The following is a 55,039-nucleotide window of genomic DNA, read 5'->3' as shown; positions in this document are numbered from 1 at the left end:
ACGATCTCGATCCAGCAGACGCAGAAGGGCACGGTCGGCGGCAGCGCTGGCGGCGCCGGTACGCTGCAGCAGTTCAAGGCCAAGGACGCCGCGATGCTCGAAGCCGTTCATGCCGGCGATCGGGTGACGTACTCCGCCACCGACAATAATGGTACCGGGACGCTGACGAAGCTGCAGAAGCAGTAGGCTCGCTTCGTACGTCACGGCGTCATGGCCGGGCTTGTCCCGGCCATCCACGGTTAGCCACGCGGCACGAAGAACGTAGATGCCCGGGACAAGCCCGGGGATGACGATCACTACTGCTCCGGCCGCGGCTCCGGCTGCGCTTGTTCGGTCGGAAGCTGTGCGCGCTCCCAGCCGTCGGTGCCGTCGGGATACCAGGCCAAGTTGGAGTAGCCGTAAGCCATCGCGCGCTTGGCCGCGTTCCAGGACATCCAGCAGTCGGCGAGGCAATAGATGACGAGCAGCGCGGCCTTGTTGCCGTGCGAGGCGCGCGCGAGGCCAAGCTGGAAATAATCGTCCATGGCCGGTGGCAGCGCGCCGTAGCCGGTATCGGGTAGCCAGAGGCTGCCCGGAATGTTTTTGCGCGGCATGTCGCGCCATACCGTGCCTTCGGGCAGGTTCTTTGGCTTCGGCGGACGCGGCAGCACGTCGACGAAAGCGCCGCTCTTGGCGCGCCAGATCGCCTCGGCCTCCGGCGTCGTCAGAACGCGCGCGCCGGCAAGCGTCGCCGGCACCGGCGCGCGGTAATTGTCGGTGCGATAGCCTTCAGGCTCGAACGGCTCCTGCTGCTGCGCCGATGCCGGGGCCAGCAGCACCGCGGCGACGAGCGCAGCGGCCAGCGGCCGCCTCATGGTGTCTTCTTGGCCGTCTCCGCGCCGAGCGGCCGATCGCTCTCGTCCAGCAGTGGCACACCGAAGTCGAGCAGGATTCTGTTGATCTCGCCCTGGTTGTCCTGGATCACCCTGTTGAGCTGCCGCTTCCAGTTCTGGTCGGCGGGACGCACGCCCATGCCGATGCGATAGACCAGCTTTGGTCCCGTGGTTTCCTTCACCAGCGGCGTGACGTGCATTGCGCCGGCTTTCTTCGCGTAGTATCCGGCCATCGGCCCCCACAGCACGCCGGCGTCGATCTTGCCGGCGGCAAGGTCGTCAACCATCGCCTGCGCCGAATTGTCGAAGCGCGTGTCGATCATCAGCGGATAGGGTTTTGCATCGCCCATCAGGCCGGCCAGCGCCATGTTGGTCGCCGGCGGCGTACCGGCGACGATGCCGACATGCTTGCCCTTCAGGCGCGCGTCCTCGAGCGTATCGACGCCCTCGAGCCCGCTGCCGTTCTTGGCGACCAGCGCATAGGTCGTGCGGTAATAGGGATTGGTGCCCTGCACCAGATCGTCGCCTTGCGGAAAGCCCATGATGACGTCGCAGCGATGCGCGCCCAGCGTCATCCGCACGAAGCCGGTGGCCTGCGGGAAGAACACGTAGTCGAGCTTCTTCTGGAGCTTGTCCGCGAGCAGCTCGGCGAGCTTGTTCTCGAACCCCTCGCCCTTTTCATTGGAGAAAGGCAGATTGCGTGGATCGGCGCAGACGCGCAGCACTTTGGGATCGACCAGCTCGAACGAGAGGTCGCCGGTCTCGCTCGTCTGCGCGATGGCGGCGTCACCGGACACGCAGGATGCGACCAGCACCCACAGTGAAAACAACCAGCAACGATGTCGTCCGGTCTCCGTCATCGTGCTTCCTCCACGTTTTGTTTGAATGTTATCCATGCAACGCATGACGCGCCATGTTTTGCCAAACTTTGTGCTGGCTTGATCTTGCTGCAGTGCAATGCACGCGACCCTTTGAACTGAGGCGGAAAAGTGTCTCGCATCGTTCTCGTGATCGCGGCCTTGTCCCTGCTGGGGCTTACGACGCTAGCACGTACAGAAGCGGCCGAATTGCCTGTGAGCGAAGTCGCGCCGGGAATCTTCGTACACTCCGGGGCCATCGCGCTCATGACCCGCGAGAATGAAGGCGACATCGCCAATGTCGGCTTCATCGTCGGCGAGGATGCGGTGGCCGTGATCGACACGGGGGGCAGCCTGCGCGAGGGCGAGGCGCTGCTGGCGGCCGTGCGGGCGCGCACCGGCAAGCCGATCCGCTACGTCATCAACACCCACGGCCATCCCGATCATGTCTTTGGCAATGCCGCCTTCGTTGCGGAGGGAACCGGATTCGTCGGCCACAGCAAGCTGCCGCAAGCGCTCGCGAGCCGCGGACCATATTATCTCGACAACTTTAGACGCATCATGGGCGACGAGCTGATCGCTCCCGTGAAGATCGTGCCGCCCACAACGCTCGTGTCAGATGCGCTGACGCTCGATCTCGGCTCGCGCCGCTTGATCTTGCAGACCTGGCCGGCCGGGCACAGCGACAGCGATCTGACCGTGTTCGACGAGACCAGCAAAACCCTGTTCGCGGGCGACCTTGTCTTTCTCCGCCACATTCCTGTCATGGACGGCAGCATCCGCGGCTGGCTCGACGCGCTGAAGGGACTGCAGGCCATCCCGGCGTTGCGCGTTATTCCCGGTCACGGACCCGTGAGCGAGTGGCCCGCCGCACTGGCCGATGAACGACGTTACCTGTCAACGCTGCTGTCGGACGTTCGCTCACTGAACAGGAGGGGTGCGCCGATCCGCACCGCAGCGGACAAGGCGGCCGCGTCGGAACGGCCGCAGTGGGAGCTGTTCGACGACTACAATGCCCGCAACGCAACCGCAGCATTTTCGGAAATTGAATGGGAGTGACGGGCGCGCTACGCTACACTGAGCAATGTTTCGTCCGCGCGGGATCATGACCATGCCGGGATGCACACGCCGTCTGCCGTTGATCGCCCTGCTCCTCGGCATCGCCTTCGCCATGCCGGCGCGGGCCGAAGAGGCCGACGACCCCTGGCCGGGCCTCGTACAGGACATATTCAGCAACCGGCCGATGAACGACGGCAACGATGTCATCGGCATCGAGATGCCCTATCGCGCCGAGGACGCGGCCATCGTGCCGGTGACCCTGCGCAGCAAGCTCTCGCCCGGCGACGCGCGGCGCATCCGCTCAATCACGCTGGTGATCGACCGCAACCCCGCGCCGATGGCGGCGAAGTTCGAGCTCGGACCGGATGCCAACGTCACCGAGATCTCCACGCGCGTGCGCGTCAACAATTATACCGATGTCCATGCGGTCGCCGAGCTCAGCGACGGCCAGCTCTATGTCTCGAAAGTTTACGTGAAGGCCTCCGGCGGCTGCTCGGCGCCGGCGGGAAAGAATATCGAGGAAGCCAGGAACCGGCTCGGCCAGATGCGCTACCGGCAATTCGCGCGCGAGGATGCGCCGGCGAGCCGCGTCCGCGAAGCGCAGATCATGATCGGCCATCCCAACAATTCCGGCCTGCAAATGGACCAGGTCACGCAGCTCTATATTCCCGCCTTCTTCGTCAACCAGCTCAAGCTGACACAGGACGACAGCCCCGTGCTGTCGATGGAAGGCGGCATCTCGATCTCGGAAGATCCCAATCTGCGCTTCACGTACGTGGCCAACGGCGCCAAGCGCTTTCGCGCGGAGGCAAAGGACACGGATGGGCACGTGTTCCGGAACGAGTGGGATGCGGAGAAGCCGGGGACTTAGGTCTCTCGGTCGTCATGGCCGGGCTTGTCCCGGCCATCCACGAACTTCGCGCCTACCGTAAGAACGTGGATGCCCGGGCCTTCGCCTCGCCGAAGCGGCTTCGGCGGCGCAGGCGGGACAAGCTCGGGCATGACGAATACGGTTGGCGTGCAGCTGCCGTCAGAAACACCTGACCTCCGCTTCCGCCTGCGCGCGCCTGAGGTCGTTCACGGCCGAATTCGCCTGCTCTGACGTGCGGAACTGGACACCGAGATTGCCGCGGACCTGGGACATGCTCAGCGCCGTCTCCGCGGTGACGTAGCGGTCGTAGGACACGATCGAGGCCACCACGTCGATCGAGCAGGAGCATTGCTCGATCGACTGCCGCGACTCGCCATTGGCCTTCATGCAGCCATAGACGTATTCCGCGCGCGCCGACGTTGGATAATCGTTGGCCTCTCCGGCCTGCGCCACGCACGCGGTCGCAGCCCACACTGCCAATGCGGCGACAATCGGTCGTAGCTGTGCCGCCAGATTCATGCGCGTCCTCCCGCTGGTTGCGACGAAACCTATGCTATGCGTATTGTCCTGAAAAGCATTCTATCTGAGGAAACGGCTCACAAGGTGATGAGAGTATTTGGTCTGAGGGCGCCTGGACGAACTTTTGCGCTCGCGGTAACGCTGGCGCTGACACTGGCGACGTCCGGCCGCGCCGCGGATACGATCCGCCTTGCAGTGCAGAAGACCGGAACATTCTCCTGGGAGCTGGCCGCGATCCGCGCGGGCGGGCTCGACAAGGAGGCCGACCTCACGCTCGACGTCACCGAGTTTGCGAGCCCTGAGGCCGGCAAGATCGCGCTGCGCGCCGGGAGTGCCGACATCATCCTATCGGACTGGCTGTGGGTGTCGCGCGAGCGCGCGCTCGGCGCCAAGTTGACCTTCTATCCCTATTCCAGCGCACTTGGCGCGGTGATGGTGGCTGCGGCCTCGCCGATCAAGACGCTCGCCGATTTGAAGGGCCGTAAGCTCGCGGTCGGCGGCGGTCCCATCGACAAGAGCTGGCTGCTGCTGCAGGCGCGGATGAAGCAGGACGGCATCGACCTGAAATCCGATGCCACGATCGTCTATGGTGCGCCACCGCTGATCGCAGCCAAGGCGCTCGACGGCGAGATGGATGCGAGCCTCAATTTCTGGAATTTCTGCGCACAGCTCGAGGCCAAGGGCTTTCGTCGCCTCGCCGGCATCGAGGACATCCTGCCGGAGCTCGGGGCCAAGGGCGCGGTCTCCGCGATCGGCTATGTGTTCGACGAGAGCTGGGCGGCGGGGCATCGCGATGCCGTGGCGCGCTTCATCGCGATGACCCGCAAGGCCAAGCGGTTGCTGGTGACGTCCGACACGGCCTGGGACAAGATCGCGCCGCTCACCGGCACCACCGATGCGGCGATGCTCAAGACCTACCGCGACCGCTATCGCGACGGCATCCCGCGCCGGAGCATCGTCGATGAGGAGGCGGATGCGCGCGTGCTCTACCGCGTGCTCGCCGAGGTCGGCGGGCGTGACCTCGTCGGCCCTGCGGCGGAACTCGATCCCGGCACCTTCTATCACGCAGTCCCCGGAGACTGAGGTGCTGCGTTTTCTCTCGTTTGCCCTGTTTCTCGCGGTCTGGTGGATCGCCGCGCTGTTCGTCGGCGGCGCAAAGCTGCCCTCCCCGACCGCCGTGCTCAATGTCATCATCGCGGAGGCGTCGAGCGGTGCGTTGTTCCTGCATCTCGGCGTCACGCTGGCGCGCGTGACCCTCGCCTTCGTGCTGGCGATGTCAGTCGGCAGTGCCATCGGTTATCTGATGGGGCGGGTCAAGCTCGCCGACCGGCTCGGTGACCCCTGGCTGATCCTGCTGCTCAATTTGCCCGCGCTGGTCGTGATCGTGCTGGCCTATATCTGGGCCGGCCTCACCGAGGCCGCCGCAATCGCGGCGATCGCCATCAACAAGTTGCCGACCGCCATCGTCACGTTGCGCGAGGGCACGCGCGCGCTCGACCGTTCGCTCGACGAAATGGCCAGCGTGTTCGCGATGCCGCGCTGGCGCGCCTTCCGCCACGTCGTGCTGCCGCAGCTTGCGCCCTATATCGCGGCCTCCGCCCGCTCCGGATTGTCGCTGGTCTGGAAGATCGTGCTGGTCGCCGAGCTGCTGGGACGGCCGAACGGCGTCGGCTTCGAGATCGGCGTCGCGTTTCAGCTGTTCGATACGCCGCGGCTGCTGGCCTATTCGTTGACCTTCGCCGCCGTCGTCCTCTTGATCGAAACCCTGCTGGTGCAGCCGTTCGAAGCCCGCGCAACACGGTGGCGGCCCCGTGCGGCTTGAGGTCGAGATCACGGGCAAGACGTTCAGAAGTGCCGCGGGCGAGACGCACGAGGTGCTGGCGCCGGTCAAATTCGCGCTTCAATCCGGCGAGGTCGGCGTGCTGATCGGCCCGTCCGGTTGCGGCAAGAGCACGATGCTGCGCATCATCCTCGGGCTCGATCACGAATTTCAGGGACGCATCGCGCGGCCGCCGGAGGCCCGCATCGGCATGGTGTTCCAGGAGCCGCGGCTGCTGCCATGGCGCTCGGTCGAACAGAACGTACGGCTGGCGGCGCCTGACGTCTCCGACGCAGAACTGTCCGCGCTGTTCAGGATTTTGGAGCTGGACGCGCATCGCAGCCACTTTCCCGGCGAATTGTCGCTGGGCCTTGCCCGGCGCGTCGCACTTGCCCGCGCCTTTGCGGTCGAGCCCGATCTGCTCGTGCTCGACGAGCCCCTCGCCTCGCTCGACGATGCGCTCGCCGGCCGCCTGCGCGACGAGATCGCGACGCTGGTCGCGAGCCGCCCGGTGATGACGCTGCTCGTCACCCACAGTCTCGACGATGCGATCCGTCTCGGCGACCGCCTGTTCTTGCTGTCGCCACGCCCGGCGCGCATTCTTGCCGAGGTACCCATCAGTATCCCACGCGCCGCACGCGGCGACGCAGAGATATTCGCGATCAAGGCAGACCTTGTGCGGCGGACCCAAGGCGAACTTGGCGGCGAACGCGCCGGGCGTGATGTCTCATAGGCAGCAGCGCCGGGCCCGTGCTAAATAAGCGCTCGGCGGAGTTGACCATGAAGCGAAGGATCGCCCTGACGACGCTTGGCCTCGCTCTTGTCGTGCTGGCGGCGCGAGCTCAGGACATGATGCGCGACGTCGACCTTTCATCGCCCGCCATGGTCTCCGCCGAAATGGGCCGGCAGGACGTCGAGGCCGTGCTCGCCAAGACCAGCGCTGCTACACCCGTAGATTTCACCGGCAAGCGCCTGTCGGGTCTCGACCTCTCCGGGCTCGATCTTTCCAACGCAATTCTGCGCGCGGCGCGGCTCAACAAGACGAGGCTTGTCGGCACGAAGCTTGATCATGCGATCCTCGATCAAGCGTGGCTGCTGGATGCGGATCTCACGGGCGCGAGCCTAAAGGGCGCCAACCTGTTCGCCTCGCAGATGGCACGTGCGCGTCTCGACGGCGCGAACCTGTCAGGAGCGCGCATTGCTGCTGACCTCACCGGCGCAAGCCTGGTCGGCGCCTCGATTGCGAACGCGCATCTTGGCGCCGATATGCGCAACCAGTCGATGGGGCTGATGCGTGCGGTATTGAGATCCGCCAATCTGGAACGGCTGAACGCGCGCAACGCCGATTTGTCACGCGTCGACCTCGAATTCGCGGTCCTCAGGGGCGCCGACCTGACCGGTGCATCACTGAAAAACGCCCAACTCGGTGGAGCCGATCTGACCGGCGCAACCGTCATCGACGCCGATTTCGACGGCGCCGATCTCGTCTCGGCGAAGCTGATCGCACCGAACGGCCTTGACCGCGCCAAAAATTTCGACAAGGCCAAGAACCGCGAGCGCCTGATCACGAAATGACAGCGCTGCTTTGGGGAGGAATAGCTGATGCGTCGGTGTCTGGTTTTGATCGCATTGTTGGTGTGCGGCGGCGAGGCCGCGGCGCAAGCCAAGGGCAAAGGAATCCGGCTGTGGAATCTGACGACGGAGACGATCTCCGGCTTCCAGCTCTCGCCCGCCGGCAAGACCGACTGGGGTCCGAACCAGTGCCTGAACGACAAGGACAAGGAGGTCGACCACGACGAGCGGCTGCGCATCACCGGTGCCGAGCCGGGCCGCTACGACGCCAAGGTCAGCTATCCCAATGCGCGACAATGCGTCGTTCGCGACATCGAGATCCGGGCCGATGCGGTGTTTTCGATCGCCGACAAGGACCTGAAGGACTGCACGAAGTAGCGAACGCGGATCACGCCTTGTCGTTCGGGTGCGGATATTCGCAGCGCCACCGTACCGCCTGCCACTTCGGATGGTCGCCAACCCACTGCGCGATATAGGGCGGCGCGGCCATCACACATTGCCTCGGCGACCCCGCAAAGTTGAACACCAGGTGCTGCTCCTCGCAGGTCGCAGGCGAGAGCACCGCACACACCGTCACCACTAGGTCGATCGCGTTCATGCCGGGTTCCTCGCGCAAGGGGCGATAGAGATTAGCACGAGAGGTTACGTCCGAAGGAGCTGGAAGTTTCAATCCGGGCGGGTCAAATGCGGGCTTCTAATCCCTCTCCCTCTTTGCGGGAAAAAGCGAACAGCACACCTAAAAGTTAACCCCGAACACCAGTCTTGCCTGGTGCCGCTCGAAATTGACGAGGTCGAGATTGCCGCCTGATCCGGCCGCGCGACCCCAGGCCTGCATGCTCCAGCTCATGGTCAACCGCGACCGCTCGGAGAGCTGGAAATAGGCGGTCGGACCGACGAACAGGGCCTGCCCTGAAAACTCGCCGAGGCCGATGCCATCATATTGCCGGAAGTAGCGCAGCTCGCCGCCGAGCAGCACGTTGGGACGCACGCGCACCATGCCGGCAAAGGCCGCGCCGATGGTCGAGCTTTTTTCGGACAAGCCGTTCACCTCGAAGCGCGCCCATTCGGGCTGATAGATCAGGTTGAGCGCGCCGATTGCGAAGTTCGGGATCAGCTCGCGGTCGAAGGCGAGCGTGAAATCGGTGCCGTACATCCGACCCTTCGCGCCGCTGGTCTCATCGATGCGAGCGCCATGAAGCTCGGCGGCGACGGTCAACCCGAATGGCGCGCGCTCGCGGTCGAGCAGGCGATAGCGCAGATCGAGCGAAGCGCCCTGAAAGTTGAACTGGCGGCGATCGTCGATGTCGGGGACGCCGGTGATGTCGTGCAACGTGGCCATGCCGCCGACCTCGATGCGGAGGTTCGGCAGCGGCACGATCTCGATCTCGACCTCCTGCTCAAGGGCGCGATAGGTGCCGCCGCCCTTGCCGAAGCGTCCCGTGGTCTCGGTCTGGAATTCGCGCTCACCGGGCGCGCCGACATCGGTGCCGATCATGAAGCCGAAGATGTGCTCGGTATCAAAGCCGTCTTCGGCGCTGACGCATGCCGGTGCAAGCGCGATTGTGCAGGCGGCAATGGTCCAGAATGTAGGGGCTCGCGCGCGCATCCCCGACACTACCACGGCTTCGACGGCGTTTGCCATCGAAGCCGCGGCAGGTTCGTCGGTCTTACTTGCGCGAAGCGCAGGCGTACATGTTGATTTCCATGCCGACCGGCACTTCCACGATCTTCGGAGCTTTCCAAGCCATTCGGGGTCTCCCCAAGATATTGAGCGCGACATCGCGCGGGGCAAAACCTAGGGCTGCGCCAGGCACAGCGCAAGCGTCGAATCGAACTGCGAACACCGCCAACTGCCGCATCGCGCTTGCAAATTTCCCTCTCGGGCAAACCGCCTTCGCTCCCAGTCAAGCGGAGCGTCTCTCACCGCAACAGACGCAGTAGCGCGCGGCCGGCGCGGGCGTTCAGCTCCTTCGCATCCAGCGTTCCATCCTTGTCGGGATTCGCTGCATTGAAGCGCTGCTCGACCACCGAGAGATATTCGTCGAGCGTCAGCGTCCCGTCGCGGTCCGGATCAGCAGCAGCGAGCTCTTTCGCCGTTAACCGTCCGCGCAGTTCGCGCGCGTCCAGCGTGCCGTCGCGATCGGGATCGAGCTTGGCGAACTGTGCCGTGGCGGCTTTCTTCACCTCGGCGAGGTCGAGCGTGCCGTCGTTGTCGGTGTCGAACATTTTGGCCGCGTTGCCGGATGCAGCCCAGGCCGGGCCGGACAGCGCTGCGATCGCAAGCGCAAGCGCAATTGAGCGATGTGAAATCATCGAAACCTCCTGACCAGGACCCCACGATTCGCGTGGGATCGAATGACATAAGTCCACAAGGCAGCCCCGGTTCAAGTCCGGAATTGCAATCTGCGCACCGCACAACTCGCAGGACTGGACTGTCCGAGGAGAGCATCCCAGCTGGCATCACTTCACGCCATGGAATTTTTCCAGCGTCTGCGCACAAGTAAAAATCGATTGTCAGGTTTCCGTCAGGTGACCGGCATCTGGCGTCCAACAAATCGGCAACGCGCTTACGACTTTCGTATTGACGCGTTTTGCATTCGGGCGGAGTGTTGCGTTTGCAGCGTCAAAAGACGCGCATATTTGGAGGGACGGATGAAACGCCTTGCGATGGCCGCGAGCCTCGTCATATCCGCATGCTCGGTCGCGAGCGCACAGACCACCGAGCAGCTGGTCAAAGGTGCGACCGATACATCGAACGTTCTCAACTACGGGATGGGCTATAATCTGCAGCGCTTCTCGACCCTGAACCAGATCAACAAGGACACGGTGAAAAACCTCGTCCCGGTCTGGAATTACTCCTTCAACGACGATCGCAGCGAGGAATCGCAGCCGCTGGTGTACCAGGGCGTGATCTACGTGACCTCGCACAACGCGACCATGGCGGTCGACGCCAAGACCGGCAAGCAGATCTGGAAATCCAAGATCGAATATCCCGCCGAGACACCGCGCATCGTCTGCTGCGGCATCATCAACCGCGGCGCCGCGCTGTATGACGGCAAGGTGATCCGCACCACGCTCGACGCCAACGTGATCGCGCTCGATGCCAAGACCGGCAAGGAGCTGTGGCGGCAGAAGGCCGCCGACATCAAGGAAGGCTATTCGATGACGGTGGCCCCGCTGGTCGCCGACGGTGTCGTCATCACCGGCATCTCCGGCGCCGAGTTCGGCACCCGCGGCTTCATCGACGGCTGGGATCCGGCGACGGGCAAGCATCTGTGGCGCACCCATTCGATCCCATCGCCGGACGAGCCCGGCGGCGATACGTGGAAGGGCGACACCTGGAAGCTCGGCGGCGGCTCGACCTGGATCACGGGCTCTTATGATCCGGAGCTGAACACGGTGTATTGGGGTATCGGCAATCCCGGCCCCTTCAACTCGGCGGTGCGCCCCGGCGACAATCTCTACACCTGCTCCGTGCTGGCGATGGACCCCAAGACCGGCAAGATCAAGTGGCACTACCAGTTCTCGCCGAACAATCCGTTCGACTATGACAGCGTGGCCGAGATGGTGCTCGCCGACATGAATGTCGAGGGCAAGCCGACCAAGGTGCTGATGGATGCCAACCGCAACGGCTTCTTCTACGTCCTCGACCGCACCAATGGAAAGCTGCTCGCGGCCAATCCTTACGTGAAGGTGAATTGGGCGACCGGCATCGACATGAAGACCGGCCGGCCGATCGAGACCGATGTCAGCAAGGACGCGCGCGAGGGCAAGAAGGTCGTTGTCTATCCGTCGCTGCTCGGGGGCAAGAACTGGGAGCCGATGTCCTTCAACCCGCAAACCGGGCTCGCCTACGCCAACACACTCGCCTTCGGCGGCAGGTACAAGACCGAGCCCGTCACCTTCAAGCAGGGTGAATGGTATCTCGGCATGGACCTCACCGATCTCTGGGAATGGGGTGATGGTCCGCGCGGTCATCTGAAGGCGATCGATCCGCTCACCGGCAAAGCCAAGTGGGAAGCACCCAGCGACATCCCGCGCTTCTCGGGCGTGCTGTCGACTGCGGGCGGCGTCGTGTTCACGGGCGCGCTGACCGGCGAGTTCGAGGCCTTCGACGCCGACAGCGGCAAGAAGCTCTGGCAGTTCCAGACCGGCTCGGGCATCGAGGGACAACCGGTGACCTGGCAGCAGGACGGCGTGCAGTACATTGCCGTCACCAGCGGCTATGGCGGCGTGTACTCGATCTTTTCCGGCGACGAACGGCTTGCCACGGTGCCGGCCGGCGGCTCGCTGTGGGTTTTTGCGGTCAAGCAATAGCCACGGCACGATGCTGAAGGACGTAACTCACAAGACGGTGGCGACCATCGCCACCGTCGCGGTGCTGGCGGTGGCGCTTGCGGCGACCGTCCGTGCCGCGGACGACGCAACCGGCAATCCGCTTCAGGCGCAGATCGACCATGGCAAGTCGACCTATGCTTCGAAATGCTCGCCCTGCCACGGCCCGAACCTGATGAATGCCGGCACCATCACGCCGGACCTGCGCGTCATCCCCGACGACAAGACGCGCTTCGTCACCACGGTGAAGAACGGCAAGAACAACAAGATGCCGCCCTGGGCTGACATTTTGAGCGATGACGAGATCGGGAATCTCTGGGCCTTCATCTCGAGCCGGAGGAAGCCGTGAGGCGCTGGCTCGCCGGCTGGAGCGTTGCTGCGATCCTCGCCACGATGTCCGCGGCTGCGGATGCCACTGATGATCCGCTGAAGATCTGCCTCGATGAGGACCGGCCGCCGCTCTCGATGCATCAGAAAGGCAAGCCGGACGCCGGCTTCGACGTGCTGCTGGCGCAGGCGATCGCGGAGCGAATGGGGCGATCGCTCAAAATCCAGTGGTTCGAGAGCAGGCTCGACGAGGATTCCAGCCCACAGCTCGAGGCCAACGCGCTACTCTCCGACGGGCGCTGCTCGCTGGTCGGCGGCTACGCATTGACGACGGATTCCCTCGTCAAGCCCGGCATGAAGACGGCGCGCTTGCCGGACTTTGCCGGCGCCACGCGCGATGACCGCCGCCGCCGCGTCGGGCTCGGCGTGCTCGCGCCGAGCCAGCCCTACGTCTATTCGCCGATGATTGTCGTGCTCGGGCCGAAGGCACGAGGCCGCAAGATCGCCGACATCGGCGACCTCGCCGGCCTTCGCCTCGCGATCGAGAGCGGCTCACTGGGCGATGCGATCCTGATGACTTTCGACAAGGGGCGCCTGATCGACGGCATCACCCATTTCGTCCCCGGCCGCGACGATCTGCTCGGCGCGCTCCAGCGCGGCGACTATGACGCGACGCTGATCGACCTCGGCCGCTTCGATGCCCATCGCGCCGCGCATCCCGACACGGCGGTCACCTCTTCCGGCTACCACTATCCGATCGGCGCCAATCGCGGCTATGTCGGGCTTGCCGGCGATGCCGCGCTGATCGAGGCCGTCAACAAGGCGCTGACGGAGCTTGCCGCGGAAGGCAAGATCGCAGAATTCGGCAAGCAGGCCGGCCTCACCTATTTACCGCCGCGCGAGCCCGCGATTTTGGGCGATGTCTGGATGAAGATCATCCAGCGGTGATACTCTCGTGTCCCGGACGCGGTGCGGCACGCAGTGACGCTCCGCAGAGCCGGGACCCAGGAGGCCACACAATTCGCTGCTACATGGGCCCCGGCTCTGCAGCGCACCGCTGAAGTAGCGCTGCGCCGCGTCCGGGGCACAAGCAACGCGTCATTTCGGGCGCCCGCAGGGCGAGTCTGGAATCCATTTCTCCGGATGACGGGAGAATCCGCGCAACCGGCCGTTCGAATGCGCCAATCTGTCTCGCCTGCCACCCATGGCAGCGGCGGCCTGATGCAGTACTTTTCGCAAAGATCAGGGAGAGAATCATGTCCGCCAAGCTCGATCGCCGCCGCTTCATCGCCGCTGGCACCAGTGCACTCGCGATGCCTTTCGTGGCGCCTGGCGCCTCGGCGCAAGGCACATGGCCGTCGCGGCAGATTCGCATGATTTGCAGCTATCCCGCCGGCGGACAGACCGATTTGCTCGCGCGCGCCTATGGCGAGTTCATCTCCAAGCAAGTCGGCAAGACGGTCGTCGTCGAGAACAAGCCCGGCGCCTCGGGCGCGATCGGCACGGCGGAGGTCGCCCGCGCCGAGCCCGACGGCCACACCATGCTGTGCTCGATCTCGACCACCTACATCATGAACCGGGTGGTGATGAAGAACCCCGGCTACGACATGGACAAGGATCTGACGCTCGTCAGCGTCATTCCGGGCGCGGGCCTTCTGCTGGTCGCGAACCCCAAGACCGGCGTCAAGACGCTGGAGGATTTCGTCGCCTTCGCGCGCAAGAGCGGCAAGGTGAATTTCGGCACCTACAGCGCGGGCTCGGCCCCGCACATGACGATCAACGAGCTCAACAAGCAGTATGGACTTAACATCGAGCCGATCCATTACCGCGGCGAGGCGCCGATGTGGACGGGGATGCTGGAAGGCACGCTCGACGCCGCGATGGGCAGCTACACGGCGGCGCAATCGGTCCTGCAAAGCGATCGCGGCACCGTGTTCGCCGTGCACTCGAAGAAGGTCGATGCGATCCCGGCCGTCAAGACTCTCCCCGAGCAGGGCGCGACGTCGAAATTCTTCACCGTGAGCGGCTTCACCGGCTGGGCGGTACCCAAGGCGACGCCGCAGCCGGTGGTCGATCGCCTGGCCGAGCTGTGCGTTGCCGCCAACAGCGATCCGAAGGTGAAGGAAGTTCTCGCAACCTTCGTGCTCGAACCCGCGATCGGCTTCAAGGAGACCAACGCGCTGTATCAGCGCGAGCTGCCGATCTGGATCGAGAGCGCAAAGTCGCTTGGCCTCGAGCCGGCCTGAACGCACGGCATGGCGCGGCACAGGGGCCGTCCTGTCGCCGCCCGGCGTCCGACCAAAGCCTAGTGTCGGAAACGCATTTTCACGCTATGATTGTGTGTTGCTGCCGGAAGCCCTCGCCGACGACGAGAAAGGCCGCTCGCATGACACCGGATGGCGTCGCCGTAGCCGTCATGATCATCCTGCTGTTTCCGATGGGCTATTTCACGCTGGCTTCGCCCGCTTTCTTGCTGGTAAAGCTGGACATCCAGCCCGTCGCCCAGTTGCTGCGCGGAATGTTCAATGCCCATTTTCTGGTGATGCGCGTTGCCGGAATCATCGGAGCAGCAGCGTTCCTGCTCGACGGTCGCCTGGTCGCCGCGATCGGCGTCGGCCTGATTGCGGCCATGGCGATCTGCGGACGCCGCTGGTTCATGCCGCGGATGGACGACCAGCTTAGCGCGAGTGACGCAGGCGATGCCGAAGCCCCGCGTCGGCTGCGGCGGCTGCATTGGAGCGGGATGCTGGGTAACGCGGTGCTGCTGGTCGCTCTCCTGGCCAGCATTCCCTACATCGCCATGTCGGTCTGAGAGCCATCGCCGCTTGGCCGGCGCAGCTGTGGCGCTCGCCTAGTGCTCGCCCGAGGCCGCCGCGCCCTGCTGGGCCTTGTGGATCGAGGACGGCACCACGCCAAAATATTTCCGGAACACGCGACTGAAATGCGATGAGCTGGAGAAGCCCCAGGAGAACGCGACGTCGGTGATGGTCTTGCCGCCGTGCGCCTCGAGCTCCTGGCGGCAGTTCTGCAGGCGCGCCTGCCAGATATAGTCGCTCACCGTGGTGCCGCGCTCGGAGAACAGCATGTGCAGATAGCGCTTGGAGCAGCCGAGCTCAGCGGAGATCTGATCGATGCACAGATCCGGGTCGCGCAGGTGCTCGCGGATGAAGAACTGCGCGCGCACATACATCGCCTCGGGCCCGACACGATCAAACCCCGTGTCCGCCTCGCGCAGCGGCAGCAGCAACAGATCGATCAGCGAATCGGCGACGCCGACCGCGCTGTTCGCCGACAGTTTCGCCGCCTCGTCGAAGGTGGCATGGACAAAATCATGGGCGATCCGCCCCGTACCCGTCTTCGCCGACAGCTTGCAGGCCGGCATCCGCTGCGAGGGGAATCCGCGGTCGCGCAGCAGCGCCTTGGGAACAATCACCACGTCGTGGCGGGTGAAGGCCGGGCTGATGATCGAATGCGGACAGGAAACGTCATAGGCGATGATATCGCCCGGGTTGATTTCGATGTGGCGGCCTTCCTGCTCGAAATAGGACACGCCATAGGTCTGGAAGTGGATCTTGATGTACGGGTGTTCGTTGGCCTTGGCGCGTGCCAGCGTGTGCGCGATGCGATGCTGGCTGACCTCGATCTGGCAGAGCTTCAGGCGCGAGACGCTGGTGTAGTCGATGCGGCCTTCGAGCGAGGACGCCTCGAGCGGATCGACGTCGAAATGCCCGCACAGGCTCGTCAGTCCGTCGATCCAGCTCTGGATCTGCCGCTTCGGCGTCATTCCGGTCGTCGAGAGCGTGTGAATTGTGTCGGACATTAATCCAGCCACTGGTTTCATCCAGAGATTCGACGCGAATCGCGACCAGCGCTGCTGGAGCCCTCAGCCATGATTGCGTGACGTTTACCTCGAATTTGAGCGGTCTTTTGCAACGAACGTGATCGTTCCAATGCCACCCTTGAAAGTTAATCCTCCGCCTTAGTTGCAGCGCCGTCAAGGGGAACCTGAGCGTCGAATGTCGCGCCGCACGGGCGTCGAAGCCGCTGAATTCGCTACTGCAAAATCAAAATCTTCGCGTCCGTGCGCTGTCGAGCAAAGCAGGTTCTCTCTTGGGCAAGTTTCCCGATGACGAAGCCGTTAGGAATTGCGGCAGGAACAACAAGAACGGGCCGCTGCCGCACGCGGACCCGTAGCTCTCATCCGGAGGAGGAAACAGCACAGCATCGTTTCTGGTCCCAATCGTGACCGCCCTGCACGAGCAGACGCCGGACGAGAAGCCCGGTGATTGAGCAATGCTTCGGAAAAAATAAACGAGACCAACGGAGGAATGACTATGCGCAAGGTGCTACTGGCGACCTATCTTGGCTCCGCGGCCGTACTCGCCGTCGGCAGCGCGTCAGCCAATGACGAGCTGATCAAGATGTCGCAGAACCCGAAAGACTGGGTGATGCCGGCGGGCGACTATGCCAATACCCGCTATTCCAAGCTGAACCAGATCAACGCACAAAACGTAGGCAAGCTCCAGGTCGCCTGGACTTTCTCCACCGGCGTGCTGCGCGGCCACGAAGGCGGCCCGCTGATCATCGGCAACATGATGTACGTCCACACGCCGTTCCCGAACAAGGTCTACGCTATTGACCTTTCCAACGAGAACAAGATCGTCTGGAAGTACGAGCCGAAGCAGGATCCGAACGTCATCCCGGTGATGTGCTGCGACACGGTCAACCGCGGCCTGTCCTACGGCGACGGCAAGATCATCCTGCATCAGGCCGACACCAACCTCGTTGCGCTCGACGCCAAGACCGGCAAGGTGGAGTGGTCGGCGACGAACGGCAATCCCGCGAAGGGCGAGACCGGCACGTCGGCCGCGCTTGTCGTCAAGGACAAGGTCCTGGTCGGCATCTCCGGCGGCGAGTTCGGCGTGCAGTGCCACGTCACCGCTTACGACCTCAAGACTGGCAAGCAAGCCTGGCGCGCCTTCTCCGAAGGCCCGGATGATCAGATCAAGGTCGATCCGGTCAAGACCACATCGCTCGGCAAGCCGGTCGGAGCCGACTCCTCGCTGAAGACCTGGCAAGGCGATCAGTGGAAGATCGGCGGCGGCTGCACCTGGGGCTGGATGTCCTACGATCCCGCCCTTAACCTCGTCTATTACGGCTCGGGCAACCCCTCGACCTGGAATCCGAAGCAGCGTCCGGGCGACAACAAATGGTCGATGACCATTTTCGCGCGTGACGCGGACAGCGGCATGGCCAAGTGGGTCTATCAGATGACGCCCCACGACGAGTGGGACTATGACGGCGTCAACGAGATGATCCTCTCGGATCAGCAGATCAACGGCCAGCCGCGCAAGCTCCTGACCCATTTCGACCGTAACGGCCTCGCCTACACGATGGACCGTGAGAACGGCGAGCTGCTGGTCGCCGAGAAGTACGATCCGAAGGTGAACTGGACCTCCGGCGTCGACATGGACAAGAACTCGCCGACCTATGGCCGTCCGAAGGTGCTCGACGCAGCTTCGACCGACAAGGCGGGCGAGGACCACAACGTGAAGGGCATCTGCCCGGCCGCGCTCGGTACCAAGGACGAGCAGCCGGCAGCCTACTCGCCGGACACGCAGCTGTTCTACGTTCCGACCAACCACGTCTGCATGGACTACGAGCCGTTCAAGGTGAGCTACACCGCGGGCCAGCCCTATGTGGGTGCGACGCTCTCGATGTATCCGCCGCAGGGTGAAACCCATATGGGCAATTTCATCGCCTGGGACAACAAGACCGGCAAGATCGTCTGGTCGAACAAGGAGCAGTTCTCGGTCTGGTCGGGTGCGCTCGCAACTGCCGGCGGCGTGGTGTTCTACGGCACGCTCGAAGGCTACCTGAAGGCGGTCGACGCCAAGTCCGGCAAGGAGCTCTACAAGTTCAAGACTCCCTCGGGCATCATCGGCAACGTCACCACCTATGAGAACGGCGGCAAGCAGTATGTCGCAGTGCTCTCCGGCGTGGGCGGCTGGGCCGGCATCGGTCTGGCGGCAGGCCTGACCGATCCGACCGCCGGTCTCGGCGCAGTCGGTGGCTACGCGGCTCTCAGCAACTACACGGCGCTCGGCGGTACGCTGACCGTGTTCTCGCTGCCGGCGAACTAGCCTCACCTTCGTGTCGCTCCGGCGCGTGGATCAACTCCACGCGCCGGCTCGCCTCCACCTGATGCCTTCGAGGATAATCTCTTGCGTAAAATCTGCTTCGTCATTGCCGCGATGATCTTCGTTGCTTCGGGGGGAATTGCTGTTGCCGAGGGTCCCGGCGACCCGACCGCCGTCAAGAAGGAAGACGACGGAAAATGGCTCGATAAGGAAGGAAACCCGACCTACAAGATCTCGGCCGACGGCACCGTGGACTGGTTCACCTATTCCGGATATCGCCGCTATCACTCCGACTGCCACGTTTGCCATGGCCCTGACGGCATGGGATCGACCTACGCACCGGCATTGAAGGATTCGGTCAAGACCATGAGCTATGGCGACTTCCTCGGCGTCATCGCCTCCGGCCGCAAGAACATCTCGACCGCGCAGGAGAACGTCATGCCTGCCTTCGGCGACAACCCGAACGTCGCCTGCTACATGGACGATCTCTACGTCTATCTCCGCGCCCGTTCCGACGAGGCATGGGGCCGGCAGCGCCCCTCCAAGAAGGAGGAGAAGAATGAGGCCTACACCAAGGCGGAAGACGCCTGCATGGGCAAGAAATGAAAGTTGCGAAGACTGCCGAGACTACCTGTTGGCGTCTTGCGAGAATTTGAGGAGTTTACGATGAAGACACGTGCCGCCGTCGCATTCGAAGCCAAGAAACCACTGGAGATCGTCGAACTCGATCTGGAAGGGCCGAAGGCCGGCGAAGTTCTGGTCGAGATCAAGGCGACGGGCATCTGCCATACCGACGCCTACACGCTCGACGGCTTCGACAGCGAGGGAATCTTCCCGTCGATCCTCGGCCATGAGGGCGCCGGCATCATCCGCGAGATCGGTCCCGGCGTAAGTTCGGTGAAGCCCGGCGACCACGTCATTCCGCTCTACACGCCGGAATGCCGGCAGTGCAAAAGCTGCCTCAGCCAGAAGACCAATCTCTGCACCGCCATCCGCGCCACGCAGGGCAAGGGCGTGATGCCCGACGGCACCAGCCGCTTCTCCTACAAGGGCAAGCCGGTCTACCACTATATGGGCTGCTCGACCTTCTCGAACTTCACTGTGCTGCCGGAGATCGCGGTCGCCAAGATCCGCGAGGACGCACCGTTCGACAAGAGCTGCTACATCGGCTGCGGCGTCACGACCGGCGTCGGCGCCGTCGTCAACACCGCGAAGGTCACGCCGGGCTCCAACGTGGTCGTGTTCGGCCTCGGCGGCATCGGCCTCAACGTGATCCAGGGCGCCAAGATGGCCGGCGCCGACAAGATCATCGGCGTCGACATCAACGACGCCAAGGAAGATTGGGGCCGCAGGTTCGGCATGACCGAGTTCGTCAATCCCAAGAAGATCACGGGCGACATCGTCCAGCATCTCGTTGGTCTTACCGACGGCGGTGCCGACTACACCTTCGACTGCACCGGCAACACCACCGTGATGCGCCAGGCGCTGGAAGCCTGCCATCGCGGCTGGGGCACCTCGATCATCATCGGCGTTGCCGAATCCGGCAAGGAGATCGCCACCCGTCCCTTCCAGCTCGTCACCGGCCGCAACTGGCGCGGCACGGCCTTTGGCGGCGCGCGCGGCCGCACCGACGTGCCCAAGATCGTCGACTGGTACATGAACGGAAAGATCCAGATCGATCCGATGATCACCCACGTGCTCAAGCTCGAGGAGATCAACAAGGGTTTTGACCTCATGCACGAGGGCAAATCCATCCGTTCAGTCGTCGTGTTCTAGCCCGAAAGCGTCACCCCCAAGGAGGATCGACCCATGACTGTTGCACTCCATCCCTCGATCGACAACGGCATCAAGCAAGGCAGCGGCAGCTTCGCCGGCGGCACGCTCGCCTGCAAATGCAAGGACCACCAGGTCAAGGTCGCCGTCAAGGGCGACGTCGCGCACAACCACGCCTGTGGCTGCACCAAGTGCTGGAAGCCGCAGGGCGCGACGTTCTCCGTTGTCGCCGTCGTGCCGCGCCAGAACGTCACCGTGCTCGAGAACGGCGACAAGCTCCAGATCGTCGATCCGTCGGCGGTGATCCAGCGTCACGCCTGCAAGGCCTGCGGCACGCACATGTACGGCCGCATCGAGAACAAGGACCACCCGTTCTACGGCCTCGACTTCATCCATCCCGAGCTGTTCCAGGAGCAGGGCTCGCAGGCGCCGCAATTCGCCGCCTTCGTCTCGTCGGTGATCGAATCGGGCGTGAAGCCGGAGCAGATGGGTGGAATTCGCGCTCGGTTCAAGGAGATCGGGCTCGAGCCCTATGACTGCCTGTCGCCGGCGCTGATGGACGCGATCGCGACCCACGTGGCGAAAGCCAAGGCTGCTTGAAACCGTGGCGGCCTGAGCAAGGCCGCCAGACTTCGCCACGCCCCGGCTCGTTGGTCCCGACCACCGCCAGCGAGCCGCACGGGCGCGGCTCTCAGGGTTTCGCGGGCGATGCCGACCCTAAGTAACTCTGCGTATGCGAGAGCCATTGGCTCCTCAGTCCTGGTCTCTGAATGACTGCGCAGCGCCGCTCGCTTCCTGGTTGAAGTCGGCGCCTCTGCGTTTCTCCCTCCCTCGACTGAGGCATCCTGCTTCGTCCGTGCAGTCCTTCTGCCGGACGAAGCTTTTTTTTCGTCGCAACCGCCATTTGCGAACGCGGAGCACGCGGCGCGGTGCCGCGCCCTGCTTTTGACAAATCATCGATGCAATCTTTTCCCGTCACGAACACTTGGCTGTGAATGCCGGGCTCGTGCGATCTCTGCTAGCTTCCGCCGTCACGATGCCGCGAAGTTCAATCAAGCAAGAACAACACGGGGAGGTATCGAGCACATCCAGACATCGCCATCGACGTTCCTGCCTCCCTCCGGGATTTGCCCGCGCGGGATGACGGCAGCCACGCGGCGAGACGACGAACCATCGCCGGCCGAAATCGGCGAATTTGAATTCGATATGCTTATGAAGAGCGAGGGACGATCATGATCAAGGTGAAGATCAACGGCCAGGAACAGAGCTGGGACGGCGACCCGGATCTCCCGCTACTCTGGTTCCTGCGCGACGAGGCCGGGCTCACCGGCACCAAGTTCGGCTGCGGCCAGGCCCTGTGCGGCGCCTGCACCGTCATCGTCGACAAGGAGGCCGTGCGCTCCTGCATCACGTCGATCAACGACGTCGCCGGACGCGAGGTGACCACGATCGAGGGGCTGCATCCGAACGGCGATCATCCGGTCCAGAAGGCCTGGCGCCAGGTCAACGTGCCGCAATGCGGCTTCTGCCAGGCGGGCCAGATCATGCAAGCCGCCGCGCTGCTGATGGAGAACCCCAAGCCGTCGCACGACCAGATCCGCGAGGCGATGGCCGGCAACATCTGCCGCTGCGGCTGCTACCAGCGCATCGAGAACGCGGTCCATCTCGCATCGACGGGAGTGTGACATGAATTTCATCGACAACCCCGGAAAGCTTCGAGGCTTCGAGAAGAACATCAAGGTCGAGAAGGTCTCGCGCCGCAGCATCCTGAAGGGGCTCGGCGTCACCGGCGGCTTCGTGCTCGCCGCCCCCGTGATGTCGCGTCAGGCATTCGCCTATGAGACCGGCGCCGGCAAGATGCCGCATGGCGTCGTGATCGATCCGCGCGTGTTCGTCGCGGTCGCGACCGACGGCACCGTTACCATCCTGGCCCACCGCGCCGAGATGGGCACCGGCGTGCGCACCAGCCTGCCGTTGATCGTTGCGGAAGAGATGGAGGCCGACTGGTCCAGGGTGAAGGTCGAGCAGGCCCATGGCGACGAGGTCAAGTTCGGCAATCAGGACACCGACGGCTCGCGCAGCACGCGGCATTATCTGATCCCGATGCGCCAGATCGGCGCCTCCGCCCGCACCATGCTGGAGCAGGCCGCGGCGAAGCGCTGGAACGTGCCGGCGACCGAGGTGAAAGCCGTCAATCACGAGGTCGTCCACAGCGCCAGCGGACGCAAGCTCGGTTTCGGCGAGCTCGCCGCCGATGCCGCCAAGGAATCGGTGCCGAGCATCGAAGGCCTCAAGCTGAAGGACCCCAAGGACTTCCGCTATCTCGGCAAGGGCCAGGTCGGCATCGTCGATCTCCACGACATCACCACCGGCAAGGCGCGTTACGGCGCCGACGTGCGTTTGCCCGGAATGAAATATGCCGTGATCGCGCGGCCGCCCGTGACCGGCGGCAAGCTCGTATCATTCGATCCGGCGGAGGCGATGAAGGTCGCCGGCGTCGAGAAGGTGATGGAGGTGCGCGGCTGGCCGTGGCCGTCGAAATTCCAGCCGCTCGGCGGCGTTGCCGTGATCGCGCGCAATACCGGCGCGGCGATCAAGGGCCGCGATGCGCTGAAGCTGACCTGGGACGACGGCGCCAACGGCAAATACGAGTCGGTCGCCTACCGCAAGGAGCTCGAGGCGGCCTCGCGCAAGCCCGGCCTCGTGCTGCGCAAGGAAGGCGACGCCGACGCCGCCCTGAAGGGCGCCGACAAGGTGATCGTCGGCGAGTACTACATTCCCCACCTCGCCCATGTCGCCATGGAGCCGCCGGTGGCGGTCGCCGACGTCAAGGGCGACAAGGCGGAGATCTGGGGGCCGGTACAGAGCCCCGGCGGCACCCGCGAGGACGTCGCCAAGACGCTCGGCATTCCCGAGCAGAACGTGACGGTCAACGTCACGCTGCTCGGCGGCGGGTTTGGCCGCAAATCGAAATGCGACTTCGCGCTCGAGGCCGCCCTGCTCTCCAAGGAGCTCGGCGCGCCGGTGAAGGTGCAGTGGACGCGCGAGGACGACATCCATAACGGCTTCCTGCACACCGTCTCGGTCGAGCGGATCGAGGCGGGCCTCGACAAGGACGGCAAGGTGATCGCCTGGCGCCATCGCAGCGTGGCGCCCAGCATCGCCTCGACGTTCGCCGCCGGAACCGTGCATCAGGCCCCGTTCGAGATCGGCATGGGTCTCGTCGACATGCCGTTCGAAATCGCCAACATCTCTTGCGAGAACCCGGAAGCGGCGGCGCATACCCGCATCGGCTGGTTCCGTTCGGTCTCGAACATCCCGCGCGCCTTCGCGGTGCAATCGATGGTCGGCGAGATCGCAGCTGCGACCGGCCGCGATCAGAAGGAGACGCTGCTCGCGCTGATCGGCAGTCCGCGTATCGTCAAGCCGGCGGTGAAGGACCTCTGGAACTATGGCGAGCCCTTTGACAGCTATCCGATCGACACTGCGCGGCTGCGCAAGGTGGTCGAGCTGGTCGCCGAAAAGGGCGGATGGGGGCGGCAGGTGCCGAAGGGGCACGGGCTCGGCATTGCCGTGCACCGCAGCTTCGTCAGCTACATCGCGACCATCGTCGAGGTCGTCGTCGACGACAAGGGCAAGCTGACGGTGCCGCGGGTCGACACCGCGATCGACTGCGGCACCTACGTCAATCCCGAGCGCATCGCCTCGCAGATCGAGGGCGCGGCGATCATGGGGCTGAGCCTCGCCAAATACGGCGAGATCACCTTCAAGGGCGGCAAGGTCGAGCAGAAGAACTTCGACGACTTCCAGGTCATCCGGATGGTTGAATCTCCTCTTGTAACCAACGTCTACATCGTCCCGCCCGGACCCGACACGCCGCCGAGCGGCGTTGGCGAGCCCGGCGTGCCACCGTTCGCACCTGCGCTGATGAACGCGATCTTCGCCGCGACCGGAAAGCGCATCCGCAACCTTCCGCTCGGCAAGCAATTGGAGGCTTAGCGGAACGTTCAGCACGGCTCGCTGTTTCCATCGATCTGACAGGAGCAGATCGATGACCAACATCTCAAGGGCGCTCGCAGTCTCGCTACTGTCGGGCGCCTCTCTTTTGACGACCGGCGATGCATTCGCCCAGAGCAACGCAACGCCGCCGACCACAGCGACGCGCCCCACCGCACCGGACCAGAACTCCCTCCCCAACGCCACCGCCCCTCCCGCCTCGACTACCCAGACCACCGGGCAGCACAATCCGGATCCGAAGGTCCGCGAAATGAATCAGAAGGAGAAGGACAAGGTGGATCGTCAGGGGAAGTAAGCCAGGGTCTCGCGCAACGCAAAATGCGGCGGACGTTGCCGTCCGCCGCATTTGCCCCCTGACGCTCCGCTTCTTTCGATCCGCCTGCGGAGCTTATTTCTTCAGCGCGAACACCCAGATCACGCCGCCCTGCGGCACGTTGGCTTCGATCCCGATGTTGTTGGTCACCAGCGCATCCTGGATGCGCTGTGCATCCACGCCCCAGCCCGACTGAATCGCGATGTACTGTGTGCCGTCGATCTCATAGGACACCGGCATGCCCATGATGCCGGAGTTGGTCTTCTGCTCCCACAGCAGCTCGCCGGTTTTGGCGTTGAAGGCGCGGAAGTTGCGGTCGTTGGTGCCGCCGACGAAGACGAGATCGCCTGCGGTCGCCGTCACCGAGCCGAACAATTGCGACTTCGGGAAATTGTGCTGCCACACCTTCTTGCCCGTGGCCGGATCCCAGGCCTGGAGCTCGCCGAAATGATCCGCGCCGGGCTTTGTCGTCAGGCCGATGTCCTCCGGCTTGGTGCCGAGCCAGAGCTCGCCGGGCTTGAGCGGGAGCTTCTCGCCCGTGAAGCCACCGCAGAAATTCTCGTTGGCCGGCACATAGACGAGGCCGGTCTTCTGGCTATAGGCGGCCGACGGCCAGTCCTTGCCGCCCCACAGTGACGGACAGAACTCGACGCGCTTGCCGACAACCGGCTTGTGCGCGGGATCGACGATCGGCTTGCCGCTCTCGGCATCGATGCCCTTCCAGACGTCGGTGAAGACGAACGGCCAGCCGGCAACATAGTTGATCTTGGTCGGCGTGCGCTCGAGCACCCAGAAGATCGCATCGCGTCCCGGATGGATCAGGCTCTTGATGGTACGGCCATCGCGTTCCAGATCGACCAGCATCGGCGCATCGACCTCGTCCCAGTCCCAGGAATCGTTCTGGTGATACTGGTGGTAGGTCTTGATCTTGCCGTTGCTGGGATCGAGCGCCAGCACCGAGGAGGTGTAGAGATTGTCGCCTGGGTGCATCTCGCCGGGCCACGGCGCGGCGTTGCCGACACCCCAATAGATCGTCTTGGTGTCCTTGTCGTAATTGCCGGTCATCCAGGCCGAGCCGCCGCCGTTCTTCCAATCGTCGCCCTGCCAGGTGTCGTGACCCGGCTCGCCTTCGCCGGGAATGGTGTAGGTCCGCCACAGCTCCTTGCCATCCTTGGCATCGAAGGCGGCAACGTAGCCTCGCACGCCGAACTCGCCGCCGGACCCGCCGACGATGACCTTGCCCTCGACGACCAGCGGCATCAGGGTCATGTACTGACCCTTCTTGTAGTCCTGCACCTTGGTATCCCACACCACCTTGCCGGTCTTGGCGTCCAGCGCGACGACGTGGTCGTCGGTGGTGGCGAGATAGAGCTTGTCCTCCCAGAGGCCGACGCCGCGGTTGGTCGGATGCAGCTGGAATAGATCGTCGGGGAGCTGCCGCTTGTAGCGCCAGTATTCGTCGCCGGTCTTCGCGTTCAGCGCGATCACCTGTCCCATGGGGGTCGTCACGAACATCACACCGTTGTTGACGATCGGCGGCGCCTCGTGGCCTTCGACCACACCGGTGGCGAAGGTCCAGACCGGCGTGAGATTCTTCACGTTCGAGGTGTTGATCTGGTCGAGCGGGCTGTAGCCCTGCCCGTCATAGGTGCGCCGGTAGAGCATCCAGTTGCCGGGTTCCGGACTCTCAAGCCGCTGCTGGGTGACTGGCGCATAGTTCTCGATCGGGCCGGCGGTCGCGGCGGTCGCGGCAAGACACGTGAAGGCGACGAAGCCGGACAGATACCATTGCTTCCTGGTCATGGACGTTCCCCAATTTTTCATTCGTTTGAATTCTTGTTTTGAATTCTTGTCGTTCGTCCCGTCGTCCGCCCGTCGGCGGATGCGGCCTCTCATGACGCGGGTGCTTCCGGCACCGTCCATCATCCTGGCTGCGCGCCACCTACCTTTCCGATGAAGTTGCCGGCGACGCTGAGCGAGCCGTCAGCCAGCGCCAGCGGCAGCGCGGCGAGCCGCCGCGGCGCCGGCCCGAACACGACCTGCGCGCCCTCGCGGGGGTCAAATTCGGAGTTGTGACACATGCACTTGAACACCTCCTTGTCGCCGACGTCGCTCTTAACCCAGGCGGTGACGGGACAGCCGGCATGCGAGCAGATCGCCGAATAGGCGATGATGCCGTCGACGGCACGCGTGCGGGTCCTCTCGTCGAGCTCGGCGGGGTCGAGCCGGATGATCAGGATCTCGTTAAGTCGCGAGCCGCTGCGCACGACAGATGTCTTGGGATCCTTCGGCCAGGCATGCACCGGCGGCCCGCCCTTCGGTATGTCAGCGGACGTGATCAGCTTTCCCTCCTGATCACCTTCGGAGAAGACGAGCTGGTCACCCTTCTGCGGCCGCTCGTCGGAGCCGGGCGGATCCTCGCCCGCGCGCGCCTGCGTGGAACAGCTGAGGCAGGCGGTGGTGGCGAGCGCAGCCATCAGCAGCGTTCGCCGTGTCGGCTCCGTACAGGCGTCAGCTTCGGAGTCCGCTGTGTTGTCGGAGAATGAAGAGGATGTGTTAAACGATGCACTCGACATGTCCGTAAGCAGGCGCTGGAACTCGGCCGAAAGAAAGGCAGAGATTCTTCGCCGCAATGCATCAACACTAATTTGCTCGCGTTGATTGAACGCAAACACGCGCATTCACGCGCATATTTCCAATTGCAACGTCACACGACGCGACCGGCATGATGATTTTGCAGATCAGATAAATGCTCTCAGCATTAGTGCAACGCGCCGACGACGGCGCGAATAGTCAGTGACATCAGTGCGGCTGCGTATTTCTCAGGCAGGCATTCTGTATTCTAGGAGCGGAGCACATGGCGCGGTGCAGCGATGCGCCCGGCGATAGTTGCCGACGCCATTTCAAAACTGTCGGCGATACGACGCGCCTTGTCGATGAAAAGCGCAGCCGCCGGCGGCGGGCAGACTTCGCGCGCGGTCTGCTCGAACAGATCGAGCCAGCGGTCGAAATGATCGCCGGTCAGGCTCAGCGGCATATGTGCCCGCATCGGCGAGCCGTGATAGCGGCCGCTCATCAGCACGACCGATGACCAGAAACCCTTGAGCTTCGTAAGATGCTCGTCCCAATTCTGTACGACCGCGAACACCGGCCCGAGCAACGCGTCCTCGCGCACGCGGCCGTAGAAGCGGGTGACGAGTTCCCCGATCATCTCCTCGGTGATCCCGGTGCGTTCGATCGCATCCAGGGTCAGCAGGTTCCGCCGCGCGGCCGCCGCCTCGCGCTCGGCCTTCAGTCGATCCGACATGTCCTTCGTTATCCGTGTTGTTGTTCCCGCAGGCGCCCGTTCGACATTGTCGGGCCAATTGCGCACGGCGTCTTTGTCGCAGCGCAAATTGCGGGATCAGGCAGCGGGCGTTGAACGCCCGCCGCCCGCGCCAATATCAGGCGCCGTAAGTGTAAAAGCCCTGCCCGGTCTTGCGGCCGAGATGGCCGGCATCGACCATTTCCCTCAGCAAGGGGGCCGGACGGTATTTAGGGTCGTTGAAGCCTTTGTAAAAGACCTCCATCACCGACAGCATGGTGTCGAGCCCGACCAGATCGGCCAGCGCCAGCGGTCCGATCGGGTGGTTGCAGCCGAGCTTCATCCCGGCGTCGATCTCTTCCGCGGTCGCGATGCCTTCTTGAAGCGCGAAGATCGCCTCGTTGATCATCGGGCACAGGATACGGTTGACGGCGAAGCCCGGGCTGTTCTTGGCGGTGATCGCCACCTTGCCGACACGCTTGGCGAAATCGAGCGCCTTGGCGTGAGTGTCGTCGGAAGTCTGCAAGCCGCGGATCAGCTCCAGCAGCGCCATCACGGGCACCGGGTTGAAGAAGTGCATGCCGATGAAGCGGTCGGGACGATCGGTCGCGGCGGCGAGCTTCGTGATCGAGATCGAGGACGTGTTGGTCGCAACCAGCGTGCGCGGCGACAGTATCGCACAAAGATCCTTCAGGATCTTGACCTTGAGCTCCTCGTTCTCGGTTGCGGCCTCGATGACGAGGTCGCAATCGGCGAGCTTGGCGCGGTCGGTGGTGCCGGTGATGCGCTTGAGCGTGGCGTCGCGATCGGCCGCCGACATCTTCTCCTTCTTGACCAGGCGCTCGAGGCTGCCGCCGACGGTCGAGATCCCGCGGTTCACCGCCGCATCGGAGATGTCGACCATCACGACCGAAAGACCGGCCGCGGCGCAAATCTGCGCGATGCCGTTCCCCATGGTCCCTGCCCCGATGATGCCAACGGTTTGGATCATTGCCTCACATCCTTCATCCTTGCGGGCGCGCCGACGTCGGCCTCGTCCCCTGTTCCTGTACCAAGGTCTAGCACCGCCCACCGGCGGGTGCGACCTAGTCCGACCCTTTCCTTAAAGCATCCGAGGCGGGAATAAAGCCGCCATTCGGTCCCGAAAGGGTATGATTTGGCGGCCTCACGCCGAGTTTCGCCCGACTTTTGCGTTTCCCCGGGGCCGGATTCATGCCCGGGCTTGGCCGTTTGGCCGCGTGCCATCCGGGCGCCCCGACATGATGATGGCCGCGGCAACCGCGTCCATCAACGCGGCGATCAGCAGCGGCTCTCGATAGCTTCCCAACCGATCATGCAGCAAACCATAGAAGCTTGGGCCGACGGCCGCGGCGAGTTGAATCACGCAAGATGCGGCCCCGAAAATCGGTCCGAATGAGGCCGCCCCGAACTCGCGGCGCACGATGATCGGCGGCAGGGTCGTCACGTTGCCGACCGTCAGGCCGAACAGCATGCACGCACCGATCAGCAGCGTTGGGGTCTCGGCCATCGCCAATACGCAAAAAGACATGGCGGCAACGAGGAGGACGATCGAGCTCGTAACCCTGGCGCTGATGCGATCTGCAAACGCCGCCAGAGCGAGGCGGCCAACGAGCGCGGACAGTGCAGTGGCGGAAACGGTGGCGGCAATCATTCTCGTCTGGAGAAACCGAGTAAGCAAGGTCACCTGATGGGTCAGCAGCCCGATTTGCATCGACATCGCAATGCCGAAGGCCATCATTGCCGTCACGAGTGCCGGGGTCCGCAATGCGTTGGAGCAAATCCATTTCGATTGAAGAGGCTCGTGGTCCTGCCACGCCCGGCCCCCACCGTCCGCCGACAATCCCATGTCTTCCGGTCGATGACGAATGACGAGCAGCGCAAGCGGCATGACAACGGCCAACGCGACGGCGGCCGCCGCCGATGTCGTTGCTGCAAATCCGACGAGATCCCTGCCAAGCAGAAGCAATGGCGGTCCCAGCATGCCGCCGGCGCTCGCCCCGAGGGATGCGATCGATACTGCGCGTCCCTGATACGTCTCGAACCAGGGCGCCAGCGTCGTGGCGACGGCCGTGGTCGAAAGACAGGCCCACCCGATCCCCATGAGCGCGAACAGGACGTAGACATGCCATGGCCTGTCCACGTGACCGATGCCAGCGACGCCTGCTGCCATCGCAAGACCGCCGGCCACAATGAACGGGCGCGGTCCAATGTGGCTGATCCCGCTGCCGACGGGAATCAGCAGAACTGCGCTCACGAGGTAGAACAGCGTGATCGCGCCCGACACGCTGCCTGTGGTCCATCCCGTGGTCTCGACAATCGCGCGAAGATAAACGCCGGCGCCGAACAGCCCGAGAGCGTTGCCGATGGCGGCCACCAACAAGCAGGCGCCGACGATCCACCAGCCGTAATATATCTGCTGAAGCATTCTCATCTGCGAGCGACGGCGGAAATAGACGTTCGGAAGTGATTGGACGCTGACCAACTATGCTCGGGGTCGACGGCCCATCGCTTCGATCGCGCTCGAACTGTCGCAAGCCCGCCTCGTCCCCACCGCGCGCGACCGCAACTTTGATTTGCAGTTGAATTCGGTTTCCAAACCGCTCCACGTGAGTATTGTGTGACGGGCCTGCCCCGGGGAAAGCCTCCCTGCGGCAGGCAGAGCCACAAAGCGCCTGCGGAACGCGAGGGCGCCGCTGCTTTGCACCAGGATACGCGCAGGGAATCATACGTGAAACGGCTCCACAGTCCCGGACGTGACGTACCCGAGGCATTCCGGCTGGCAGCGACGTTCAGGCACGGATGAACGACTTCGCGCGATCCATCGGCGCCGCCCTCACGCTGATCGGCGAAGCCGACGCCGAGCTGCTCGGCATCGTGGCATTGTCGGTCCGTGTCAGCCTGACTGCCAGCATTATCGCACTGCTGATCGGCGCGCCGATCGGGGCCCTGCTTGCGATCACCCGCTTCGGCGGCCGGCAGGTCATCATCGTGTTGACCAATGCGCTGCTCGGCCTTCCGCCGGTGGTGGTCGGGCTGGCGCTTTATCTTCTGCTGTCGCGGTCCGGCGCACTCGGCGCGGCCGGCCTGTTGTTCACGCCAGCGGCGATGGTGATCGCGCAGACGCTGCTCGCGACGCCCATCGTGGTCGCGCTGGTGCACCGGCCGGCGAGCCTGCTGTGGGCGGAGTATGCGGATCTCGCGCGGATCGACGGACTCTCGACGCTGCGCAGCATCGGCCTGTTGTTCGCGCTCGGCCGGACCTCGCTGCTGACGGCGTTTCTCGCGGCGTTCGGGCGTGCGATCGCCGAGGTCGGCGCCATCCTCATCGTCGGCGGCAACATCCGCGGTTTCACGCGCACGATGACGACCGCGATCACGCTGGAAACCAGCAAGGGCGACCTGCCGCTGGCGCTCGGGCTCGGACTGATCCTGCTCGCGCTCAGCGTCGCGGTGTCGACCGTCGCCTTCCTGCTAGTGGGACGCGTTGGGGAAAAATAGCTGCTCGCCGCCGATCTTGTAGCCGGCGATCGCGTCCTGCCCCTTCGGCGAGACCAGCCAGTCGATGAAGGCCTGCCCGTCCTTCGCCTTGACGTTCGAATGCGTGGCCGGATTCACCAGCATGACGCCATACTGGTTGAACAGCCGCTTGTCGCCCTCGGTCAGGATGGCGAGTTCGCCCCTGTTCTTGAACGATAGCCACGTGCCGCGGTCCGAGAGAAGATAGGCGTTCGACGACGACGCCATGTTCAGCGCCGGGCCCATGCCCTGGCCGATCTCGCGATACCAGGCGTCCTTGCCGGCTCCGATGTCGACGCCTGCCTCCTTCCACAATCTCAGCTCCGCGGCGTGCGTGCCGGACTTGTCCCCGCGGGAGATGAACGGCGCCTTCGCCGCCGCGATCTTGCGCAGCGCATCCCCGACGTCCTTGCCGCCGGCGATCTTCGCGGGATCGCTTCTGGGGCCGACGATGACGAAGTCGTTGTACATGACGTCGAAGCGCTTCACGCCCTGCCCTTCGGAGATGAACTTGTCCTCGGCAGGCCGGTCATGGACGAACACCACGTCGGCATCGCCGCGGCGCCCGATGTCGAGCGCCTGGCCGGTGCCGACGGCAACGACCTTCACCTCGATCCCCTCGGTCTTCGAGAACAAAGGCAGCAAATGGCCGAACAGCCCCGACTGTTCGGTCGAGGTCGTCGAGGCCACGGTGATGGTGCGATCTTGCGCGGATGCGCTTGCCGACCAGGCCAGAACCGCTGCGATGGCCGCAAGTTTCCTCATTGCGTCGTCCTCATAGTCGATATCGGGTGTTCCAAGTTAATTCAGGCGGACGGCGCAGGGAACCCCAAGGATCGATGCACCCAATCGTGCCGCAGCCGAGGAACGTCATCGCCGTGGTCCGGTTGTCGCAGAGGGAGCACCAGGGAGAATCCCATGAAGAAAATCATTTTAGCATCAGCCTGCATCATGGCTCTGGCAACCGGCGGCGCTTTCGCCCAGACACAACCCGCTCCGGGCGCATCCGGTCAAGGCGAGGTCGGGCAGTCCTCACGAGGCCCCGCGACCAAGGGTATGACGACTGGCAAATCGTCGAACATGCAGAACGAGGCCAGCGACAGCAAGGGCACACAGCCTCCATCAGGCGGCAGCAACACGAATAACATGGGCAGCCAGGCCGGCGGTGGTGCGGGCTCCGGCGGAGGTGCGGGCTCCGGGAAGTAGCCGAACCACCGAGAACTCCGAGGGGAATAGCCAGCCCGTTGCCAAGCCGGTCTCGTCGACGTCGCTCATCCCAGGCAAAGCGCCGTGGTGCAGCCGCCATTCGCGTTCGATGCCTGGATGTTCTGCAATTGGTCCCACCCACATTGACATAGATGTGACGACCGGGGCAGTTTTTCGCATTGCTGGCGAATCAGCGATTGCCTCACGCCGAGTACCTCTTGGACAACTCCCAGTGCTTTCGAGACTGATATCGCTGCTGCGCCGCATTCCCGCAGTGAAATGGGCGTTCACCCGGCTTCGGCCCTCGTCGCACGGCGGCAGCATCGACCACGTTGTGCGCGATGCCGACGACTCACCCGCTATCACGGAAGCCGCCCCGGCTCTCGACGGCGATATCAGCGCCGACCCATTGCACGCCGGCAACGAGGTCGCGGCTTCGGTCGCAGCGGATGACACCGGCATTGCCGTCGTCGCGAAAAGCCGGTCGGCTGCACCCGCTGACCTCAGCGCCAGCGACGATCCATACCGGGACACGCCGGCAGTCGCTGAACCGGTCGTCGCCGCAGAGGTTCCGGTCGCGCCGGTCGAGGTCGAGAACGAGCCCGTCGTTCCTGAGCCCGTCGTCGCAGAGGGGACGCCTGTCGCCCCGGTCGACATCGAAATCGCTCCGGTCGGTGCTCCGGTTCTCGTCGTCAACGACAATCCGTCCTCCGTCGTCGTCCCGGATGTCGATCCGGCCGTCATGGAGGACGCCTGCGTCGGGCTCGCCGCGAGCGATATCTCAACGGAAGAAGTTACCGAGAGCAGCATCGACAGCGCTCCGCTCCCCAGCGCCGCGATGGAGATCGAGCCGGTCCCCGATCCTGTCGTGGTCGCAGCGATCGCCGCGGAGGGTGCTTGCGCCGTCGCCCCGAACGTCGTCACGAATGCCGAACCGGAGCCGGTCCTTAAGTCTCCCGCTTCGGAAGTCCGTAGTGCGCCGAAGCCTCGCGCAAAGGCCACCGAACCCGTCGACCGCGCCACGCTGATCCGGCAGCGTTGGGCGGAGACCGGGATCAGGATGTGGAATCCGCGGCTTCACGGCGCCGGCAGTGCCACACTGAACATCCAGGGGCGCGTCGAGCTGCTGCCGCCCGCACTCGGCGAGACCATGCCGCGCTACGACAAGTTGGAATTTCGGATGTTGGGCGGACAGATCGTCTGCGAAGGCGTGATCGTCGAAGCGCCCGCGCCGGCGAGCCATCGCAGCTTTACGCAGCTAGCCGGACCACGGAACGGCGACCGGGCTCGCGAGCCGGTGCGGGAACGCCAGGCCGCGCCCGCCTGACCCTTTCTTCTGATCGGGCGCTAGGCCGTTCAGGGCAGGCTTGGCAGATCGAGAGCCTTGTCACGGGCGCAGTCGATCGCGGTGTCGTAGCCGGCATCGGCGTGGCGCATGACGCCGCTGGCGGGATCGTTCCAGAGCACGCGTGCGATCCGCTTTGCGGCCTCGGGCGTACCGTCGGCGACGACCACCATGCCGGCGTGCTGCGAATAGCCGATGCCGACGCCGCCGCCATGGTGCAGCGAGACCCAGGTCGCGCCGCTGGCACAATTGAGCAGCGCATTGAGCAGGGGCCAGTCGGACACCGCATCCGATCCGTCCTTCATCGCCTCGGTCTCGCGATTCGGGCTCGCCACCGAGCCGCTGTCGAGATGATCGCGGCCAATCACGATCGGCGCCCTCAATTCGCCGCGCGCCACCATCTCGTTGAAGGCAAGGCCGAGGCGATCGCGATCGCCGAGACCAACCCAGCAGATCCGCGCCGGCAAGCCCTGGAACTTGATGCGCTCCTTCGCCATGTCGAGCCAATTGTGCAGATGCTTGTCATCGGGCATCAGCTCCTTGACCTTGGCGTCGGTCTTGAAGATGTCCTCGGGATCGCCCGATAGCGCGGCCCAGCGGAACGGCCCGACGCCGCGGCAGAACAGAGGACGGATGTAGGCCGGCACGAAGCCGGGGAAATCGAAGGCGTTCTTCAGGCCCATGTCCCGCGCCATCTGGCGGATGTTGTTGCCGTAGTCGAGCGTCGGAATGCCCTGTGCATGGAAATCCAGCATGGCCTGGACATGCTCGACCATCGAAATCTTCGAGGCGCGCTCCACCGCCTTCGGATCGGTCGCGCGCTTGGTCTCCCAATCGGCCAGCGTCCAGCCCTTCGGCAAATAGCCGTTGATCGGATCGTGGGCGCTGGTCTGGTCGGTGACGATGTCGGGCCTGACGCCGCGCCGCACCAGTTCCGGGAATATCTCTGCGGCATTGCCGAGCAGGCCGACCGAGATAGCCTTCTTCGTCTGTGCTGCTTCCGCCATCATCGCCAGCGCTTCGTCGAGCGTTGCGGCCTGGCGATCGAGATAGCCGGTCCGCAAACGCATCTCGATCCGGCTCGGCTGGCATTCGACCGCGAGCATCGACGCACCGGCCATGGTCGCAGCCAGCGGCTGCGCCCCGCCCATGCCACCCAAGCCGGCGGTGAGGATCCATTTGCCGGCGAGGCTGCCGCCATAGTGCCGGCGACCGACCTCGACGAAGGTCTCGTAGGTGCCCTGCACGATGCCCTGGCTGCCGATATAGATCCAGGAGCCGGCCGTCATCTGGCCGTACATCATCAGGCCCTTCCGATCGAGCTCGTTGAAATGATCGAGCGTCGCCCAATGCGGCACGATGTTGGAGTTTGCGATCAGCACGCGCGGCGCATCGGCATGGGTGCGGAACACGCCGACTGGCTTGCCGGACTGGACCAGCAGGGTCTGGTCGCCTTCGAGCTTGCGCAGCGATGCCACGATCCGGTCAAAGCTCTCCCAGTCGCGCGCGGCGCGGCCGATGCCGCCATAGACGACGAGCTCGCTCGGACGCTCGGCGACGTCAGGATCGAGATTGTTCATCAGCATGCGCAGCGGCGCTTCCGTCAGCCAGCTCCTGGCGCTGATGTCGCTGCCGCGGGGAGCGCGGATGATGCGGTCGTTGTGCAGTCGGCGGTTCATGGGGAAGACCTCTCTGGTCGCGCCTTGTTCAGTCAAGCGTTGGAAAAGGATCGGATGGAAGCGCTGCGATCGCTGCGGCGGGCAGTGCGTCGGCTTCGACCAGCGCGGCCGCTCTGGCAAGGTCATCGGCCATGTAGCGGTCCGTGCCGAGTGCCGGCACCTGCTCGCGAAGTACGGCGATGACGGCGGCGAGCGGCGCGCTGGTCGCATGCGGGGCGCGTAGCGTGATGCCTTGAGCTGCGGCCAAAAGCTCGATGCCAAGGATGGCGGCGAGGTTGTCGGCCATGTCGGACAACCGCCGCGCGGCATGCGCGGCCATCGAGACATGGTCTTCCTGGTTGGCGCTGGTCGGCGTCGAATCGATCGAGCAGGCGGCCGCGCGCTGCTTGTTCTCGGCGTAGAGCGCGGCGGCCGTCACCTCCGCGATCATGAAGCCGGAATTGATGCCGGGGTCGGGCGTCAGGAACGGCGGCAGCCCGAAATTCAGCGCGGGATCGACCAGCGTCGCGATGCGCCGTTCGCTGATCGCGCCGATCTCGGACAGTGCGAGCGCGATCTGGTCGGCGGCAAAGGCCACGGGTTCAGCGTGGAAATTTCCGCCGGAGACGATCTCGCCGGTATCGACCAGCACGAGCGGATTGTCGGTGACGGCGTTGGCCTCGACGATCAAGGTGCGCGCGGCCTGGGTGATCAGGTCGAGCGCCGCGCCCGCGACCTGCGGCTGGCAGCGCAGGCAATAGGGATCCTGCACGCGCTCGTCGCCTTCGAGGTGCGACAGGCGGATGTCGCTGCCCTCAAGCAGCGCGGTCAGCGTCGCGGCCGCGGCGATCTGCCCGGGGTGGCCACGGAGCGCCTGGATTTCCGGGCGGAACGGCGCCGTTGAGGCCATCGCCGCGTCGACCGACAGCGCGCCGGTGACGAGCACGGCGCGGGCGAGGCGGAATGCGCGCAGCACGCCGGCGATGGCATAGGCCGTCGAGAACTGCGTGCCGTTGATCAGCGCCAGCCCTTCCTTGGGACCCAGCGTCAGCGGCGCGAGGCCGGCGGCGGCGAGCGCCTCGCCGCCGGGTACGGTCCTGCCTTCGACGATCGCCCGTCCCTCGCCGATCATCACTGCGGTCATGTGCGCAAGCGGCGCGAGATCCCCGGAGGCGCCGACCGATCCCTGCTGCGGCACCAGCGGATAAACGCCTCGCGCGAGCATCTCTTGCAACTGCTCGATCACCGCGCGGCGTACACCGGAAGCGCCACGGCCCAGCGAGACGATCTTCAGCGCCATCATCAGCCGGACGATCGACTCGGGCGTCGCCGGGCCGACGCCGCAGCAATGCGAGACGATGAGATTGCGCTGGAGCAGCGCGGTCTGGTCCGGGGGAATGCGCTTCGACGCCAGCTTCCCGAAGCCGGTGTTGATCCCATAGACGGGAGCGGCGGCCTGCGCCGCCTTCGCGACGATCTCCGCGGCCGCCTCCACACCCGGCCAGAACGCGGGATCGAGCACGACGGGTGCACCGTCGAGCGCGCAGGCGAGATCATCGAAGCTGACCGTCCCCGGTCTGACGACGATCGCCGTATCCTGTTTCGTCACTGCCCCCTCCATATCCGGCGGTGCAGCGGATTGAAGCCGATGCGATAGACGAGCTCGGCGGGCCGGTCGATGTCCCAGATCGCGAGGTCGCACCATTTGCCGGCCTCCAACGTGCCGGTCTCATCCAGCACGCCGAGCGCCCGCGCACCCTCGCGGGTGACGCCGGCGAGGCATTCGGCCACATTCATCCGGAACAACGTCGCGCCCATGTTCATCGCCAGCAGCAGCGAGGTCAGCGGCGAGCTGCCGGGATTGCAGTCGGTCGCGAGCGCCATGGACACGCCGTGCTTGCGGAACGCATCGACCGGGGGCTTCTGCGTCTCGCGAATGAAATAGAACGCGCCGGGCAGCAGCACGGCGACCGTTCCCGCCTTCGCCATCGCAGCCGCACCGGCGTCATCCGTGTGCTCGAGATGATCGGCCGACAGCGCGGAAAATCTTGCGGCAAGCGCGGCGCCGCCGAGGTTCGACAGTTGGTCGGCATGAAGCTTGACCGGCAGCCCGAGCTTCCGCGCCGTGTCGAACACCCGCGCGGTCTGCTCACCGGAAAACGCGATGCCTTCCATGAAGGCATCGACGGCGTCGGCAAGACCGGCCTTCGCAACGGCCGGCAGCATCTCGTTGCAAACGAGATCGATGTAGCGGTCCTTGTCGCCCCCTGCCTCGACCGGCAGCGCGTGTGCGCCGAGGAACGAGGTGCGGATCGCCACCGGCCGCTGGCGGCCGAGGCTGCGCGCAGCTGCGAGCTGCCGCATCTCGGTCTCGGTGTCGAGGCCGTAGCCGGACTTGATCTCGACCGTGGTGGCGCCCTCGCCGATCAGCGCATCGAGGCGCGGCAGCGCGCTTGCGACGAGCTCCGCCTCGCTCGCCTTGCGCGTCGCAGCGACCGTCGAGACGATGCCGCCGCCGGCGCGCGCGATCTCCTCGTAGCTTGCGCCCTTCAGGCGCAACTCGAATTCGTGCGCGCGGTTGCCGCCATAGACGAGATGGGTGTGGCAATCGACGAGGCCGGGCGTGATCCAGCGTCCTTCGCAGTCCGTCCGCTTGATCGCGTCGGCATCAACAGGGAAGTCCGCCGCTGCGCCCGCATAGACAATGCGGCTGCCGCGCGCGGCGATCACGCCGTGCTCGATCTCGCCGAGATCGCGATGGTCGGCCCGCATCGTGGCGAGCCGGGCGTTATGCCAGATCCGGTCGAAGCGCTCTGCCATAAGGGTATATCCCCTTCGCGGTGGGATGCTTGACTTATATGTCTAGACATATAATCGTGGGGCGGTTCTGTCCAGCCGGCGTGTAATCATGACCCGACTGCATTTCGCCTCCGCGCTCCTGCCCTCGGGCTGGGCAAATGACGTGCAGGTGGTGATCACCGCCGGCGAGATCGCCGAGGTGACGCCGGGCGTGGCGCCGGCCGCCGGCGATGAACGCCACCGCATCGCGCTTCCGGGGCTCGCGAGCCTGCACAGCCACGCCTTCCAGCGCGGCATGGCGGGACTGGCGGAGCTGCGCGGCGACAGCACCGACACCTTCTGGACCTGGCGCGAGACAATGTACCGCTTCGCGCTGGCAATGACGCCCGACGACGTCGCCGCAGTCGCGACACTGCTTTATGTCGAGATGCTGGAGCAGGGTTTTACCCGCGTCGGCGAATTCCACTACCTGCATCACGACCGCGACGGCGCGCCCTATGCCGACCGCGGTGAAATGGCCGCGCGCATTGCGCAGGCTGCCGAAGCCTCCGGCATTGGCCTGACGCTGCTGCCGAGTTTTTATGCGCATGGCTCCTTCGGCGGCGCGGCACCGCATGGCGGCCAGCGCCGCTTCATCTGCTCGGTCGATCAGTTCGCCGCGCTGATGTCGGCGTCGCGGAACGCGATCGCAAGACTACCGGGCGCCAATATCGGCATCGCGCCGCACAGTCTGCGTGCGGTGGCGCCGGACGAGCTCACGGCGATACTTCCGCTCGCGGAGGGTGGGCCGGTCCATATCCACGCCGCGGAACAGGTGAAGGAAGTCGAGGATTGCCTGGCCTGGTCGGGACGGCGACCGGTGCAATGGCTGCTGGAGCACGCCCCTCTCGACCGGCGCTGGTGCCTCATCCATGCCACCCACACGACAGACGAGGAAGTCGCCGCGTTCGCCAAGACCGGCGCGGTGGCGGGCCTGTGTCCCATCACCGAAGCGAGCCTCGGCGACGGCATCTTTCCGGCGCGCGAATTCCTCGATGCCGGCGGCGCATTCGGTGTCGGGACCGATTCCAATGTGCTGGTCGGCATCACCGACGAATTGCGCCAGCTCGAATACGGTCAGCGGCTGAAGCATCGCCAACGCAACGTGCTGTCTGGCGGCGCGGGCGCGTCGACGGGACGCACACTGTTCGATCATGCGCTCGCGGGCGGCGCTCGGGCACTGGCGCAGATGACGGTTGGCCTGGTAGCCGGTGCACGCGCCGACATTGTGACGCTGGACGGCACTCACCCGTCGCTGGCGGGACGTCAGCGCGACGCCGCCATCGACGGCTGGATCTTTGCCGCGGGCAGCGGCGCGATCGATTGCGTCTGGGCCGGCGGCCACAAGGTCGTCGAAGGCGGCAGGCACAGCCTCCGACAGGCCGCGCGCGAACGCTTCAATGCGTCCGTTCGGAGGCTCGTCGCATGAGCCTTGCCACCGATGCGGCCGACCAGCCGACGCTCTATAAGCGCATCCGCGCCGACATCGAGAAGCGCATCCTGACCGGCGAATGGCCGCCCGGGCATCGCATTCCGTTCGAGCACGAGCTGGTTGCCCGTTACGGCTGCTCGCGCATGACCGTGAACAAAGCGCTGTCGGAGCTCGCGCAAGCCGACCTGATCGAGCGGCGGCGGCGGGCCGGCTCCTTCGTGCGCCGGCCGCAACATCAGTCGGCGGTGCTCAAGATCGCCGACATGCGCGCCGAGATCACTGCGCTCGGCCGCGCGTACGGCTACGAGCTGATCGGTCGCAAGCAGCGTGCGGCGACCGCGGCCGACCGCGACCGTCTCGGCGTCAAGAAAGCCGGCAAGGTGGTCGCGATCGCCTGCCGGCACAGCGCCGACAATGTGCCCTTCGCCGTCGAGGACCGGCTGATCGATCTGTCGTCGGTGCCGGATGCGGCAACCGCGGACTTCTCGCGCGAGCCGCCGGGCTCGTGGCTGCTTCATCATGTCCCATGGACAGAAGCCGAGCACACGATCAGCGCCATCGTCGCGGATGATCGCACGGCGGAAGCGCTCGACATCGCCGTCGGCGCGCCCTGTCTCGTGATCGACCGCTATACCTGGCGCAGCGCGCGCACCATCACAGCAGTGCGCCTGCTCTATCCCGGTGACTCTCACCGCCTTGTCGCCCGATTCAAGGGAGGCTGAGAGGGTATGTCGGCACAAATCGTGCAACGCTTCGGGCAACGGTCCATTGGGGCCGACAGTGGTCAACAGGACGTCAATCCATCGATCGGCAAGAGGACGACAATCATGCGTAGTTCGAAAGTATTTGCGACAATCATTGCCCTCGCGACATCCACTCCCGCGCTCGCCGACGACGTCAAGGTCGGCGTCGGCATCTCCGGATGGACCGGCTTCGCACCGCTGACGCTGGCGAAGGAGGCCGGCATCTTCAAGAAGAACGGCCTCGACGTGACCATCAAGAAGATCCCGCAGAAGGACCGCCACCTCGCGATCGCCTCCGGCGACGTCCAGTGCGCGGCAACGACCGTCGAGACCTGGATCTCCTGGAACGCCAACGGCGTTGCGACCAAGCAGATCTTCCAGCTCGACAAGAGTTTTGGTGCCGACGGCATGGCCGTGCGCAATGACGTCACGTCGATCAAGGAGCTGAAGGGCAAGACCGTCGCGGCCTCCGCGCCCGGCACCTCGCCCTATTTCGCGCTGGCCTGGATGCTCAAGAAGAACGGCTTGTCGGTGAAGGACGTCACCGTCGTGAACCTCGAGCCGGCCGCGGCCGCGCAAGCCTTCGTCTCCGGCCAGAACGACGCCGCGATGACCTATGAGCCTTATCTCTCGACGGTTCGCGCCGCGCCCGATAAGGGCAAGATCATCGCGACCACGCTCGACTATCCCATGGTCATGGATACCTTCGGCTGCACGCCGAAATTCCTGACCGAGAATCCGAAGGCCGCCCAGGCGCTCGCCGACAGCTATTTCGAGGCGCTCGACATGATCGCCAAGGACCAGGCCAAGGCCTACGAGATCATGGGCGCCGACGTGAAGCAGAGCGGCGAGGCGTTCGGCAACTCGGCGAAATATCTGCGCTGGCAGGACAAGGCCGCGAACCAAAAATTCTTCGCCGGCGATTTCCTGACCTTCAACAAGGAGGCCGCCGACCTCCTGCTCGAGATCGGCATCATCAAGGCCGCGCCGAAGGTCGAGGACCTCTTCGACGCGAGCTACATCAAATAAACCGCTTAAGAGCCGCCGGCCCCGTCTCACAGCGGGGCCGGCAAACTCGTTCACCGCCGGATAGATCGTTGATGCGTCCCCTGGATCCCGTGACTTCGAAGCAGCGCGTGGCTTACGGCCTTGCGTTCTTCGTGCTGTTCGTTGCCCTCTGGTCCTGGGCGACGCTCGGCGGCCATGTGTCGAAAACCTTCCTCGCCAATCCGCTGACCATGATGCAGGAAGGTTACGACCTGCTGGCCAAGCAAGGGTTCCTGTACGACATCGGCATGACGATCTGGCGCGTCGTCGGCGGTTTTGTGCTGGCCGCGGTCATCGCAATACCACTCGGCGTATTGATGGGCGCCTACAAGCCGGTCGAAGCCTTCCTCGAACCGTTCGTCTCCTTTGCGCGCTATTTGCCCGCCTCCGCCTTCATTCCGCTTTTGATCCTGTGGGCCGGCATCGGCGAGTTGCAAAAGCTGCTCGTCATCTTCATCGGGTCGGTGTTCCAGATCATCCTGATGATCGCCGTGACGGTGGGTACGACGCGGCGCGACCTGGTCGAAGCAGCTTATACGTTGGGGGCCAGCGACCGCGGCATCATCCGCCGCGTGCTGCTGCCCTCCTCCGCGCCCGAGATCGCTGAAATCCTGCGGCTGGTGCTGGGCTGGGCCTGGACCTACGTCATCGTCGCCGAGCTGATCGGCTCGTCCTCCGGCATCGGCCACATGATCACCGACAGCCAGGCGCTGCTCAACACCGGCCAGATCATCTTCGGCATCATCGTGATCGGATTGATCGGCCTTCTCTCGGATTTCCTGTTCAAGGCGTTCAACGCCTGGCTGTTCCCGTGGAGGCTCGCATGACGATCCTCAAGGTCGAACAGGTCTCGCGAACCTTCCCCGCGCGCCACGGCAACGCGCCGACCAAGGCGCTGGAGCCGACCGACCTCACCATCGGCAACAACGATTTCGTCACCATCCTCGGCCCCTCCGGCTGCGGCAAGTCCACGCTGCTGCGCATCGTCGCGGGGCTCGATCGTCCGACCAGCGGACGCGTCACGCTCGACGGCCGCGAGGTCACCGGACCCGGCGCCGATCGCGGCATGGTGTTCCAGTCCTACACGCTGTTTCCGTGGCTGACCGTGCGCGAGAACATCGCGTTCGGTTTGCGCGAGCGCAGCGTGGCGCAGGACGAACGCAACAAGATCGCCGACGCCTTCATCCGCCAGGTCGGTCTGTCCGGCTTCGAGAACCATTGGCCAAAACAGCTCTCCGGCGGCATGCAGCAGCGCACGGCGATCGCCCGTGCGCTCGCCAATGATCCGAAGATCCTGCTGCTCGACGAGCCCTTCGGCGCGCTCGACAACCAGACCCGCGCCCTGATGCAGGAGATGCTGCTCGGGATCTGGGAACGCGACCAGAAGACCGTGCTGTTCGTCACCCACGACATCGAGGAGGCGATCTTCCTCGGCAGCCGCGTCATCGTCATGAGCGCGCGTCCGGGCCGGATCAAGGCCGAGATCAATGTGGACCTGCCGCATCCGCGCTCCTACAAGATCAAGACCACGCCCGAATTCGTCCAGCTCAAGGAGCGGCTGGTCGAGGAGATCCGCACCGAGGCGTTGAAGGTCGCCGAACATGCCTGACACTTTGTCGCGCGCAAATGGCGAGCGCGTTCTCGCCGACCTCAATGCACTTCGTGCCATCGGCGCCTACAAGACCGGCGTGCACAAGCCGACCTTCTCCGAACCGCACAGGCAATCGCTGGACTGGCTGGTGCGCAAGCTGCCCGAGGCCGGCCTCGCGGCCGAGATCGACGGCATCGGCAACGTCTTCGGCAGCAGCGCAACGCCGGGGCCGAAGCTGCTGGCGGGCTCGCATCTTGAGAGCCAGAACTACGCCGGCTGGCTCGATGGCCCGCTCGGCGTCGTCTATGCGCTCGAAGCCGCCCGCGTGCTCAATGCCGATCCCTCGCTCAAAGGCGCGGTCGAAGTCGCCGCCTGGTGCGACGAGGAAGGCCATTTCGGCCATTTCCTCGGCTCACGCTCTTACGTCCGCCAGGTGACCGAAGCCGACATCGACGCGGCGCGCGACCGCACCAGCGGCCGCACCATGCGCGACGCACTCGCCGACATGGGGCTCGCCGGACGCGCGCGCATCGGCGCCGAGCCGGGGCGGCATGTCGGATACCTGGAGGCCCATATCGAGCAGGGCGACACGCTCGAGAGCGGCGGCCTTGCGATCGGCGTCGTGACCTCGATCGTCGGCATCTGGCAATACCGGATCAATTTCGTCGGCGAGCAGAACCACGCCGGCACCACCCGCATGGCTGCACGCAAGGATGCCGGCCTTGCGCTGGCCAGGTTCTGCGTCGCGATCGACGAGCGCTTCCCGGCCGCGTGCGGTCCGCGCACGGTCTGGACCACAGGCAGCATCACGCTCGATCCGGGCGCGCCGAGCATCATTCCGGGTGGCGCCGAAATGCTGTTCCAGATTCGCGACGACGATCCGGCTGTCATCGCGCGGCTCGAGGAGCTGCTGCGCACGATGGCCGATGAGGCCGGCGCGACGGGCCCCTGCCGCGTCGCCGTGGAGAAGATTCGCACCGGCGCGCCCGCGATGATGGACGCTGGCTTTCAGGACGCGATCGAAGCTGCGAGCAAGGCGCTCGCCGGCGGACGATCCCTGCGAATGCCCAGCGGCGCCGGCCACGATGCGCAGATGCTCGCGACCGTCATGCCCGCGGGCATGCTGTTCGTGCCGTCGATCGGCGGCATCAGCCACCACTGGACCGAGAACACCGCCGACGCCGATATCGTCACCGGCGCGCAGGTGTTCGTCGATGCCTGCCGGCGGATACTCGGCGGCTAGAACGAGGTTCCGCCGCCGAACACGCAGGCGATCGTGACTGCGCATGACGGAACGCTTCATGCTCGACAACGAAACCAAAGGGCCTGCACATTCGCTTGCAGCTATCGAAGATTGCCTGCGACAATTCGAGCACGCTCCAGACATAAAGACGCGCCAATCATCAGGCCTGTCGATTCACTCCCGCACCTGCTTCCTCCGGAGTTCCCATGTCTTCTGCCGACCGGCCGGCGACGCGCCTTGCGACACGGCTAGCCTTTCTCGTCGCGGGCTTCGGCATCGCGTGCTGGGCGCCGCTGGTGCCGTTCGCGAAGATGCGGCTCGACGTCGACGACGGCGTGCTCGGACTGCTCCTGCTCAGCCTCGGCATCGGTTCGATCATCGCGATGCTTCTGACCGGAATCATGAGCGCGCGCTATGGCAGCAAGCCGATCATCATCGCGGGCGGGCTCGGTCTTGCGCTGGTGCTGCCGCTGCTGGCGATTGCAAGCTCGCCGGCGACGCTGGTGCTGGTGCTGTTCGCCTTCGGCGCTGCGCTGGGGTCCATCGACGTCGCCATGAATATCCATGCGGTCGAAGTGGAACGCGCCGCCGCACGTCCGCTGATGTCGGGCTTCCACGCGCTGTTCAGCATCGGCGGCTTCGCTGGATCGGCGCTGATGACGGCGCTGCTGTCGCTGCAACTCGGCGCGCTCGCCTGCACGCTGATCTGCTCGGCGCTGATGCTGATCGCGATGCTGGTCACCTGGCCGCGCCTGCTTCGCTCGATGCAGGTGCAGGACGGCCCGCTATTCGTGCTGCCGCACGGCTCGGTGCTCCTGCTCGCGCTGCTCGGCGCCATCACCTTCCTCGTCGAAGGCGCGATGCTCGATTGGAGCGCGCTGCTCGTCATCGGCGCGGGCCTCGTCCCCGAGGCGCAGGGCGGCATCGGCTATATCGTGTTCTCGATCGCGATGACGGTCGGGCGGCTCGGCGGCGACGCCGTCGTCGCACGCATCGGAGATCGCGCGACATTATTCTGGGGCAGCATCATTGCCATCGCGGGCTTCGCGGTGCTGCTCACGGCGCCGGTCGCGGCGGTCGCCGTGGGCGGCTTCCTGCTGATCGGCCTCGGCGCGTCGAATCTCGTGCCGGTGCTGTTCCGCCGGGCGGCGAGGCAGACGGTGATGCCGACCGGGCTCGCCGTCGCGGCGATCACGACCGCGGGATATGCCGGCATCCTCATTGGTCCCGCCGGTGTCGGCTTCGTCGCACATCTTGGCGGGCTGCCGACGGCGTTCTGGCTGCTGGCGGGGCTAATGGGTCTCGTCACGCTGTCGGCGCGCATTGTGACGCGAAAGAGCACCTGAGCGGCCTCACAGATGGCTCAGCCCGATCGACTTGATCACGGGCGCCAGGCTCGCCGTTGTCGCCTCGACAATGCGCTGGAATTTGTCCGGACTTGAATCGCTGTCCGGCTCCAGGCCCTGGGCGCGATAGCTCGCCAGAAGCGCCGGATCAGACATGGCCAGCCGCGTCGCCTGCGCGATCCGGCCAATGATCGCATCGTCGGTGTGCCTGGGCGCGAAGATCCCGAACCATCCCTCGTAGCGGAGATCCGGCAGGCCGGATTCGACCGCGGTCGGAATCTCCGGCGCGCCGCTCAGCCGCCGTTCGGTGGTAACCGCCAGCAGCCTGACTTTTCCGGCCTCGCTCAGTTCCTTCAATTGGACGGACATCACGCCAATGATGAGCGAGATCTGGCCGCTGACGAGGTCGTTGGCGGCCTGCGACATCCCCCGATAAGACACATGGACGATGTCCAGCGCGCCCGCCTGTTGCTTGAAGGATTCGCCGACCAGATGGTTTCCGGTGGCAATGCCGGGCGTCCCGTAGGAGAGCTTTCCCGGATTGGCCTTTGCGTAGGCGATCAACTCGCGCAGGTTTGCGACCGGCAGCGACGGATGCACGGCGAAAACCAGTGCAGAGCTGATCAGGCGGTAGATGGCGCGGAAATCGTCGACGGAATAGCCCGGATTTGCCGAGGTCAGGGGAATGATGACCTGCGTGCTGCCATTGCCGAGCAGCAACGAGTAACCGTCGGGCTCCTCGCGCGCGACCGCCGCGGTGCCGATCGCGCCGCCCGCACCGCCGATATATTCGACGAAGATCGGCCCGAGCAGCGACGACATCTTGTCGACCCAGGGACGCCCGATCTGGTCCCCCGCTCCGCCGGCTCCGTACGGATGCACGAGGCGAATGGGGCGAGACGGATAATCGGCCGCTAGTCCGCTGCGCGGAATGGCCGCCAGCGCCGCTGCGCCCGATATCGCATGGACCAACTGTCGGCGGGAGAAGGAAGGCATGATCGGATTCCAGAAGTCGGCAGTCACAGTCGAGGCGGGACCGGCTCCCGGATCACCTCATCGCAGCGAGCCGCGACCGCCGTCAATGCTCCGTCCGGACTGGAAGCGCGGAGCCATCGGCCGGAATGCTGCTCTAAGCTGTTCCTTTTAAAGTACTATTTCGGCGGATCGACCGACCCACGCCGCCTACGCAGGGCTGCCAACCATGCCCATCGCCTTTCGGCCGCTTTACTGTACGGCTCGTTCTGATAGACCAGAAAGTAATACCTTTTGACTCCCGTTGCGGGGGCAATGGCGCGTGCCAGATCGTAGCGAAGACTCGGCCATTTCCTTTGGGCCATTTCGACTGTTTCCGAAGTCCCGGCTCCTGGAGAAGGAGGGCTCGCCGCTTCATGTCGGCGGCCGTGCGCTCGATATCCTCATTTTCCTGGCCGAGCGCCCCGGCGAGGTCGTCGACAAGAGAGAGCTGGTCAAGCGAATCTGGGCCGACGTCAATGTTGACGAGGGCAGCCTGCGCTTCCACGTCGCAGCCCTGCGCAAGGCGCTCGGCGATACCGGCAAGTCGGCTCGTTATGTCGTCAACGTCCCCGGACGCGGCTATTGCTTTGTCGCCTCGTTCGCTCAAGCCGCCCCGCCCGCCGTACAGCCCACCATCGACATCCTGCCTTCCCGGCCCCTCCCCATGCCGCTCTCGAAGATGGTCGGACGCGAGGAGGTCGTGGAAAAGATATCGAACGGCCTTTCGCTGCATCGCTTCATGAGCGTGGTCGGTCCCGGCGGCATCGGCAAGACTGCGGTCGCCGTCACTGTCGGGCATCGTAGATCGGCGGATTTCGGCGGGCGCGTGTTCTTCGTCGATTTCGGTCCGCTGCGGGATGCGAGCCACATCGCGACCACCATCGCCTCCGCGCTCGGACTGACCATCAGCGCGGAGGATCCGACGCCGGCCCTGCTGACATTCTTGAAGGCCAGCCCAGCCCTGCTGATCTTCGACAGTTGCGAGCATGTGCTGGACGCGTTGGCTCCGCTCGTCGAGCGCATCGTACGCGAAGCTCCGCAGCTTCGCGTACTCGCGACCAGCCGCGAGTCGTTCCGGAGCGACGGCGAGCGCATCTTCCGGCTGTTCCCGCTGGAATGTCCGCCCGAGCGTGACGGCCTGGATGTCGCGGAGGTCCTTAACTATCCCGCGGCACAGCTGTTCGTCGAGCGCATCGCGCAGAGCTCGGGCCCGTTCCAGCTCAGCGCGGAGGAAGCACCGCTGGTCGCCAGCATTTGCCGGCGCCTCGACGGCATAGCGCTCGCGATCGAGCTCGCGGCGGGCCGCGTCAATGCCTACGGCATCGCCGGCACCGCATCGCTGCTCGACAGCCGCTTTTCGCTGCAATGGCGGGGGCGACGCACCGCCGTGCCGCGGCACCAGACGCTCGCCGCGGCGCTCGACTGGAGCTACGACCTGCTGCCTCCGGCGGAAAGCGCGACCCTGCGTCGGCTGTCGGTGTTCGCCGGCCCGTTTGCGCCGGAAGCGGCAGCCACGGTCGCGGCCGGCGACGGCCTCAACGCGTCGGAAACGCTGGAGGCGATCGACAGCCTGGTCACCAAATCGCTGATCTCTCCGTCCGGCTCGCGAACGCTGCGCTATCGCCTGCTCGACACCACGCGCACCTATGCGCATGGAAAGCTCAACGAGCTCGGCGAAACCGGCCAGTTCGCGCGGCGTCATGCAGCGCACTTTCGCGACTTCTTCGAGCGCGCGGACGCCGACACATCGACTCCGCTGCCGGAATGGCTGAGCATCTATGGCGCTGAGCTGGACAATGTACGCGCGGCATTGAACTGGGCCTTCGGGCCCGACGGCGACCCGACACTCGGGATCGCGCTGACGGCGGCGGCCGTCACGCTGTGGGTGCGGCTCTCATTGTTCGCCGAATGCCGCGAGCGCGCCAAAACGGCGCTCGCCGCGCTCGACGACGGCGGCGACGACCGCGTCCGCATGCAGCTCCTGGCGGCGCTCGGCTGGTCGCTGATGTATGGCGAGGGCCGCGCCCGCGAGGCGCGCCCGATCCTCGAGACGACCCTGGAGCTGGCCGACAGGCTTGACGACAAGGATTTCCGCCTGCGCGCGCTCTGGGGGCTGTGCATCGACCAGTTCAACAACGGACAGTTCGGCAAGGCCCGCGCACTGGCCGACCGCTTTGCGATGGCCGCCGCGAACTCGCCTGACAGGACCGATGTCATGCTCGGCGACCGCCTGACGGCGGTGGCGTTGCATTATCTCGGCGACCAGAACGACGCACGAACACGCATCGACCGTGTCAACGCTTCGCTGCACGTACTGGCGGAGAAGCCGAAGATCTTTCCGCTCGATCTCCGGATATCGACGCAATATTTCCGCGCCCGCATCCTGTGGCTCCAGGGCCTCGCCGATCAGGCCCAGGCGCTCGCGGCCCGAAACATCGAGGAAGGCCGCGCCAACGGCCACGCGCTGACCTTCTGTAGCGTGCTCGGACAGGCCAGCTGCCCGATTGCTTTCTGGTCCGGCGATTTCGAAGCCGCCGAGCGCCACGGCACCGAATTGCTCGAACACACCGAGCGCCATGCCATCCGGCTGTGGGGCCTGTGGGCGCGGGCCTTCAACGCAGCGGTCGTTGCCAAGCGCGGCGACATCGCGACAGGGTTGCCGCTGCTCCGCGAAGAGCTCAATCGCGCCGGGGACGCGCGTTTCCTGCCGCGGTTTCTTCCCCTGCTCGGCGAACTCGCCGCGTGTTTCCTTGAAGCCGACCAGATCGACCGCGGCCTCGACGTGATCGAGGACGTCCTGACCCGCTGCAACGACCGTCAGGAGCTCTGGTATCTGCCGGAGCTGATCCGCATCAAGGGCGAAATGATGCTTAGAAGTTCGCGGCATTCGGGCGATGCCGAGGCTCGCTTTCGCGAGGCCATGGCCATTACCGTCCGGCAGGGCGCGCGGTTCTGGGAGCTGCGCTGCGCGATCAGCCTCGCGCGGTTCTTGATCGGGGCAGGCCAGAACGCGGAGGCTCTGGCCGTTCTGGAGAATGTTTCCGCGTCGTTCACGGAAGGTGCCGACATCGCCGACATGCGCAGCGCCCGCGAATTGATGACGCAAGTGCGTGCCTGACGGCGCGAGCTAACCTCCGACAGCGGCCGCGCGCCGCGGCAGCTTCCAGTCGGCCCTGATGAAGTGGCAGGTGTAGCCGTCGGGATAGCGCTCGAGATAATCCTGATGCTCCGGCTCGGCTTCCCAGAACTCGCCGGCGGGCGCGACCTCGGTCACTACCTTGCCGGGCCAGAGACCTGACGCCTCGACGTCGGCAATGGTGTCTTCGGCGATCCGCTTCTGCTCGTCGCTCGTGTAAAAGATCGCCGAGCGGTAGCTGGTGCCCAGATCGTTGCCCTGACGGTTGAGCGTGGTCGGATCGTGGATCTGGAAGAAGAACTCCAGCATGGTCCGGAAGCTGGTCTTGGCGGGATTGAAGATAATCTCGATCGCCTCGGCGTGGCCTTCGTGGTTGCGATAGGTCGCGTTCTTGACGTGCCCGCCGGTGTAACCGACGCGGGTGGAGATCACGCCAGGCTGCTTGCGGATGAGATCCTGCATGCCCCAGAAACAGCCACCGGCCAAAACCGCTCGCTCTGTCGTCATCTGTCCGCTCCCAATTGGTTTATCCGCTCGGTATCTGTCGCATCATATATATGCTGTCGGCCGCCCCGCCGAAAGCCAGGCATTCATGTGTATCCATCCGGTTCCCAGAACCGGATGGACACATGTGAAAAGCTCGCCTTCAGCCCAGCTTGGCGTCGAGCGTGATCGCGGCATTGAGCACTTTTGACACCGGACAGTTCTTCTCGGCCTCGCCGGCGATTTTGGCGAAACCCGCGTCGTCAAGGTTCGGCACCTTGGCGCGCAGGGTCAGCGCGGACTTGCTGATCTTGAACCCCTTGCCTTCGGGCTCGAGCGTCACGGCTGCTTCCGTGGAGAGCTCGTCCGGCGTGAAACCTGCCATCTGAAGCCCGAAGGCCAGCGCCATCGTAAAGCAACCGGCATGGGCTGCTGCGATCAACTCCTCGGGATTGGTGCCCTTCTCGTTCTCGAAGCGGGTCTTGAACGAATAGGGCGTCCCGGCGAGCACGCCGGACTCACTCGACAAATGGCCCGTGCCATCGCGACCGGTGCCCCTCCAGACTGCTGTTGCCTTGCGGATCATTTCAGTTCTCCTTGTTTGGTTTCAAGCAGTGGCGCTCCGTACCCGTGAAAGGCGACATCGGCGTGACCCGCAGCCGCCTCTCCAACCGGTCGAACGTCGCCACGGTTCCATTAGCTACCGATCTGCCCGACGTGGAAGCCCAGCCGGTTCTCGACGTCGCCGGCGCGGTGGAAGCCACGCGCCATCAGCACCTTGATGCGGGTCTGGCTCGCGGGGCGGCCGAGCGCCGCCAAAAACGCGTCCCACTCCGGCTTGATCTCGACATCCGGCGGCAGGCTCGCGACATCGACGAGACGCTTGGTCTCGGCGATGGCCTGCTTGTCGAAGGACGCGATACGCATCGCCAGCGCGTCGACGAAGCCGTCGAGCTCGGCATCCGGCATCGACCGGTTGACGTAACCGTAACGCTCGGCGAGATCGCCGTGGATATCGTCGGCGCCGAGCAGCACTTCGAGCGCACGGCCGCGGCCCATCAGGCGCGGCAACCGGGCCATCGGCCCACCGCCCGGCACGAGCCCCGCGCCGACTTCCCATTGCGACAGGATCGCCTTCTCGCGGCTGGCAAAGCGCATGTCGCTGGCGAGCGCGAGCTCGCTGCCGACACCGGTCGCGCGGCCTCGGATCGAGGCGATCGACACGACAGGCGCACGGCTGAGGCGCACCAGCATGTCGGGCAGCGCCTGAAGGCCGGTCGGTCCGGGCGGGATGGCGAGGGAGTCTTCCAGCGGCGCGAGAAAGTCGTAATGGGTAATGAAGAAACCTTCGACGGCGCTGTCGAACACGACCACCTTCACGTCCGGATCGGTCTCGATCGCGGTGACGACGTCGTTGAGCAGTGGAAGCTGCTTTGGGCCAAAGATGTTGACCGGCGGCACGTCAAAGGTGACGCGCCAATAGGTCGGCAGGCGGCGCTCCAGGCGAATCTCGGCGGCCGTGAAGGTAGGTTCGGGACGGTTCATGATTGTGGCTCCTGAGGTTGGCGGCAGTGAGGGACAAGCGGAATCGCGTGTCCCCGCTCGTTTCAGATCGACTGGCGCAGCGGGCGAAACGCGGTGCGCATTTCCGCAGAGAACAGCGCGGGCTGCTCCCACGCTGCGAAATGGCCGCCCTTGTCGAGGCGGTTGTAGTGCATCAGCCTCGGATAGGCCTTCTCGGCCCAACTGCGCGGCGCAGCATAGATCTCGTCCGGAAAGACGCTGACAGCGACCGGGATCTTGATGTGCTTGGGCTCGAAGAACACCAGCTTGTTCTCCCAGTAGAGCCGAGCCGACGAGATCGCGGTGTTGGTGAGCCAGTAGAGCGTGATGTTGTCGACCACGTCGTCTCGCGACAGCCCTTCCGTCTTGCCGTCGAACACGCGCGCGATCATCGCGGCGCTGCGCGCATCGTGGTCGAGCATCCAGGAGGCGAGCCCCGCCGGCGAATCGACGAGCCCATAGAGCGTCTGCGGCCGGTTCGACATTTCGATCGCATAGCCGAGGCCATGCTTGTAGAAATCGTCGAGCTGGTCGTAGGCAATGCGCTCGTCGGCCGACAGACCCGACGGACGCGTACCGCCGGGCTGAAGCGCCTTGGCGATGTCATCGGGGACAGTGGCGGGCATGTTGGTGTGAATACCGAGCAATTCCGGCGGCGCGATCACCGCCATCTGCTCGGTCACCGCGTTGCCCCAGTCACCACCCTGGGCCACGTAGCGGTTGTAGCCGAGCCGCTGCATCAGCACGATCCAGGCACGCGCGATGCGCTGAGGATCCCAGCCAAGCTCCTTCGGCTTGCCGGAGAAGCCGTGGCCGGGCAGCGACGGAATCACGAGATCGAAGGCGTCCGCAGCCTTCGCGCCATGCGCGATCGGATCGGTCAGCGGACCGACGATCTTCATTTGCTCGATGATCGAACCAGGCCAGCCGTGCGTGACGATCATCGGCAGCGCGTTCTCTTGGCGCGAGCGGACGTGAATGAAGTGGATGTCGACGCCGTCGATCTCGGTCACGAATTGCGGCAGCGCGTTCAGCCGGGCCTCCATTTTTTGCCAATCGTAGTCGCTCTGCCAGTAGCGCACCAGCTGCTGCACGGTCTTCAGCTGCACGCCCTGCGATTGGTCGGCGACGATCTCGCGATCCGGCCAGCGCGTCGCAGCCAAGCGGCGGCGCAGATCGAGCAGATCCTCCTCGGGCACGCTGACGCGGAACGGGCGGATGGCACCGCTTGCCGCAGCCTTCGCCTGATGCAGCGGCAGCAGGCTCGTCACGCTGGCGGCAACTGCGGTCATCGCCGCCTGGCTCAGCAATTGACGGCGGTCGGGATTGAGGATGTCGGCTCGTGCTTGCTTGGTCATTGTGGATCTCCCTTGCTTTGGCCGGTGACGTCGACCGAGTTCGAAATCGACGCGTCGGTTCGTCATGCAGGAAGATTGGCGCAGGCCCGGTCCATTTGCTCGTTATGGGTTGTTAGACCGCGTTAGCCGTTGCGAGTCGACGCGACGCAGGAGATCGAGTCGAGATGACGATACGCGACGCGCAAAAGCGAGACGGCGCGCAACGAATTGAATGGTTGCGCGCCGTGTCCGGAGATAAGTTTTTGCGAGGCCTGCTCAGGACGGCAACTTCTGTCCTGCCTGCTCGCGGACGATGTAATCGGCATACCAGTCCGCCCAGTTCTCGTCGTGTCCGCCGCTGCGTTTCTCGTGCTCACCATGCGCGGCCGCCGCACGGCGCAGCGCCGCCGCCAGCTCGACCTGCGAAGCGAATGTCGTACCGTCGCCCGCGATGCGTCCCGGCAGTCGCGTGGTGACCTCCTGGAACAGCCAGCCATTGCCGTCGGCATCGTTGAACGAGGCAAACGAGCCGTAGCTACCGCGCTTCGGGTCGGCACCGCTGGCGCGAACGCTGCCGAACAGATATGGCTCGTCCAGTCCGGCGTGAACGTCGCCGGCACCATGGAATGGTTCGCTCACCTCGATGCCGCGATTGAGAAGATCCTGTCGTGCAGCCTCCAGATCGGAGACGATCAGATACAGGCCGCGCGCCGAACCGGGCGCTGCGGCCGTGACGTTCCTGCCGAAGATCACCGAACAGGCCGAGCCCGGCGGCGTGAACTGGATCACGCGCCATTCGTCACCCGAGGCGAAATCGGCGTCCAGCCGCCAGCCGAGTCGCGTGTAGAACGCCTTGGCCCGGTCGACATCCGATACCGGGATGACGACGACCTCGAGCTTCAGATCGACGCCGCGCGGTGCCGAAGGCTTGACCGCGGCGTCGCGGTCGATTTCGAGTGTGGTCATGTCGAACTCCCTGAGTTGAGATTGAAACGAGCTTCAAGCGACTTCCGGCATCACGATCGTCACCCGCGTGCCGCCCTGCCCGGCCTCGCCCTGCAACCGCGCGTGGATGCTGCGTGCGAGCCCTTCGAGGATGCGGCTGCCGGTCCCGTGAAGCGGACCGGTCGCGCCGACGCCGTTGTCAGCCACTGTGCAGAGCCAGGCGCCGTCGCGATTGGCCATCTCGATACGGATCAGTGCACCGTTCTTGTTCGCAAAGGCATGCTTTGCCGCATTCGTAACCAGCTCGGTCAGCATCAACGCGAGACGATGACATTGCGATGCCGCCAACGTGCCGCTCTCGATAGCAGCCTCGCAGCGGATGCCGGCCGGTTGCAGCACCGCCTCGCAGAGTGCTTCGCACAGGCTCTCGAAAAACGTCTCGACGGAGACGGCGGACAGATTGTCGCTGTCAGACAGGAGTCGATAGAGCCTGCCGAAGGCGACAATGCGCCGCTCGAACCGGTCTACCGCGCCCGACATGTCCCTGGTGCCCATCCGCGAGAAATCGCGGCGAACTGACGCACCCAAGAGGGTTAGCGTGTTCTTCATGCGATGGTGAGATTCCCGCAGCACGAGTTCCCAGTCACGCGACTGATCGTCAAGGCTGGCGACATGGTGAGATCGAACGAACTGATCGTTCGTCCCTGGGCCGATGGCAGACATGATAGCCTCCCCGTTGAACGCAGGACCTAACTCGAGGCTATAGTGGATGCATCGCGTGGGTTATGCTCGTTAGA

55 protein-coding genes (1 of these 55 cut by a window edge) are annotated in these 55,039 nt (G+C 64.8%); 31 read left to right on the top strand and 24 right to left on the bottom strand.

Annotated elements, in window-relative coordinates; translation table 11 throughout:
- A protein-coding gene (locus tag QSV46_RS24880; RefSeq protein ID WP_314957810.1) for a copper-binding protein crosses the window boundary here: on the top strand, positions 1 to 186 show its 3' portion. The gene continues 114 nt to the left of window position 1, outside the view; 186 of the gene's 300 nt are visible here — the last part of the coding sequence; the start codon falls outside the window, past its left edge; its stop codon occupies positions 184 to 186.
- 110 nt (positions 187 to 296) lie between these two features.
- Here QSV46_RS24880 and QSV46_RS24875 read toward each other — a convergent pair whose 3' ends face one another.
- Positions 297 to 854 (bottom strand): PQQ-dependent catabolism-associated CXXCW motif protein, encoded by a 558-nt coding sequence (locus QSV46_RS24875; RefSeq protein WP_314957808.1) that lies wholly within the window; start codon positions 852 to 854, stop codon positions 297 to 299.
- The gene (locus QSV46_RS24870) at positions 851 to 1,732 is read right to left on the bottom strand and encodes a substrate-binding domain-containing protein (RefSeq protein ID WP_314957806.1); all 882 of its coding nucleotides are present in this window, start codon (positions 1,730 to 1,732) and stop codon (positions 851 to 853) included. The genes QSV46_RS24875 and QSV46_RS24870 overlap by 4 nt, the downstream gene beginning before the upstream one ends.
- A 129-nt stretch (positions 1,733 to 1,861) precedes the next feature.
- On the opposite strand from QSV46_RS24870, the gene QSV46_RS24865 reads away from it, so the two are divergent.
- Together QSV46_RS24865 and QSV46_RS24860 are read left to right on the top strand one after the other, a co-directional pair.
- Complete coding sequence (locus tag QSV46_RS24865) at positions 1,862 to 2,788, top strand: quinoprotein relay system zinc metallohydrolase 2 (RefSeq protein WP_314957805.1); 927 nt, start codon at positions 1,862 to 1,864, stop codon at positions 2,786 to 2,788.
- Between the two features lie 52 nt (positions 2,789 to 2,840).
- Entirely contained in the window at positions 2,841 to 3,659 is an 819-nt protein-coding gene (locus QSV46_RS24860; RefSeq protein WP_314957804.1) for a quinoprotein dehydrogenase-associated SoxYZ-like carrier, read from the top strand.
- 159 nt (positions 3,660 to 3,818) lie between these two features.
- On the opposite strand, the gene QSV46_RS24855 is transcribed toward QSV46_RS24860, so the two are convergent.
- Positions 3,819 to 4,178, bottom strand: a complete 360-nt coding sequence (locus QSV46_RS24855) for a hypothetical protein (RefSeq protein WP_314957802.1) — start codon at positions 4,176 to 4,178, stop codon at positions 3,819 to 3,821.
- A gap of 87 nt (positions 4,179 to 4,265) precedes the next feature.
- Here QSV46_RS24855 and QSV46_RS24850 point away from each other — a divergent pair, with 87 nt between their 5' ends.
- The 5 genes from QSV46_RS24850 to QSV46_RS24830 are packed head-to-tail and all read left to right on the top strand — an operon-like array spanning position 4,266 to position 7,947.
- The gene (locus tag QSV46_RS24850) at positions 4,266 to 5,261 is read left to right on the top strand and encodes an ABC transporter substrate-binding protein (protein WP_314957800.1); all 996 of its coding nucleotides are present in this window, start codon (positions 4,266 to 4,268) and stop codon (positions 5,259 to 5,261) included.
- 1 nt (position 5,262) lies between these two features.
- On the top strand, positions 5,263 to 6,000 hold the full coding sequence (locus QSV46_RS24845) for an ABC transporter permease (protein ID WP_314957798.1): 738 nt from the start codon (positions 5,263 to 5,265) through the stop codon (positions 5,998 to 6,000).
- Positions 5,990 to 6,730 (top strand): ABC transporter ATP-binding protein, encoded by a 741-nt coding sequence (locus tag QSV46_RS24840; RefSeq protein ID WP_314957796.1) that lies wholly within the window; start codon positions 5,990 to 5,992, stop codon positions 6,728 to 6,730. Before QSV46_RS24845 ends, QSV46_RS24840 begins: the two co-directional genes overlap by 11 nt.
- 47 nt (positions 6,731 to 6,777) lie before the next feature.
- Positions 6,778 to 7,572 (top strand): pentapeptide repeat-containing protein, encoded by a 795-nt coding sequence (locus tag QSV46_RS24835; RefSeq protein WP_314957795.1) that lies wholly within the window; start codon positions 6,778 to 6,780, stop codon positions 7,570 to 7,572.
- Between the two features lie 27 nt (positions 7,573 to 7,599).
- A complete protein-coding gene (locus QSV46_RS24830; protein WP_314957794.1) occupies positions 7,600 to 7,947 on the top strand; it encodes a hypothetical protein in 348 nt (115 codons plus the stop codon).
- Between the two features lie 10 nt (positions 7,948 to 7,957).
- On the opposite strand, the gene QSV46_RS24825 is transcribed toward QSV46_RS24830, so the two are convergent.
- The 4 genes from QSV46_RS24825 to QSV46_RS24810 form a co-directional block, all read right to left on the bottom strand.
- The gene (locus tag QSV46_RS24825) at positions 7,958 to 8,167 is read right to left on the bottom strand and encodes a hypothetical protein (protein ID WP_314957793.1); all 210 of its coding nucleotides are present in this window, start codon (positions 8,165 to 8,167) and stop codon (positions 7,958 to 7,960) included.
- A gap of 138 nt (positions 8,168 to 8,305) precedes the next feature.
- The gene (locus QSV46_RS24820) at positions 8,306 to 9,211 is read right to left on the bottom strand and encodes a hypothetical protein (protein ID WP_314957792.1); all 906 of its coding nucleotides are present in this window, start codon (positions 9,209 to 9,211) and stop codon (positions 8,306 to 8,308) included.
- A gap of 25 nt (positions 9,212 to 9,236) precedes the next feature.
- Complete coding sequence (gene pqqA, locus QSV46_RS24815) at positions 9,237 to 9,317, bottom strand: pyrroloquinoline quinone precursor peptide PqqA (protein WP_008562446.1); 81 nt, start codon at positions 9,315 to 9,317, stop codon at positions 9,237 to 9,239.
- 172 nt (positions 9,318 to 9,489) lie between these two features.
- Complete coding sequence (locus QSV46_RS24810) at positions 9,490 to 9,882, bottom strand: EF-hand domain-containing protein (protein ID WP_314957791.1); 393 nt, start codon at positions 9,880 to 9,882, stop codon at positions 9,490 to 9,492.
- Between the two features lie 339 nt (positions 9,883 to 10,221).
- Here QSV46_RS24810 and QSV46_RS24805 point away from each other — a divergent pair, with 339 nt between their 5' ends.
- The 5 genes from QSV46_RS24805 (at position 10,222) to QSV46_RS24785 (ending at position 15,043) form a co-directional block, all read left to right on the top strand.
- On the top strand, positions 10,222 to 11,886 hold the full coding sequence (locus tag QSV46_RS24805) for a methanol/ethanol family PQQ-dependent dehydrogenase (protein ID WP_314957789.1): 1,665 nt from the start codon (positions 10,222 to 10,224) through the stop codon (positions 11,884 to 11,886).
- 10 nt (positions 11,887 to 11,896) lie between these two features.
- Positions 11,897 to 12,253 carry a cytochrome c gene (locus QSV46_RS24800; protein ID WP_314957788.1) on the top strand — a complete coding sequence of 119 codons (357 nt, stop codon included), beginning with the start codon at positions 11,897 to 11,899 and terminating at the stop codon, positions 12,251 to 12,253.
- Complete coding sequence (locus QSV46_RS24795) at positions 12,250 to 13,179, top strand: transporter substrate-binding domain-containing protein (RefSeq protein WP_314957786.1); 930 nt, start codon at positions 12,250 to 12,252, stop codon at positions 13,177 to 13,179. The genes QSV46_RS24800 and QSV46_RS24795 overlap by 4 nt, the downstream gene beginning before the upstream one ends.
- A 308-nt stretch (positions 13,180 to 13,487) precedes the next feature.
- A complete protein-coding gene (locus QSV46_RS24790; protein ID WP_314957784.1) occupies positions 13,488 to 14,477 on the top strand; it encodes a tripartite tricarboxylate transporter substrate binding protein in 990 nt (329 codons plus the stop codon).
- Positions 14,478 to 14,617: 140 nt separating this feature from the next.
- A complete protein-coding gene (locus QSV46_RS24785; protein ID WP_314957783.1) occupies positions 14,618 to 15,043 on the top strand; it encodes a hypothetical protein in 426 nt (141 codons plus the stop codon).
- A gap of 39 nt (positions 15,044 to 15,082) precedes the next feature.
- Here QSV46_RS24785 and QSV46_RS24780 read toward each other — a convergent pair whose 3' ends face one another.
- Positions 15,083 to 16,051: a helix-turn-helix domain-containing protein gene (locus tag QSV46_RS24780; RefSeq protein WP_314957781.1), complete on the bottom strand. Its 969-nt coding sequence runs from the start codon at positions 16,049 to 16,051 to the stop codon at positions 15,083 to 15,085.
- Positions 16,052 to 16,565: 514 nt separating this feature from the next.
- On the opposite strand from QSV46_RS24780, the gene xoxF5 reads away from it, so the two are divergent.
- The 7 genes from xoxF5 to QSV46_RS24745 all read left to right on the top strand — a co-directional run bounded on the left by xoxF5 (position 16,566) and on the right by QSV46_RS24745 (position 24,456).
- The gene (gene xoxF5 / locus QSV46_RS24775) at positions 16,566 to 18,374 is read left to right on the top strand and encodes a lanthanide-dependent methanol dehydrogenase XoxF5 (protein WP_314957779.1); all 1,809 of its coding nucleotides are present in this window, start codon (positions 16,566 to 16,568) and stop codon (positions 18,372 to 18,374) included.
- A gap of 111 nt (positions 18,375 to 18,485) precedes the next feature.
- A complete protein-coding gene (locus QSV46_RS24770) occupies positions 18,486 to 18,977 on the top strand; it encodes a c-type cytochrome, methanol metabolism-related (RefSeq protein WP_314957842.1) in 492 nt (163 codons plus the stop codon).
- 60 nt (positions 18,978 to 19,037) lie between these two features.
- The gene (locus tag QSV46_RS24765; RefSeq protein WP_314957776.1) at positions 19,038 to 20,147 is read left to right on the top strand and encodes an S-(hydroxymethyl)glutathione dehydrogenase/class III alcohol dehydrogenase; all 1,110 of its coding nucleotides are present in this window, start codon (positions 19,038 to 19,040) and stop codon (positions 20,145 to 20,147) included.
- 33 nt (positions 20,148 to 20,180) lie between these two features.
- Entirely contained in the window at positions 20,181 to 20,744 is a 564-nt protein-coding gene (gfa, locus tag QSV46_RS24760) for an S-(hydroxymethyl)glutathione synthase (protein WP_314957775.1), read from the top strand.
- A gap of 632 nt (positions 20,745 to 21,376) precedes the next feature.
- Positions 21,377 to 21,829, top strand: coding sequence for a (2Fe-2S)-binding protein (locus tag QSV46_RS24755; protein ID WP_014493612.1), 453 nt, complete (start codon positions 21,377 to 21,379; stop codon positions 21,827 to 21,829).
- 1 nt (position 21,830) lies between these two features.
- Entirely contained in the window at positions 21,831 to 24,143 is a 2,313-nt protein-coding gene (locus QSV46_RS24750) for a xanthine dehydrogenase family protein molybdopterin-binding subunit (protein ID WP_314957766.1), read from the top strand.
- A 52-nt stretch (positions 24,144 to 24,195) separates the two neighbouring features.
- Positions 24,196 to 24,456: a hypothetical protein gene (locus QSV46_RS24745; RefSeq protein WP_314957765.1), complete on the top strand. Its 261-nt coding sequence runs from the start codon at positions 24,196 to 24,198 to the stop codon at positions 24,454 to 24,456.
- Between the two features lie 93 nt (positions 24,457 to 24,549).
- Here QSV46_RS24745 and QSV46_RS24740 read toward each other — a convergent pair whose 3' ends face one another.
- The 5 genes from QSV46_RS24740 to QSV46_RS24720 all read right to left on the bottom strand — a co-directional run bounded on the left by QSV46_RS24740 (position 24,550) and on the right by QSV46_RS24720 (position 30,281).
- On the bottom strand, positions 24,550 to 26,277 hold the full coding sequence (locus tag QSV46_RS24740; RefSeq protein ID WP_314957764.1) for a methanol/ethanol family PQQ-dependent dehydrogenase: 1,728 nt from the start codon (positions 26,275 to 26,277) through the stop codon (positions 24,550 to 24,552).
- A gap of 119 nt (positions 26,278 to 26,396) precedes the next feature.
- Positions 26,397 to 27,050, bottom strand: coding sequence for a ubiquinol-cytochrome c reductase iron-sulfur subunit (locus tag QSV46_RS24735; protein ID WP_314957841.1), 654 nt, complete (start codon positions 27,048 to 27,050; stop codon positions 26,397 to 26,399).
- 266 nt (positions 27,051 to 27,316) lie between these two features.
- A complete protein-coding gene (locus QSV46_RS24730; protein WP_314957762.1) occupies positions 27,317 to 27,781 on the bottom strand; it encodes a group III truncated hemoglobin in 465 nt (154 codons plus the stop codon).
- Positions 27,782 to 27,917: 136 nt separating this feature from the next.
- Complete coding sequence (locus QSV46_RS24725) at positions 27,918 to 28,769, bottom strand: 3-hydroxybutyryl-CoA dehydrogenase (RefSeq protein ID WP_314957760.1); 852 nt, start codon at positions 28,767 to 28,769, stop codon at positions 27,918 to 27,920.
- A gap of 219 nt (positions 28,770 to 28,988) precedes the next feature.
- On the bottom strand, positions 28,989 to 30,281 hold the full coding sequence (locus tag QSV46_RS24720) for an MFS transporter (protein ID WP_314957758.1): 1,293 nt from the start codon (positions 30,279 to 30,281) through the stop codon (positions 28,989 to 28,991).
- A gap of 317 nt (positions 30,282 to 30,598) precedes the next feature.
- On the opposite strand from QSV46_RS24720, the gene QSV46_RS24715 reads away from it, so the two are divergent.
- On the top strand, positions 30,599 to 31,297 hold the full coding sequence (locus QSV46_RS24715) for an ABC transporter permease (RefSeq protein WP_314957757.1): 699 nt from the start codon (positions 30,599 to 30,601) through the stop codon (positions 31,295 to 31,297).
- Here QSV46_RS24715 and QSV46_RS24710 read toward each other — a convergent pair.
- Positions 31,271 to 32,080, bottom strand: coding sequence for a substrate-binding domain-containing protein (locus tag QSV46_RS24710; RefSeq protein WP_314957756.1), 810 nt, complete (start codon positions 32,078 to 32,080; stop codon positions 31,271 to 31,273). The two genes, QSV46_RS24715 and QSV46_RS24710, sit on opposite strands and share 27 nt — an antisense overlap.
- Before the next feature lie 153 nt (positions 32,081 to 32,233).
- On the opposite strand from QSV46_RS24710, the gene QSV46_RS24705 reads away from it, so the two are divergent.
- Both QSV46_RS24705 and QSV46_RS24700 read left to right on the top strand, forming a co-directional pair.
- Entirely contained in the window at positions 32,234 to 32,521 is a 288-nt protein-coding gene (locus QSV46_RS24705) for a hypothetical protein (protein WP_314957754.1), read from the top strand.
- 232 nt (positions 32,522 to 32,753) lie between these two features.
- The gene (locus QSV46_RS24700) at positions 32,754 to 33,848 is read left to right on the top strand and encodes a hypothetical protein (protein ID WP_314957753.1); all 1,095 of its coding nucleotides are present in this window, start codon (positions 32,754 to 32,756) and stop codon (positions 33,846 to 33,848) included.
- A gap of 29 nt (positions 33,849 to 33,877) precedes the next feature.
- Here the strand turns inward: QSV46_RS24700 and hutU are convergent, their stop codons facing one another.
- From hutU to hutI, 3 genes are read right to left on the bottom strand one after another with little or no spacing between them, the layout of a single operon-like run.
- The gene (gene hutU, locus QSV46_RS24695; protein ID WP_314957752.1) at positions 33,878 to 35,545 is read right to left on the bottom strand and encodes a urocanate hydratase; all 1,668 of its coding nucleotides are present in this window, start codon (positions 35,543 to 35,545) and stop codon (positions 33,878 to 33,880) included.
- Positions 35,546 to 35,573: 28 nt separating this feature from the next.
- The gene (gene hutH, locus QSV46_RS24690) at positions 35,574 to 37,145 is read right to left on the bottom strand and encodes a histidine ammonia-lyase (RefSeq protein WP_409997208.1); all 1,572 of its coding nucleotides are present in this window, start codon (positions 37,143 to 37,145) and stop codon (positions 35,574 to 35,576) included.
- On the bottom strand, positions 37,130 to 38,344 hold the full coding sequence (gene hutI / locus QSV46_RS24685) for an imidazolonepropionase (protein WP_314957750.1): 1,215 nt from the start codon (positions 38,342 to 38,344) through the stop codon (positions 37,130 to 37,132). The genes hutH and hutI overlap by 16 nt, the downstream gene beginning before the upstream one ends.
- Positions 38,345 to 38,432: 88 nt before the next feature.
- Between hutI and QSV46_RS24680 the strand changes: the two genes are divergently transcribed.
- The 7 genes from QSV46_RS24680 to QSV46_RS24650 all read left to right on the top strand — a co-directional run bounded on the left by QSV46_RS24680 (position 38,433) and on the right by QSV46_RS24650 (position 45,764).
- A complete protein-coding gene (locus tag QSV46_RS24680) occupies positions 38,433 to 39,791 on the top strand; it encodes a formimidoylglutamate deiminase (RefSeq protein WP_314957748.1) in 1,359 nt (452 codons plus the stop codon).
- Positions 39,788 to 40,516 carry a histidine utilization repressor gene (gene hutC / locus QSV46_RS24675; protein ID WP_314957747.1) on the top strand — a complete coding sequence of 243 codons (729 nt, stop codon included), beginning with the start codon at positions 39,788 to 39,790 and terminating at the stop codon, positions 40,514 to 40,516. The genes QSV46_RS24680 and hutC overlap by 4 nt, the downstream gene beginning before the upstream one ends.
- 105 nt (positions 40,517 to 40,621) lie before the next feature.
- Positions 40,622 to 41,566 (top strand): ABC transporter substrate-binding protein, encoded by a 945-nt coding sequence (locus tag QSV46_RS24670; RefSeq protein WP_314957746.1) that lies wholly within the window; start codon positions 40,622 to 40,624, stop codon positions 41,564 to 41,566.
- Between the two features lie 71 nt (positions 41,567 to 41,637).
- Positions 41,638 to 42,411, top strand: a complete 774-nt coding sequence (locus QSV46_RS24665) for an ABC transporter permease (protein ID WP_314957840.1) — start codon at positions 41,638 to 41,640, stop codon at positions 42,409 to 42,411.
- Complete coding sequence (locus tag QSV46_RS24660; protein WP_314957744.1) at positions 42,408 to 43,193, top strand: ABC transporter ATP-binding protein; 786 nt, start codon at positions 42,408 to 42,410, stop codon at positions 43,191 to 43,193. The genes QSV46_RS24665 and QSV46_RS24660 overlap by 4 nt, the downstream gene beginning before the upstream one ends.
- Positions 43,186 to 44,418, top strand: a complete 1,233-nt coding sequence (locus QSV46_RS24655) for a Zn-dependent hydrolase (RefSeq protein ID WP_314957743.1) — start codon at positions 43,186 to 43,188, stop codon at positions 44,416 to 44,418. The genes QSV46_RS24660 and QSV46_RS24655 overlap by 8 nt, the downstream gene beginning before the upstream one ends.
- 206 nt (positions 44,419 to 44,624) lie before the next feature.
- Complete coding sequence (locus QSV46_RS24650) at positions 44,625 to 45,764, top strand: MFS transporter (protein WP_314957742.1); 1,140 nt, start codon at positions 44,625 to 44,627, stop codon at positions 45,762 to 45,764.
- Positions 45,765 to 45,770: 6 nt separating this feature from the next.
- On the opposite strand, the gene QSV46_RS24645 is transcribed toward QSV46_RS24650, so the two are convergent.
- Positions 45,771 to 46,760: a tripartite tricarboxylate transporter substrate binding protein gene (locus QSV46_RS24645; protein ID WP_314957741.1), complete on the bottom strand. Its 990-nt coding sequence runs from the start codon at positions 46,758 to 46,760 to the stop codon at positions 45,771 to 45,773.
- A gap of 298 nt (positions 46,761 to 47,058) precedes the next feature.
- Here QSV46_RS24645 and QSV46_RS24640 point away from each other — a divergent pair, with 298 nt between their 5' ends.
- Entirely contained in the window at positions 47,059 to 49,896 is a 2,838-nt protein-coding gene (locus tag QSV46_RS24640; RefSeq protein WP_314957738.1) for an ATP-binding protein, read from the top strand.
- Between the two features lie 9 nt (positions 49,897 to 49,905).
- Here QSV46_RS24640 and msrA read toward each other — a convergent pair whose 3' ends face one another.
- The 6 genes from msrA to QSV46_RS24610 form a co-directional block, all read right to left on the bottom strand.
- The gene (gene msrA / locus QSV46_RS24635) at positions 49,906 to 50,421 is read right to left on the bottom strand and encodes a peptide-methionine (S)-S-oxide reductase MsrA (RefSeq protein WP_314957736.1); all 516 of its coding nucleotides are present in this window, start codon (positions 50,419 to 50,421) and stop codon (positions 49,906 to 49,908) included.
- Between the two features lie 139 nt (positions 50,422 to 50,560).
- Positions 50,561 to 50,983 (bottom strand): OsmC family protein, encoded by a 423-nt coding sequence (locus QSV46_RS24630; protein ID WP_314957734.1) that lies wholly within the window; start codon positions 50,981 to 50,983, stop codon positions 50,561 to 50,563.
- Between the two features lie 110 nt (positions 50,984 to 51,093).
- Entirely contained in the window at positions 51,094 to 51,942 is an 849-nt protein-coding gene (locus QSV46_RS24625; RefSeq protein ID WP_314957733.1) for an enoyl-CoA hydratase/isomerase family protein, read from the bottom strand.
- Positions 51,943 to 52,004: 62 nt separating this feature from the next.
- The gene (locus QSV46_RS24620) at positions 52,005 to 53,318 is read right to left on the bottom strand and encodes an epoxide hydrolase (protein ID WP_314957731.1); all 1,314 of its coding nucleotides are present in this window, start codon (positions 53,316 to 53,318) and stop codon (positions 52,005 to 52,007) included.
- Between the two features lie 255 nt (positions 53,319 to 53,573).
- A complete protein-coding gene (locus tag QSV46_RS24615) occupies positions 53,574 to 54,263 on the bottom strand; it encodes a VOC family protein (RefSeq protein WP_314957729.1) in 690 nt (229 codons plus the stop codon).
- A 33-nt stretch (positions 54,264 to 54,296) separates the two neighbouring features.
- Entirely contained in the window at positions 54,297 to 54,965 is a 669-nt protein-coding gene (locus tag QSV46_RS24610; protein ID WP_314957727.1) for a sensor histidine kinase, read from the bottom strand.
- Positions 54,966 to 55,039 lie beyond the last annotated feature (74 nt).

Origin of the sequence: Bradyrhizobium cosmicum, assembly GCF_032290525.1 — a bacterium.
Lineage (GTDB): Bacteria > Pseudomonadota > Alphaproteobacteria > Rhizobiales > Xanthobacteraceae > Bradyrhizobium > Bradyrhizobium cosmicum_A.
Note: the sequence above shows the minus strand (reverse complement) of the source record. Positions and strands in the feature narration are given on the sequence as shown.

Excerpts from the sequence above, each read along its gene's own strand:
- QSV46_RS24765 (WP_314957776.1), top strand. The coding sequence starts at position 19,038 with ATGAAGACACGTGCCGCCGTCGCATTCGAAGCCAAGAAACCACTGGAG.
- QSV46_RS24810 (WP_314957791.1), bottom strand. The coding sequence starts at position 9,882 with ATGATTTCACATCGCTCAATTGCGCTTGCGCTTGCGATCGCAGCGCTG.
- hutI (WP_314957750.1), bottom strand. The coding sequence starts at position 38,344 with ATGGCAGAGCGCTTCGACCGGATCTGGCATAACGCCCGGCTCGCCACG.
- QSV46_RS24750 (WP_314957766.1), top strand. The coding sequence starts at position 21,831 with ATGAATTTCATCGACAACCCCGGAAAGCTTCGAGGCTTCGAGAAGAAC.
- QSV46_RS24645 (WP_314957741.1), bottom strand. The coding sequence starts at position 46,760 with ATGCCTTCCTTCTCCCGCCGACAGTTGGTCCATGCGATATCGGGCGCA.
- QSV46_RS24625 (WP_314957733.1), bottom strand. The coding sequence starts at position 51,942 with ATGAACCGTCCCGAACCTACCTTCACGGCCGCCGAGATTCGCCTGGAG.
- QSV46_RS24785 (WP_314957783.1), top strand. The coding sequence starts at position 14,618 with ATGACACCGGATGGCGTCGCCGTAGCCGTCATGATCATCCTGCTGTTT.
- QSV46_RS24835 (WP_314957795.1), top strand. The coding sequence starts at position 6,778 with ATGAAGCGAAGGATCGCCCTGACGACGCTTGGCCTCGCTCTTGTCGTG.
- QSV46_RS24660 (WP_314957744.1), top strand. The coding sequence starts at position 42,408 with ATGACGATCCTCAAGGTCGAACAGGTCTCGCGAACCTTCCCCGCGCGC.
- QSV46_RS24650 (WP_314957742.1), top strand. The coding sequence starts at position 44,625 with ATGTCTTCTGCCGACCGGCCGGCGACGCGCCTTGCGACACGGCTAGCC.
- QSV46_RS24860 (WP_314957804.1), top strand. The coding sequence starts at position 2,841 with ATGCCGGGATGCACACGCCGTCTGCCGTTGATCGCCCTGCTCCTCGGC.
- QSV46_RS24855 (WP_314957802.1), bottom strand. The coding sequence starts at position 4,178 with ATGAATCTGGCGGCACAGCTACGACCGATTGTCGCCGCATTGGCAGTG.
- QSV46_RS24610 (WP_314957727.1), bottom strand. The coding sequence starts at position 54,965 with ATGTCTGCCATCGGCCCAGGGACGAACGATCAGTTCGTTCGATCTCAC.
- QSV46_RS24870 (WP_314957806.1), bottom strand. The coding sequence starts at position 1,732 with ATGACGGAGACCGGACGACATCGTTGCTGGTTGTTTTCACTGTGGGTG.
- QSV46_RS24820 (WP_314957792.1), bottom strand. The coding sequence starts at position 9,211 with ATGGCAAACGCCGTCGAAGCCGTGGTAGTGTCGGGGATGCGCGCGCGA.
- QSV46_RS24850 (WP_314957800.1), top strand. The coding sequence starts at position 4,266 with ATGAGAGTATTTGGTCTGAGGGCGCCTGGACGAACTTTTGCGCTCGCG.
- xoxF5 (WP_314957779.1), top strand. The coding sequence starts at position 16,566 with ATGCGCAAGGTGCTACTGGCGACCTATCTTGGCTCCGCGGCCGTACTC.
- QSV46_RS24715 (WP_314957757.1), top strand. The coding sequence starts at position 30,599 with ATGAACGACTTCGCGCGATCCATCGGCGCCGCCCTCACGCTGATCGGC.
- QSV46_RS24725 (WP_314957760.1), bottom strand. The coding sequence starts at position 28,769 with ATGATCCAAACCGTTGGCATCATCGGGGCAGGGACCATGGGGAACGGC.
- QSV46_RS24615 (WP_314957729.1), bottom strand. The coding sequence starts at position 54,263 with ATGACCACACTCGAAATCGACCGCGACGCCGCGGTCAAGCCTTCGGCA.
- QSV46_RS24745 (WP_314957765.1), top strand. The coding sequence starts at position 24,196 with ATGACCAACATCTCAAGGGCGCTCGCAGTCTCGCTACTGTCGGGCGCC.
- hutC (WP_314957747.1), top strand. The coding sequence starts at position 39,788 with ATGAGCCTTGCCACCGATGCGGCCGACCAGCCGACGCTCTATAAGCGC.
- QSV46_RS24620 (WP_314957731.1), bottom strand. The coding sequence starts at position 53,318 with ATGACCAAGCAAGCACGAGCCGACATCCTCAATCCCGACCGCCGTCAA.
- QSV46_RS24670 (WP_314957746.1), top strand. The coding sequence starts at position 40,622 with ATGCGTAGTTCGAAAGTATTTGCGACAATCATTGCCCTCGCGACATCC.
- QSV46_RS24665 (WP_314957840.1), top strand. The coding sequence starts at position 41,638 with ATGCGTCCCCTGGATCCCGTGACTTCGAAGCAGCGCGTGGCTTACGGC.
- QSV46_RS24825 (WP_314957793.1), bottom strand. The coding sequence starts at position 8,167 with ATGAACGCGATCGACCTAGTGGTGACGGTGTGTGCGGTGCTCTCGCCT.
- QSV46_RS24800 (WP_314957788.1), top strand. The coding sequence starts at position 11,897 with ATGCTGAAGGACGTAACTCACAAGACGGTGGCGACCATCGCCACCGTC.
- hutH (WP_409997208.1), bottom strand. The coding sequence starts at position 37,145 with ATGGAGGGGGCAGTGACGAAACAGGATACGGCGATCGTCGTCAGACCG.
- pqqA (WP_008562446.1), bottom strand. The coding sequence starts at position 9,317 with ATGGCTTGGAAAGCTCCGAAGATCGTGGAAGTGCCGGTCGGCATGGAA.
- QSV46_RS24755 (WP_014493612.1), top strand. The coding sequence starts at position 21,377 with ATGATCAAGGTGAAGATCAACGGCCAGGAACAGAGCTGGGACGGCGAC.
- gfa (WP_314957775.1), top strand. The coding sequence starts at position 20,181 with ATGACTGTTGCACTCCATCCCTCGATCGACAACGGCATCAAGCAAGGC.
- QSV46_RS24680 (WP_314957748.1), top strand. The coding sequence starts at position 38,433 with ATGACCCGACTGCATTTCGCCTCCGCGCTCCTGCCCTCGGGCTGGGCA.
- QSV46_RS24790 (WP_314957784.1), top strand. The coding sequence starts at position 13,488 with ATGTCCGCCAAGCTCGATCGCCGCCGCTTCATCGCCGCTGGCACCAGT.
- QSV46_RS24875 (WP_314957808.1), bottom strand. The coding sequence starts at position 854 with ATGAGGCGGCCGCTGGCCGCTGCGCTCGTCGCCGCGGTGCTGCTGGCC.
- QSV46_RS24830 (WP_314957794.1), top strand. The coding sequence starts at position 7,600 with ATGCGTCGGTGTCTGGTTTTGATCGCATTGTTGGTGTGCGGCGGCGAG.
- QSV46_RS24705 (WP_314957754.1), top strand. The coding sequence starts at position 32,234 with ATGAAGAAAATCATTTTAGCATCAGCCTGCATCATGGCTCTGGCAACC.
- QSV46_RS24730 (WP_314957762.1), bottom strand. The coding sequence starts at position 27,781 with ATGTCGGATCGACTGAAGGCCGAGCGCGAGGCGGCGGCCGCGCGGCGG.
- msrA (WP_314957736.1), bottom strand. The coding sequence starts at position 50,421 with ATGACGACAGAGCGAGCGGTTTTGGCCGGTGGCTGTTTCTGGGGCATG.
- QSV46_RS24805 (WP_314957789.1), top strand. The coding sequence starts at position 10,222 with ATGAAACGCCTTGCGATGGCCGCGAGCCTCGTCATATCCGCATGCTCG.
- QSV46_RS24630 (WP_314957734.1), bottom strand. The coding sequence starts at position 50,983 with ATGATCCGCAAGGCAACAGCAGTCTGGAGGGGCACCGGTCGCGATGGC.
- QSV46_RS24770 (WP_314957842.1), top strand. The coding sequence starts at position 18,486 with ATGATCTTCGTTGCTTCGGGGGGAATTGCTGTTGCCGAGGGTCCCGGC.
- QSV46_RS24655 (WP_314957743.1), top strand. The coding sequence starts at position 43,186 with ATGCCTGACACTTTGTCGCGCGCAAATGGCGAGCGCGTTCTCGCCGAC.
- QSV46_RS24710 (WP_314957756.1), bottom strand. The coding sequence starts at position 32,080 with ATGAGGAAACTTGCGGCCATCGCAGCGGTTCTGGCCTGGTCGGCAAGC.
- QSV46_RS24740 (WP_314957764.1), bottom strand. The coding sequence starts at position 26,277 with ATGACCAGGAAGCAATGGTATCTGTCCGGCTTCGTCGCCTTCACGTGT.
- QSV46_RS24735 (WP_314957841.1), bottom strand. The coding sequence starts at position 27,050 with ATGTCGAGTGCATCGTTTAACACATCCTCTTCATTCTCCGACAACACA.
- hutU (WP_314957752.1), bottom strand. The coding sequence starts at position 35,545 with ATGAACCGCCGACTGCACAACGACCGCATCATCCGCGCTCCCCGCGGC.
- QSV46_RS24780 (WP_314957781.1), bottom strand. The coding sequence starts at position 16,051 with ATGTCCGACACAATTCACACGCTCTCGACGACCGGAATGACGCCGAAG.